Origin of the sequence: Polyangium sp. 15x6, assembly GCF_029960785.1 — a bacterium.
Taxonomy (GTDB): domain Bacteria; phylum Myxococcota_A; class Polyangia; order Polyangiales; family Polyangiaceae; genus Polyangium.
Map to the genome: position 1 here is coordinate 115,344 of NZ_JASBQE010000019.1, position 43,426 is coordinate 158,769.

The following is a 43,426-nucleotide window of genomic DNA, read 5'->3' on the forward strand; positions in this document are numbered from 1 at the left end:
CGAGGGAATGATGGATTCGAAATACACCGTCGCGATCACGGGCGGATCGCGGTCTTCCAGAGCCTCGGTAATCATCGCGATGTAGCCGTCGATGATCTGTGCCAGCGCGTCGTGATCGTAATCCGGTTGCGTGACCGGAAGGATCTCCCGAGAATTCTTGATTGCAGTCGCGAGGGATTTGATGTAGATTTCCCTACGGGACTGCAGGAGCGCCAGCAGCGTGGGGCCAAAGGCCAACATGGGGCCAGGGTATCGGTGTTAGCGCGCTCATGTCAAGGCGCTCATTTCGTCGTGTGTACGACACGACGCGAACTCCGTGACGCAGCCCAGGCGTGAGAACCGCGCACGTCGACCGAATCGCGCCGCGCGCGAGTCCCTGCCAAACCGCACTCGGGCGGTGCGAATTGTAGGTTGTCGCCGTACACGCTTTCCCACACCTTCCGTTGCCGCCCCCCCTCCCTCGGTGCCACAACCACGCCCCCGATGGCCCGCCCCCAGCTCCTCTCCATCCCCGAGCGCCTCGACGCCAACCCCCGCTTCACCGGCCGCGGCGTCGTCATCGCCCTCGTCGACAGCGGATTCTATCCGCACCCGGACCTCATGCGTCCGAAGCGCCGTATCAAGGCGTACGCCGACGCGACCCGCGACGAGGCCGTCGCCGACGACTTCTTCACGCCGCGCGCCGCGTCCTGGCACGGCACGATGACCGCCTGCACCGCCGCAGGAAACGGCTACGTCTCGGGGGGTCGCTACCGCGGGCTCGCCTCGGATGCCGAGGTCGTGCTCATCAAGGCGCTGAGCAGCGAAGGAAAGATCACGGGCAAGAACGTCGCCCATGCGATCCGCTTCCCGCTGCGTTACCCGCACCTCGGTATCCGCGTGCTCAACGTGTCGCTCGCCGCGCCGTCGAGTGATCCCGACCTCGCCGAGGTCGAGGCCGCCGTGGCCGAGGTCGTCGCCGCGGGGATCACGGTGTTCGCCGCCGCAGGCAACACACCCGGCCGGCCCTCGCGCCCGCCCGCGTCCGCGCCCGAGGCGATCACCGTGGGCGGGCTCGACGACAAGGGCGAGCGCGAAGGCGACGCGTCGCTCTGGCCGTCGAGCTACGGCACGATCCGCGAGGGCCTCGACAAGCCGGACCTCGTCGCCCCCGCGATCTGGGTACCCGCGCCGATGCTGCCAGGCACGCTCGTCGCGCGTGAAGCGGTCGCGCTCTTCCAGCTCCTCTCCGTGCTCGAAGAGCTCTCCGTGGAGCAGGGTTTTTCCGAGCAGAAGCAGCGCGCGGGCCACGAGGAGCGTAGCAGCGTGAACGGGCTCATCGACGCGGTGAGCGCGCGCATCAACCGGCAGAAGTACATTGGCGTCGACTATCAGCACGTCGACGGGACGTCGTTCGCCGCGCCGATCGCCGCGAGCGTGGCGGCGCAGATGCTCGAAGCGAACCCGAGCCTCACGCCCGCGCAGATCCGCGAGGGCCTGCTCGCGACGGCCGCGCCCATGCCGCAATACCCGAAGATCCAGCAAGGCGCGGGTTTCATCCGGCCGCGTCAGGCCGTGATGTGGGCGCAACAGAAGAAGCAGGACAAGTTCGTCGCCGTGGTGGAAGAAGGCGCGCTCGAGTAGCGCTCAAGGCGCCGCGTACACGCTCTCCCACGTGCGCGGAAAGACGCCGTCCTTGCCGAAGAGCTTCGGCACGACCTCGCTCCAGCCGCCGAGCGAATCGATCCGCACCGGGTCCTCCACCTCGGGGAAGACGGCGGCGTGCGCGGCGCGCACCTCGGGGTCGTCGCTGCGGAAGCCGTACGTCGCGAGCATGTGCTGGGCCTCGTTGGAGCTCAAATAATCGACGAAGGCCTCGGCCTCGGGCAAGAGGGCGTGCTTCTGGGCGTTCACGTCGACGACGGCCGCCATGACCTCGACGACCATCGTCGAGGAGGGGATCACCATGTCGTAGGTGCGGCCGGCGGCGCGGCCCGCGAAGACCTCGCTCTCGTAGGTGACGGCCACGTCGCCGACGCCCTTCTCGAAGGTGATGAGGCTCTCGCGCGCGCCCTTGTCCGCGATGGCCACGTTCTTCAAGACGCCGCGGAGATACCCCTCTGCGGCGCCCTCGTCGTTCGCGGCGACGCCCGCGTGGCCGCGGAGCGCCGAGGCCCAGAGCGCGCTGACGTTCCACATCGCGCCGCCGCTCGTCTTCGGGTTCGGCATGAGCACGTCGAGGCCGGGGCGCGCGAGGTCGGAAAAACCCGTGATGCCCTTGGGGTTGCCCGGACGAACCGCGAGGGCCACGACCGAGGTGGTGAAGGCGCCGCGCCGGCCGCGCTTGCGCCAGTCGTGCGTGATGAGCTTTTCCTTTTCCAGGCGCGTGACGTCCGGTGCGAGCGCGAGCACGACGACGTCGGCAGGGAAGCCGGACGCGACGGCGCGGGACTGCGCGCCACTCGCGAGGTACGAGGCGCGCACGCGGAGGCGCTTGCCCGTGCGGGCCTCGTGCTGCGCTTGGAAGGCCGGAAGGATGGCGCGTTCGAAGGCGTCACGCGACGCCGAGTACGCGGCGAGGACGAGCGTGACGTCCGCCTCGGGTTCGCGCCGCGCGCTCGTGCACGACGCGAGCCCGAGGAGGGACGAGAGCGCGAGGGCGAAGCGCGCCCAGCGCATCGATCAGGGGAGGATCGACGGATCGAGGATGCCGCCGGTGTTCGTGACGCCGCCGCCGGGCGTGACGCCGCCCCAGATGACCATCTTGCTGCCCGTGCTGACGGCCGTGTGATGCGCGCGGCCGATGGGCGCGGTCGGGATCGGCTTCGCGCTCCAGGTGTTCGTCGCCGGGTTGTAGAGCGAGCCCGTGTTGAGGTAGATGCCGTCGACGTTCTGGCCGCCCCACACGATGAGGCGCGGCGCGATCCACACGGCCGTGTGGTACTGCCGGAGGTCGGGCGCGCCCTCGGTCGTCATGAAGCTCCACTCGATCTTCGGCTTGTACCGCGCGCCGATCGAGGCCGGGCCGAGCAGGTCGTAGCCGCCCCAGACGATCATCTCGGTGCCCGTCCACTCGGCCGCGTGACGCGCGCGCGCCGGCGGCTGGCCGTCCTTGACGGCGCTCCAGACGCCCGTGCCCGGATCGAACTCGGCGCCGTCGCCGAGGTAGGTGACCTCGACGCCGTTGAAGCCGTAGCCGCCGAACACGATCATGTCCGAGCCGGTCCACACGGCCGAGTGATCCGAGCGCGGGCTCGGCGGCGTGCCGCCGGCGGGCAGCGGATCCCAGCGGTCCTCGGTCACGTCGTACGCGCCGCCGTCGCCGAGGTAGTTCGTCCCGTCGAACCCGCCCCACACGATCACCTTCGAGCCGGTCCACACCATCGTGTGGCCCGAGCGCGGCGAGGGCGCGCCGGCCGTGGCCATCGACGACCACGTGTTCGAGATCGGGTTGAACACGCCGCCCGTCTTGATGGGCGTGCCGTTCTCGCCGCCCCAGACGACCATGTGCGTGCCGGTCCAGACGGCGCGGGCGCGGGCGCGCGGCGGCGGGACGTTCGCGGTGCTCATCGGCGTCCACGTGCCCGTGTCGAGGTCGAGCATGCCGCCGGTGTTCGTGGTGCCGCCGGCGGTGTTGCCGCTCCAGACGATCATCTTCGCGCCGGTCCACACGGCGACGTGATGCGAGCGCGCGGCGGGCGCTTCCTGTGTCGGCGTCGGCTCCCAGGCGTCGGCGCACTTGCCCTCGGTGCACGCGCCGTAGCACGCGTGCCCGCACTCGCCGCAATCCTGGCTGCTCGTCTGCCGATCGACGCACCGCGCGGGCTCGCCGCAGAACGACTCACCCGCGGTCGGACAGACGCACTCCCCCTGGGAGCAGATCGTGCCGGGGCGGAAGGCGCAGTCCTGGATCTCGAGGCACTCGACGCACGTCGACTTCTTCGTGTCGCAGACCGCGGTGGGCGCGGGGCAATCGGAGTTCGAGATGCAGCTCGTGGGAACGCCGCCGCCCTCGCCGCCGCTCCCTCCACTGCCGGCGCCTGCGCCGCCCGAGGGTCCGGTCGGATCCTCGGGTCCCAGGGTCAACGCATCGGGGCATCCGCCGAGCAGCATCACGAGCGCTGCCGAGACACCCACGAGCCCCCACGGCCTTTGGCGAGTAGCACCCATCTCGAACCTTCCCATTCTCACGGCCTCCGAGGCGCGCGCCGAGCGGCGCCGACAATGGATTCGAGACGTTACCAGAACGCTCGATTTTCGTCGCGGTCGTCGGGCCGCCCGGACGGATCAGGGGTTCGTCGCGCGCCGGATGCCGTCGACGAGCCGCTCGATGTCCCGCTCGGGAACCGAGCAAATCCCGACCCGGAGCGCACCTTGGACCGGCACCACGAAGATGCCTTCTTGGCGCAGGCGCGCGGCGGCCCCCGGCGCGTCCTCGCAAAATACCGTGGTGAAGAAGCCGCCGTCGTAGCGGGGATAGCCGAGGCCCGCGGTGGTCGCGAGCGTGTTCCAGCGCTCGACGCGGCGGTCGAGGAGGTCCTTGTACGTCGCGCGCTCCTGGTCGACGCTGGCGCGGAGATCGGGAGCGGCGAGGACCCGGGCGATGGCGTTCATGCCGGCGGCGTTGCAGTTCGACCACGTGCCGCGGCTCGCGTACGAGAGCGCGTTCTGAACACGCGTGCGCTCGCCTTCGTCGGGGCAGAGCGCGACGAGCGAGCCGACGCGCAGGCCGTACTGCGTGAACGACTTCGACGCCGACCAGGCGAAGAGGACCATGGCCTTGTCCGTGAGGCGCAGCGCCGGGGCGAACGTGTCCGTGAGGTTCTGCTTCGCGTACCGTCCATAGGCGACGTCGAGCAGCACGGTGATGGGCCCACGCGCGGCGGCGCGCCCGACGACGTCGACGATGCCGTTCCAGTCTTGTTCGTCGAGCGAATAACCCGTCGGGTTGTGACAAGGCGTGTTCAGGAAGACGAGCGCGCGGCCCTGCGCGTCGAGGACGCCGGCGAGCTTGCGCTCGAAGTCCGCCACGTCGAGGCGGCCCTTGTCGTCGAACATGCGGAACGTCGCGAGGGTGCGATCCGCCTCGTCCGCGAGGGTCTTGTACGGGCTCCAGTAGAAGCCCGTCGTGAGCAGCATCTGCTGCGGTTCGAGGAACGTGGTGATCGCGTGGCGGAGCGCGCCGGAGCCGCCGGGCGTGGCGACCGCGGTGGCGAAGGAGGCCTCGGGTCGGCCGGCGAAGAGGTCGTCGATGACGCCCTGCAGGAAGGCCGGCGGGCCGGCGATCGGAGCGTACGCGGCGCCGACCTCGGGCGGCACGGAGCGCAGCGCTTCGACCACGGCGCCGATCACCGCGAGCTTGCCGTCGTCGTCGAGCAGCACGCCGACGGTCGCGTTGATGACCGGCTCACCGGACTTCTTTCTCGCCTGCGCTTCCGCGTTCAGCGCGAAGATGGGATCGTCCGCGGGGCGCGCGGTTCGCGAGGGAATCAAGAACTCCATGGAAGCGGCCGCTACCACGACTCAGGGAGCGCTGCCAAGCCGCGATACGCGCCGCGATGCGTCCAAGGTCGTCCCGCCCGCCGGCTCGATGCGCACGGGACCCGGCTTCCGCGCTGCGCTAGGATAGCGTCATGCGAACGTCTGCCGCTCTCCGGACCGCGCTCGTCGCGACCGCGCTCGTCGCCACCGCAAGCGCCGCGAGCGCCCGAGGCCCCGAGCGCTCGCTCGTGGATCCTTCGCAAGCGAACGGCATTCCCTCGACTTACGCAGACGCGCTCGGCCCGCTCTACGAGCCCGTCGCCATCGCGACGGAAGGGTTTCTGTCGACGCCGTCGGATCTCGGCGAGACGAGCTGGGACGTGCCGGGGCAGATCGTGGTGGACGCTCGGGACGACCTCGACGCGTCTTCGCTGCTCTCGCTCGCCACGGACTTCGGTCTCACGTTCACGCCGACGCGGCTCGAGCCGTCGACGAAGATCCAGATCGCGACGGTGTCCCCGGGCGACATGGCGAGCGTGCTCGATCGGCTCTCGCGTGATCCGCGTGTCGAGTTCGCCGAGCCGCTCGCGCGCGTGCAGATGTCGTTCGTCCCGAACGACCCGCTCGCCGGCGAGCAGTGGCACATGCAGCGCATCGGCGCGCAGCGGGCGTGGGACTTCTCGGTCGGGCGCGGTGTGACCGTCGCCGTCGTCGACACGGGCATCGCCTGCGAGGATCACGGCCCGTACATGAAGGGCACCGATCTCGCCGCCACCGAGTGCGTGGAGGGCTGGAACTTCGTCACGGGCGACGAGCACGCGAACGACGATCAGGGCCACGGCACGCACGTGGCCGGCACGATCGCGCAGTCGACGAACAACGGGATCGGCGCGTCGGGCGTGGCGTTCGGCGCGCGGCTCATGCCCGTGAAGGTGCTGAACGAGAGCGGCTGGGGCACGACGGCGGACGTGGCCGATGGCATCCGCTGGGCCGCCGATCACGGCGCGCACGTGATCAACCTGAGCCTCGGCGGCCCGCGCAACGCGAAGGTCTTGCAGAAGGCGATCGACCACGCGCGAAGCATGGGCGCGGTGGTCGTCGCGGCCGCGGGCAACACCGGCGGCAGCGTGCAGTTCCCCGGCGCCTCGGACGGCGTCATCGGCGTGAGCGCGGTTGATCCGAACGACAAACTCGCGTCGTTCTCGTCGCGCGGCGAGGGCGTGGATCTCGCCGCGCCGGGCGTGAAGGTCGTGCAGCAGACGGTGTGCAACAAGGGCCGCAACAAGTGCGAGCAGTTCCCCGGCTGGAACGGCACCTCGATGGCCTCGCCCCACGTCGCCGGCGCGGCCGCGCTCGTGATGGGCCTCGGCGTGACCGATCCGGCCGCGGTCGAGGACGCGCTTCGGAAGAGCGCGCGCGTGGTCGATGACTCCGAGGGTGGCAAGCGCCTCTACGGCGCGGGCGTGCTCGACGCGGCCGAGGCGGCCGTGTCCGTGACGAAGCAGCACGCGCTCACGCGCCTCGTCGCGCTCGTGCTGATGACGGCCTTCGTCGCGCGGGCGGCGCGCAAGAAGAACAAGGACGCGAAGAGCCCGCTGCGCCTCGACTTCCTCGTGCCCGCGCTCGCCGCGGGTCCGGGCCTGTTCTTCTTCGCGCCGTGGCTCCTGCCGCGCGCGGACTTCTGGGTCGACGTCGCCGCGCGCCCGATCGCGGATCTCGACCTGCTCGTGGGCGTGTCGCTGCATCGCTTCCTGCCGCTCGCGAACGCGTTCGTCCCCTTCGCGCTCACCGCGGTGGGCTTCGGCATCAAGCGCCTGCGCCCGGCGATCGCCGGCCTCTCCGTGGGCACGGGGGCGTATCTGCTCTCGCTCGTCGCGCTCGGCGACGCGGGCGGGCCCTTCGGCCGCGTGGCGCTCGTCGCCTGGTGCGCCCTGAACGCAGCGATCTGCGCCTGGATCGCGCGTACGAACCTCGCCGAGACCCGCTAGCGTCCCCCCGCCGGCCGGGCTCCCTCAGCTCGGTTATAGTCCGCGCATGCGTTCGCGATCCCTCCTCGTCTTGCTCGTCTTCTCGCTCTTCGGCTGCGGCGGCTCCTCCAGCGAGACGCCGTGGCCCGCGGAGCCCGAGGGGCCTGCGCTCGGTCCTGCCGGCGAGACGTCGCCCGGCGAGCTCGACGACATCCGCAGCGCCGCGCCCGACGCCGGCAGCGGGGGGCCGGGCGTCGAGCCGTGACCGCGCCCCGGCGCGCCTGGTCGTTCGCGCTCGCGACCTTCGTCGCGATGCTGGCGGTGCCGCTCCTCGTGTGGCTCGTGCTGCCGAGCCCCGGCGCGCCGCCTGCGCGACAGCCGCGCCCACGCGCCACCGCAGCGGCCCTCGCGACGCCCGTGGAGACGGCGCCTCTGGACACGACGCCCACGCCACGCGCGCCGTCGAAGCCCGCGATCGCCAAGGAAGACGAGCCGCCGGTCGGCGACGACGTGACCGGGACCGTGCTCGATTCGGACGGGCAACCGGTCACGCGCGCGGCTGTCGGCTGCGACGATCGAAGCGCGCACCTCACGGCGACGACCGACATGGAGGGGCGTTTCCGGCTCCCCGCGGAGGCCTCGGGCTGCATGGTGGTCGCGCATCACCCGCAGCATCCGTCGTCCGAGCGCGTCCGTGTCGAGGTGGGCAAGGACAACACCGTGAAGCTCGGCGCGGGCGGCGCGATCGAGGGCGTGGTCGTCGACGAGCAAGGCGCGGCGATGACCTCGTATCGCCTCACGATCGAGCTCTTCTTGCCGAACACGGAGGGCGTCGACATCGGCGCGCGTGGCCGGCCGAAGACGGTGGAAGATCCGGCAGGCGCGTTCCGCTTGGAAAAACTCCCACCCGGGAAATACGTGCTCGGCGCGAGCGCGGAGGGGCATCCGCCGGGCAAGAGCGAGACCGTGGAGGTCGAGGTCGGACAAACCGCGCGCAACGTGCGAATCGCGCTCCCCCGCGCGGCGACGCTCTCGGGCACGGTGCGCGACGAGGAGACACGCAAGCCGATCGCGGGGGCGACGTTGCGCCTCGACGGCATGGCGGGCGGCGGAGGCTTCGACATCGCGGCGCCCGTCACGACGGACGCGGAGGGCGCGTTCTCGCTCGTGGGCGTGCCGCCGGGGCCGTTCTCGGTGCGCGTGGAGCGCGACGGCTACAAGAGCCGCGTCGTGTCGGGTTTGACCACGCGCGGCGCGTCGGTCATCCGCGAGGACATCACCCTCCGCGCGCGCGGCGACGGCGGCAGCGAGAGCGAGCTCGAGGGCATCGGCGCGATCCTCGCGCCCACGCCGAGCGGCATCGTGATCACATCGCTCGTGGAGAACGGGCCGGGGGCGAAGGCGGGCCTCAAGCAAGGCGATCGGCTCCTCCGCATCGACGGCGCATCGGCCCAGGAAATGCCGCTCTTCGATGCGATCCAGAGGCTCCGCGGGCCCTCCGGATCACGCGTCACGGTGTCGGTGTCGCGCGAGGGCGACGGCAACGTCGACGTGACGGTGACGCGCGAGCGCATCGAGCGGTAGCACTCGGCTGCTCGCCCAATCCGCTTCGCGGCCGTGCTACATGCTCGCCCCATGGTCACCCGTAAGGCCGAGCTGCCGCCGCCGGGCGCGTCCGATGTCCTCTACATCATCGACCTCTCGGGGTACGTCTTTCGCGCGTATCACGCGATCCAGACGCCCCTGACGAGCCCCACGGGCGAGCCCACGCATGCCACGTACGGCACCGTGAGCATGCTGTCGAAGCTCGTCGACGAGCGCAAACCGGCGTTCCTCGCGGTCGCGATGGACTCGCCCGGCCGCACGTTCCGCGACGATCTCGACGAGCGCTACAAGGCGCACCGCCCCCCGCCGCCGCCGGACCTTCACGTGCAGATGGCGCGCTGCAAGGAGATCGTCGAGGCGTACCGCATCCCGATCTACATCGCCGAGGGCCTCGAGGCCGACGATCTGCTCGCGGTCGCGGTCGCGCGCGCGAAGGAGCAGGGGCTCCGGGTCGTGATCGTGAGCAGCGACAAGGACCTGATGCAGCTCGTCGACGCGGATCGCGTGATGCTCTGGGACGGGCGCGACAAGGTCTACGGCCCTTCCGAGGTCGAGGAGAAGTTCGGCGTGCCGCCCACGCAGCTCCGCGATCTGCTCTCGCTCGTGGGCGACACGAGCGACAACGTGCCCGGCGTGCCCGGCGTCGGCGTGAAGACGGCCGCCGACCTCTTGAAGGAGTTCGGCACGCTCGACGCGATCTACGCGGGCCTCGATCGCGTCAAGCGCCAGAAGATCCGCGACAACCTGCGCGAGCACGAGGCCGACGCGCGCCTGTCGCAGAAGCTCGTCAGCTTGCACATGGAGGCGAAGGTCGACTTCGACTTCGAGGCGCTCCGGTACGGCGGCGCGGACGTCGCGCGGCTGCGCGCCCTCTTCACGGAGCTCGGCTTCACGCGCTTCATCAAGGCCGTGCCCGCCGCGGCGCCCGTGGGCGGCAGCAGGCGCGTGATCGCCGCGCGCGACGAGCTCACCGCGTTCGCCGCGGAGGCGCAGAAGGCCGGCAGGCTCGCGATCGAGATCCACGCGACCTCGCGCGAGGCCATGCGCGCGCACGTCTGCGGCCTCGCGCTCGCGTACGAGCGTGGCCAGAGCGTGTACGTGCCGATCGGCCACCGCTACCTCGGCGTGCCCGCGCAGCTCGGCATGACCGACATCGCCGCGGTCCTCGGCCCGATCTTGAACGACCCTGCGATCGCGAAGCTCGGCCACGATCTGAAGTTCGTCGACGTCCTTCTGCGCCGCAACGGCCTCTCGCTTCGCGGCGTCACGTTCGACACGATGCTCGCGAGTTACCTGCTCGACTCGGAGGCGTCGCACGAGCTCGCCGACGTGGCCGAGCGCGACGCGGGCGTGAAGATGCAGCCGTTCGAGGAGCTCGCGCCGAAGAAGCGCGGGCAAGCGCAGCGCGCGCTCGACGACGTCGAGATCGAGCAGGCGACGGGCTACGCAGCGGCCTTTCCCGAGGTGGTCCTCACGCTCTTGGACCAGCAGACGCCGCGCCTCGAAGCCGCGCACCTCACGGACCTCTTCGCGAAGATCGAGCTGCCCCTCGCGTCGGTGCTCGCGCAGATGGAGTACACGGGCGTGCTCGTCGATCCGAAGGCGCTCGCGTCGCTCGGCGAGGAGATGGCGAAGGAGCTCGCGGTCCTCGAAAAACGCGCGCACGAGGCGGCCGGCAAGGAGTGGAACCTCGCGTCGCCGCGTCAGCTCGAGACGATCCTCTTCGACGAGCTGAAGCTCCGCAGCCTGCGCAAGACGAAGACGGGCCGCTCGACGGACGCGGACGTGCTCGAGCAGCTCTCCGAGGATCACCCGCTGCCGGGCATCGTGCTCGAACACCGCGCGATCGCGAAGCTCAAGGGCACGTACGTCGATGCGCTGCCGAAGCTCGTGCACCCCGAGACTGGGCGCATCCACACGCGCTGGAGCCAGGCCGTCGCGGCGACGGGCCGCCTCTCGTCGCAGGATCCGAACCTGCAGAACATCCCGATCCGGACCGAGCTCGGCCGCCTGATCCGGCGCGCGTTCGTGGCGCCGCCGGGGTTCGTCGTGCTCTCCGCCGACTACTCGCAGATCGAGCTCCGCGTGCTCGCGCATCTGTCGAAGGATCCGGTGCTCGTCGACGCCTTCCGCACGGGGCAGGACGTGCACACGCGCACGGCGATGGAGATCTTCGGCGTCGAGACGTCGGAGGTGACGGCCGAGATGCGGAGGCGCAGCAAGACCATCAACTTCGGCGTGATCTACGGCATGGGCGAGGCCGCGCTCGCGAGGCGACTCGACATCCCGCGCGTCGAGGCGGCGCGCTTCATCGACGCGTACTTCCAGCGCTACCGCGGCGTACACGAGTTCATGGAGCGCACGATGACGGAGGCGCGGCACACGCAGGTCGTGCAGACGATGCTGGGCCGCCGGCGCATGGTCCCGGACGTGCACAGCTCGGATCGCGGCCGCCGCGCGTACGCCGAGCGGATCGCACAGAACACGCCGATCCAGGGGTCGAGCGCGGATCTGCTCAAGCTCGCGATGGTTCGTCTGGGCGAACCCGTGGTGCAAGGCGCGCGCATGGTGCTGACGGTGCACGACGAGCTCACGTTCGAGGTGCCCGAGGATCGCGTGGAGGAAGCGAAGGCGAAGGTGCGCGAGGTGATGGAGACGGTGTTCCCGCTCGACGTGCCGCTCGTCGTCGATGTCGGCGCGGGACCGACCTGGGCCGACGCGCACTAGCCGACGCGCACGAGAGGAAATCCCTCCGCCGCAAACCCCTCATCCCCCAACCCCTCTCCCTCACGGGCGAGGGGAGGGGAGCCGGTTTTTCCAGGGACAAAATGCAACAAACCGCCGCACGCCTCGAATCTTCGAGGTGTGTAGCGGTCCGATGCGTGCTCGGCCGAGGCCGAGGATCAGCTGCGGGTCTAGGCGGCCTTGCCGGCCTTGTGCAGCGCGCGGGCGAGGCGGCCCTGCAGACGCGAGGCGCGCTTGCGGGGGATCGTGCCCTTGTGCGCCGCGGTGTCGAGCGCGCCGATGGCCTCACGAACGGCCTTCGTCGCGTCCGCGGGGGTGGCCGCGACGGTCGAGCGCGCCTTCTTCAGCTCGGTGCGGAGGGCGGACTTGGCGGCGCGGTTACGAGCCGTCCTCTTGATGCGCTGGCGGTTGCGCTTTTCGGCAGATGCGTGATTGGCCATGGAGCAAATCCCTACTTCTTCGCTGCCGCGCTCGCCGCCGTGCGGGGGGCATCGTGCGCGTTCGGGTCGTAACCCTCGAGGTGGATCGGAAACTTCGGCGTGCCGTGGGCGCGGAGATCGCGCTTGCGGGCCGTGCCTGCGCGCCGCGACTTCCGCTTGCGGATGCGGCTGCTTTGCTGCGTTGCGGAGACCATGGGGGGGCGGAGTCTATTCGGAGGGTCCCGCCTGTCAAGGCAAGACACACGTTTTCCGCACGATCCGTCGCGCCGGCCGAACCAAAAAGCCCGGGCCCGGCCGGCGCGGTACAGCCGTTCAGGGCCGGATCGTCGCGCCAACCGTGAACGAGGGCTTCGAGAACGGGCCGACGTTCGCGCCCTTCAGCGCAGCCTTGACGCACCCGCTCTGTCCGTTGCTCGCGGCCCAGCCCGTCACGCTGACGTTCGTCACGGTGCCGCTCGACGAGAACGTGAGCTGCGCGCGCGACACGTCGTCTGCGCCCGCGACGCACGCCTTCGCGCCCGGCATCACCGCGCCGATCGCGCTCGCGACCGAGCCCTGCGACGGCTGCTCCGGGATCGTCTGGTTGCCGCCCTTGTTGCCGCCCGCCGCGGGGACCATCTCACCCGTGCCGTCGTTCTTCTCGGTCGAACCACCGACGGCCTGCGCCATCGCGCCCGCGAGATCGCCGGGCTTCGCGCCGATCGTCGGGGCCGGACCGGCAGGCGCAGCCGGCGCCTGCTGCGCTTCCGCGCCCCCCGCAGGCGGCGTGGCCGCAGCGACCTTCGAATCCGTCGCAGGGCCGCCGCCCGTCGGCTGCGCGGGCTTCTGCGCCTCCGCGGGCTCCGTCGGCAGCGCGTCCAGGGACAAACCCGTCGACGCCGGCGGGGGCGCCTCGGCGATCTTCTGCTCGACGGGCTTCGGCGCCTCGACCGCGACCTGGGGTTTTTCCTGCCCGACGTTCGCCGTGGTCGTGTTCTGCTTCGGCGACTGACCACGCATCACGATCGCGACGCCCGCGGCGATGCCGACGACCGCGACGAGGATGCCCCACGTCGCGCCGCCGCCCTTCTTTTCGGCCTTCTTCTCGCGCGCCTCGGCGATGCTCTTCACGTTGCCCGCGCTCGCCGCGGCGACCTTCTCGTCGCCCTCGAACGCGAGGTCGTGCGTCGCGGGCTTCGCCTTCTCGGCGGCCGCGATCTGCTCGGCCGTCGCCGTCTTGTTGATGACGTTGAGGTCGACGACGCCCGAGTCTTCCTTGCCCTTGCCCGTCTCCGAGAGCCTCGGCGGCGGCGCCGAGGGCAGCGGCGTGCGCGAGACGGGCGGGGGCGGCGCCTCCGACGGCGGCTTGCTGATCGATGCCGGCGGGATCGAGCCCGGGATGCTCGGGCGGGACGCACCCGCTTGGCTGGCCCGAGCGGCGAGCTCCTTCAGCGACGGACGCTTGGAGGCCGCGGCGCTCATGGGCATGCTCTCCGGGGGTTTGGCTGACGACCCGGAGTTCGAATCCTGCTGAGACATCGTTCTTTCTCCTGAAAGGAGAGGCCGCGCGGGGCCCTCCGAAGCAACCAAGCGTTCTGCCTCTCCCGCCTCGGGCGGGAGCGAAGGTGGCGCGAGCAGCGCGGAAAGCGCCGCGTCGTCTGCGGGCGGAGCGGCCTGCGCAGCCGCGACGATCGAAGCCGCTCGTTCCTCCCAGGCCGCATCATCCACGTGCGGCGCAGGCCAGGAGCCGAGGAGCGTGTCGACCTTGGAACCGAGATCGGTCTTGTCGGTCTTGTCTTGGGGGCTCATGCCGCGTCCCCTCCAAACCCTTGCTTTTCGAGGTGCTCGCGCAGCTTGCGCCGCGCTTCGTGCACGCGCCAGGCGACCGTGCCCTCGGGACAATCGAGCACCCGCGCAGCCTCTTCATGGCCCATGCCGTCGATGCACACGAGGACCAGCGTGGTCCGCAGTGTGTCCGACAGCTTGTCGATGCCCTCGCACAGCGCCTTCGTGAGCTGACGCTCCTGCGCGATCCGCGCCGGATCCGAGCCGTGCGACGAGCGATGCTCCGCGAGGAGCGGCTCGATGCGCGGGTCGTCCGCGGGTACCGCGTCGCGCTTCGGCTTGCGAGCGCGGATGGTGTTGAGCGAGAGGTTGACGGCGATGCGGTAGAGCCAGGTGAACGGCTCGCTGCGGCCGTCGAAGCGGTCGAGCGCCTGGTAGGCTCGGACGAAGGTCTCCTGCGTCACGTCCTCGGCCTCCGCGCCCGTACGCACGAGGTGGAACGCGAGGCGGAAGATGCGCCGCTGGTAACGCTGCACGAGCGTCCCGAACGCTTGCGCGTTCCCGGCGCGTGCCTGCTCCACGAGCTCACGATCCGTCGGTTTGCCCATCTTGGAAGGCTCGCTGGTGCGTGAAACGAAGGGAGGGCGCCCTGGGCGGGTCCCGCCACGGTCGGACCATGCACGACATCCGTGCATCCGGCCAGGAGCGCGAAGGGGTGATGTGCCCGAGGCCCGTGGCCGGGAGCGAGGGATCGCCGGGAGGCAAGGCCCACGGGCCGTGCCCCCGACGGTCTCCCCGATGAGCGCCCCGAGCCACGTTCAGGCGCGCGAACATAACCGAACATGGCCGGTTGGACAAAGCAACGCGCCGTTGCTTGGGACGAGGTTTTCGGCCGGGCGACTGGAAGTTGCTACCCCAGGCGGGGGCGCGTCACGAACGGGGGGGCCTCGCCCGGCTCCGGCCCCCGTGAGCCGGGCCGTGATCCAGGCCGCGGGCTGCTATGGTCGGAGCATGCGCATGTCCGCTCCCCGATGGCTCCGGACCGCCGGGCTCGTGCTTGCCGCTTTCGCCGGTGGCGCAGTGACGAGCCAGGCCGTACACGCGAGGAACCAGTCGAGTAGCCCGTACGACCCCTTCGACCAGCTCTCCTGGGTGCTCGTACTCGTCGAGAACCACTACGTCGATCCAGCGCAGCGAAATAAAATCGTCGAGGGTGCGATCAAGGGAATGGTCGCCGAGCTCGATCCTCACTCGGCGTACATGACCCCGCAGGAGTACACGCTCTTCCAGAGCGACACCGAGGGGAAATTCGGCGGGATCGGTGTCGAGGTCGACTTCCGCGAGGATCGGGTGATGGTGTTCGCGCCGATGGAAGGTTCGCCCGCCGCGCGGGCTGGGGTGAAGCCAGGCGACGAGATCGTGGCGATCGAGGGCAAACCCGTGCGCGGCGAGCGGCTCGAGAAGATCATCGGGCTGATGCGCGGTCCGGCAGGATCACGCGTGCGGATCACGCTGCGTCGGCAAGGTGTGTCGGAGGCGATCCAGCTCGATCTCGCGCGCGAGGAGATCCACGTGGCGAGCGTGGTGGGCAAGCGGCTCGACAGCGACGTGGCGTACGTGAAGCTGCGGCAATTCCAGGCCGGGACACACGAGGAGCTGCTGCGCGTGACGGCGAAGCTACGCGCCGAGAGCTCGCGGCCGCTGCGCGGCGTGCTGCTCGACATGCGCAACAACCCCGGCGGTCTCGTCGACGAGGCCGAGGCCGTGGCCGATGAGATGCTCGACACGGGCACCATCTACACGACGCGACATCGCGGCAAGGTGATCGACGAGGCGAAGGCGAGCGGCGGCGGCGCGCTCGCGAATCTGCCGATCGTGACGCTCGTGAACGAGTACTCCGCGAGCTCGGCGGAGCTCGTCGCGGGCGCGCTGCAGGACAACCGTCGCGCGTCGGTGATCGGGTCGTCGACGTTCGGTAAGGGGAGCGTGCAGACGATCTTCGATCTGCCAGGCGGAGCAGGGATGCGGCTGACGACGATGCGGTACTACACGCCGAGCGGTCGATCGATCCAGGCGCAAGGGATCCAGCCCGACGTGCGCGTCGAGGCGAGTCGGCCGCTGCAACCAGGCGAGGTGGTGCGCGAGAGCGATCTCGATGGGCATCTGGCCGCGGAAGCAGGAGGCGGGACCGCGAACACGAACGTGGCGCGAGGGCCGATCGTACGGGCGACCGCGGACGATACGGGGCCCGCGCGCGATGTGCCGACGGACCCGACGAAGGGATCCGATTTCGTGCTGGCGACGGGTTACAAGATGCTGATCGAGCGGCTCGGCGCGGCGCCGCGTTAGGCTGGCTGCGCGGCTGCGCGTCCCGCGCGCAGGCCCGAGGCGACGGCTTCGAGCAGGGTGCGCGGGCGAGCCGCGAGGACGTCGCCCGCGACGAAGATGCCGGGCGCGGCGCGGCCGCCGGGCGCATGCACGCCGACGGCTTCGAGCGCGGAAGGCGCGGCGTCCTTGGGCCACGCGATTTGATCGAGCTCGGGGCCGTGCATGGAGGCGACGACGTCGAGCGGGCCTCGGCCGAGCGCGAGCGCGACGGGCGCGTCGATGGAGAGCGCGAAGGGGATGGCGCCACGCGCGGGGAGGTCTTCGCCGGCGTCGTGTTCGGGCGGGTCGTAGACGATGCCGCCGCCCGCGACGCCGCCCATCGCGATCACGGCCGCGTCCGCGGCGATCTTCGCGGTGTCGCGCGCGCGGGTGAGGAGGAGCCGATCGCCGTCGCGGACGAGCGACACGGCGCGATCGCCGATGCGCTGCACGCCGAGGGCGTCGAGGAACTTTTTTTGCGCTGCGTCGAAGCGCAGGCCCGCGGCCGAGCCCACGCCGACGAGCGCTTCGCCGACGGGAAGACCGATCCGTTCGGAGAGCTCCGCCGCGCGGGCCGCGCGCGCGCCGAGCCAGGAGCCGAGCAGCACGGCGGAGGCGGGTTCGTCCGGATGAACGCGCGCATCGGTCGTGATCGCTTCGCGCAGGCGCTCGCCGAGCCAGGCGATCCGCGCCGGATCGTCGTGTCGCGCCGCGAGGTCACCGTCGGAGATCCGCGCCTCGTCGGCGAAGCGCAGGACCGGCGCGTCGATGGCCACGAAGCGCAGGCCCGTGCGGCGCGCGAGCGGGTCGTCGGAGAGCGTCGCGGCGATGGCGTCGGCGTCCCAGCCGGCGCGCGGGGCGCGGGGCAAGAGCACGCGTTTGCCGTGGAGCGCGCCGAGATCGAGCAGGCCCTTGTCACGGCCACGCGAAGGGCGCAGGCGGCCCGCGATCGTCGCGACGAACGGCGGCGGCGCCCGATCCGGGAGGTCCCAGATGCCGAGCGCGTTCGAGAACGCGGCGACCTCCGCAGGCAAGGCGTGGAGCTCGATGGGGCTGCCGAGCACGCGCGCCGCGTGCATGCGTTCTTCCCACGGGACGTCGTCGACGGCGCCTCCGCCGAGCGAGCTCGCGCCTGCGCCGGCGGAGACGAGGACGACGTCGGCGCCGCTGTTTCGCGCGGCAAACGCGGCCGAGAGGCCAGCTGCGCCCGCGCCGAGGATGAGGACGCGGCGGCTCACGCGGCCTCGCCTTCGTCGAGGTCGCGCACGTCGACGCCGAGCTCGGCGCGGACCGCCGCGATCGCCAGCGCTTCCTGTTGCGCCTGCTCGGGCCCGAGCGCGACGGCGCGCCTCTGCGCCTGGCGCGCGAGGAAATGCGCCGCTTGCTGGAGGCCTTCACGCGGCGAGAGGTCGAGCTCCTGCGCCACGATCTGCCCACACCGCGCCGCGCATCGCATGCCGCCGCACGCGCCGAGGCCGAGGCGCGTCCGGCGCGAGACGTCGGCGACCGAGCGGGCCCACTCGGTTCGCACGACGTGCCGCACTTCGGCCTCGATCACCGGCTCGCACGTGCAGACCGTCGCCGCCTCGCGCGGACGGTCCTGCACGCGCTCGGCGATTTGGAGCGAGCGCGAGCCGTGGCGGAACACGAGCCGTCGCGCCGCGACCGGATCGATCTCCATGCGCGCGGCGAGCTCGATGGCGTCGATGGGTTTGTCGCCGCCCGGCAGCGGGCGCTCGTGCGTGGCGCAGCGCGCGCCGATGTCGAAGCGCGCGGCGAGGATGTCGGTCATCTCCTCGGCGAAGATGCGGTAGCTCGCGAGCTTGCCGCCGATCATCGAGTAGACGCCCGGCGCGTCGTGCGCGGCGTGGTCGATGATCTGGTGCTCGCGCGAGAGCTGATCCTCGTGCGGGCCGTAGGCGTAGAGCGTGGGCCGCACGCCGGCGTAGGTGCCGATCGCGCGGGCCGTGTGGATCTGCGGGAAGACGCGCGCGACGCCTTGCACGAGGTAGCGCACCTCCTCGCTCGTCGCGCGGACCTCGTCGAGGTCGCCGTAAAAGTCGTCGTCGGTCGTGCCGACGATCGTCATGTTCTGCCAGGGCGCGACGAAGATCTGTCGGTCGTCGATGGTCTGCGCGGCGACGGCGTAGTTCAAGAGGCGTCGGTCGTAGACGATGTGGATGCCCTTGCCGGGGCGGACGCGCGCGCGCGTCGGCGCGATGCGGCCGAGCGAGGCGGTGATCGGGGCCCACGCGCCCGTCGCGTTGATGACCGTGCCCGTGCGTAGCTTGCCCGTCTTGCCCGTGCGGCGGTCGCGGTAGTGCACGGCGATGACCTCGCCCGTGTCCTCGCGCCGCTCGATGCGCTCCATCGTGCAGCCGACGAGGATGCGCGCGCCGCGCTCGCCCGCGTCGATGGCGTTCGCCGCGCAGAGCCTGGCGCCGTCGATGCCCCACTCGTCGAAGCTGATGCCGCCGACGATGTTGCCGCGCAGCCCCGGCTCGAGCGTTTGCATCTCCTCGGCCGTGAGCATCGCGTGCTTTTTGCCGCGCTTGAGCGGCTGGTAGCGGTCGTATGCCTCGAAGTAGGCGTCGATGAGCGCGAACATGATCTTCGCGCGGCCCTTGTTCTCGACGGGCATCAAGAACGGGACGCGGTGGAGCATGTGCGGCGCGATGCGCTGGATGTAGCCCGAGTCGCGGCACGAGGCCGCGGTCACGTTCGGGTCGTTCAGCATGTACCGCGGGCCGCCGTGAATGAGGCCGCTGTTGTTGCCGCTCGCGCCGAAGGCGAGGTCGTTGCGCTCGAGCAGCGCGACCCGGAGGCCGCGCATCGAGGCGTCGCGGGCGACGCCCGTCCCGTTCACGCCGCCGCCGATGACGACGACGTCGACGTCGTGGTCGGATCGTCGAGGTTCTACCTTTCCGGAGCTGTTGACGGGGCGCGGCATGGTGCGCGTCATAGCACGCCGCGGCGAGGGTCGCAGAGGCGCGCGACGGGCTCGCTCGGCGCGGGGACTACCCCTTGATCCGGATCGCCCAGGTGAGCTTCGCCAGGCTCTTCAGCACGTTCGGCACGCGCTTGACGAGGTTGATCGAGGGTGGACGCTTTTCCTTCACGCGGACGGGGATCTCCTGGATCGACAGGCCCGCGCGGTAGGCGCGGATGACGAACTCGCTCGCGAAGACGTCCTTCTCGACCACGCACGCGCGCGCGATCGGCAGGAGCGCTCGCCGCGTGAACGCCTTGAGCCCGTGTGTGTCCGTGCCCTGGAAGCCGAGCGTCACGCGGAGCAAGCCGTTGTAGAAAATGCTGGCCGCGTGTCGGGCGAGCGGGCGCTCGTCGGCAGAGCCATCGAGCAGTTTTGAGCCGATCACCATGTCAACGGAGCCGGCGTCGAGCAGCTCGACCGCGCGCTTGTGGAAATCGGCGTCGCAAAGGTCGATCTCGTCGCAGATGATGATCTCGCCGCGCGCCTCCTCGACGATGCCGCGCCGGAGGGCGCCGCCGTAGTTCGGCTCGCCGAACGAGAAGAAGCGGACCTCGGGGTATTTCGCGGCGAGCTCGGCGGCGATCTCGACCGTGCGGTCGCGCGAGCCATTCTCGGCGAGGACGATCTCGTAGGACCAATCGAAGGGGCGCAGCCGCTCGCGCAGGTCGACGACCGCGGCGTGCAGAATGGCCTCCTCGTTGTAGACCGGGATGACGATCGATATCCGGGGATCCATCGGGCTCACGGCTCCTTCGCCGCGCTTTCGCCGAGCGCGGAGACCGCCTTCGCCGCGGCCTCACGGCCGAAACGCAGGGCGTCCTCCATCGACGAGTAATTCCATCCGCCGTACCGGCCCGCGGTCACGATGCCGCTGCGTTCGAGGAACGGCAAGACGACCTCGAGCGATTCGAAATACGCGTGGTCGAAGATCACGTACGCATGGTCGATGCGGCGCACCCGGGCGAAGCGGATCTGCTTCGGCGAATCGATGAGCCGCATCTCCGTGAGGCCCTCGGCGACGCGGGGCAAGAGCGACGGGAGGTCGGGTTCGCCGCGGTCGGCGAGCTCGACGTAGAGGTTTGCTTTGCCGGGCGGGGCCATTGCATCGGAGAAGTTCGAGTAACAGCCGACCCGGTAAAACGGATATTTTTCCTCGGGCACGTACACCCAGTGGAGCGGCTCGCCGCAAGGGCCGTCGAGCGCGACGTCGAGGTAATAAAGGTGCGTGCAGCGCAGGCGCCGCGCCGCTTCCACGACGTTCCGAGGCGCGCCGGCGAGGCGCTCGACGAGCACCGGCAAGGGCGCCGTGGAGACGAGCACGTCGTACGGGACGGTCTCGTCCTCGAAATGGAGCTCGCGCGCCGCGAAATCGATCGAAGCGGGCGCACGGCCGAGCTCGATCCGCGCGGGCAGGCTCTTCGCCATGCCCTCCGCGAGCTTGCCGATGCCGAGCCGCGGATAGACGAACCGCGCATTGTACCCGAGCTCCCGGTCGTTCAGGCCCACCGCGCCCGCGAGCACGTCCTCGAGCCTGGGCAAGGGCACGAACCGCGAGCACCACGCAGCCGTGATCTCCCGCGGCGAGACGCCCCAGAGCCGCGTGTTGTAGGGGATCATGAAATGCTTGCTGATCCCCTCGCCGAAATGCTGGAGGCAGAACTCCTCGAAGTTGTTCGGCGCAGGTTTGTCGGAGTTGTGGTACGCCCGGACGAACCCGTGCAAGCACTCGTAGGCGACCTCGGGCGGGAGGCCATGGGTGTTCGCCTGGAAGGGATAACGGGTGTAGGTGCCGTGCGACCAGATGCGCGAGCGGCGCTCGACCTCGACCCAGTCGTCACCGATCCAGCCGAGCGCGAGGGCGCGCAGATCCGGGTCGCGCAGGTGCAGGAGGTGGCCCGTCCGATCGAAGCGGTAACCCTCGTCCTCCAGGGTGATCGCATGCCCGCCCGGCCGACCGAGCCGCTCGAAGATGCGATGCGAGGCGCCCGCGCGGCCGAGGTGGAACGACGCCGACATGCCAGTCAGGCCAGCGCCCAGGATCGCGACGGGGGTGCGGGGAGAACGAGTCATCCGGTCGAGTCGAGTCGGGCATCCCCGCGAGCCATGCGCAGGGAGCGCCGGACTCTAGCAGGCCTTTGCGAGGCCGGGAGAGACGTTCCGCACGATCCGACTAGCGCCGCCGCAAGACGCGACCGCGCGGTCGGTCGAGACGCACAACGCCGCGATCCACGACGACGTGGCCGCCGAGGACGACCTTGTCGATGCCGACGGGCGGCGCGTTCGGGCCGCCTTCGCCGACCAGGCGCGGATCGAAGAGCACGAGGTCGGCCGCGTAGCCGGGCGCGAGGCGGCCGATGCCGGGCAAGCCGATGCGCTCGGCGGGGAAGGAGGTCATGCGGCGGACGGCCTCTTCGAGCGAGAAGAGGCCGATCTCGCGGCTGTACCGGCCGAGCACGCGCGGGAAGGTGCCGAAGGAGGCAGGGTTGTGGAAGCGGCCGCGGCGCGTGAGGATCGCGTCGGTCTCGAAGGCGCAGAGCCGGTGCGAGAGGACGGCGCGGAGCGGCTCTTCGTGCGCGTCGTCGCCGGAGTAGGTGCCGATGAGCACGCGCGCCGAGCCCGAGCTCTCCCGCGAGACGTGGACGTACGCGTCGAAGGGCGAGACGCCGAGGCGGCGCGCGATCGCGGCGATGTCGAGGCCTTCGAGCGGTTCGAGCGAGGCCTTGCCGCCGCCCCAGGTGACCGTGATGTCGGACCAGTCGAGCCCGAGCGCGAGGCGGAACATCGCGAACTCGCGGCGGAGGCGCGCGAGGACCTTGGGGTCGCGGATGCGCTCCTCGAAATGGTCGAGCACCCACGCGGGCAAGATCGCGTTGATGGTCGTGTTGCCGACGGTGTACGGGAACGCGTCGAAGGCGACGTCGACGCCGGAAGCGACGGCCTCGTCGATGCGCCGGAGCACGGTGGAGTAGGTGCGCCAGGTGCGGCGGCCGATGAAGATTTGATGCGAGAGCTGGAGGCGCGCGCCGCCGCGCTTCGCCGCCGTGACGAGCTCGTCGACGGAGCGCACGTTGTGCGGCGCTCCGAGGAGCATCGGCTTGTAGAAGGGCGAGATCCACACGTAGGCGCGGCCGTGGACCGTGAAGATCGCGCCTTCCTCGGCGACGACGCTGCAGAGGGAGGCGAGCTCGTCCGACTGCGCGAACACGCCCGGCTTGTAGGCGAGGCCCGCGGAGAGGCCGAAGGCGCCTTCACGCAGCGAATCCCGCGTCGCGCGTCGGAGCGCATCGAGCTCGTCCGCCTTGGGGGCGCGGGGCGCGTTGCCCATGACCGATTGACGGATCGTGCCGTGCCCCGCGAGGAAGGCCACGTTGAAGGCCACGCCGCGCGCCTCGATCGCGTCGAGCATCTCGGCGGTCGAGCGCCACGCGTAAGGGAACGCGCGGTCGCGCAGGATCTCCGAGGATGCGTCGGCGAGGCGCGTGGAATCTTCGGTGACCGGCGCGAGCGAGTGGCCGCAGTTGCCGACGACGAGCGAGGTCACGCCCTGCCGCAACATCGGCGCGAGGATGTCGCCGTGATCGCCCAGCGGCAGCAGCCAGTCGGCGTGCGAGTGGATGTCGACGAAGCCGGGCGCGACCACGAGTCCGCGGGCGTCGAGCGTCTCCTTGCCCGTGATCGCGCCGGGGACCGTGAGCGCCGCGACGCGGCCTTCCTTGACGCCGACGTCGGCCGCGAAGCGTGGCCTGCCCGTGCCGTCGATGACGTCGCCGCCGCGTACCACGAGGTCGAATTCGTCGGTCATCTCGGGCACGGTACCACGCTAGGATAGTCCTCGTGCTTGCCGTCGCCCTCGTCGTCTGTCTCTGCCTCGCGGTCGTCCTCGTGCTCGTTTTGCTGGGGCTCGGGCGCAAGCAGGACGCGGAGCGCGCCGAGCTCGACCGCCGCTTCCGCGCGATCGGCACGGCCCTCGGCGCAGAAAACGAAGGCAGCGCGCTGCGCGTGACGGCGAACGATCAGCCGTTCTTGCTGCGGCTCCGGCACGGGCGCGCGGGGCGCGCGGAGCTCGAGATCGAGGCCACGGCGGGAGGCGCCGAGGCGCGGCTGCCGATCGTGATCCGGCGCGAGACGTCGGTCGACATGCTCGGCAAGAAGCTCCGGATCAACCGCGAGGTGCAGACGGGCGACGCGACGTTCGACGCGGCCGTGTACGTGGAGTCGGACGCGCCGGACTTCGACGTGCAGCGCGTGCTCGGCGAAGCGCGCGTGCGGCAGCGTGTGCTCGCGCTGCTCGACGCGGGCTTCTCGGCCGTCGCGATCCTCCAAGGCGGCGGCAAGCTGCTCGCCGTGCGGGACGCGGGCGAGCGCTTCGACGCGGACGCATTGCGCGCGGCCTGTGGCGAGCTCGGCGCGATCGTCGAGGCCTTGCCGGCGCCGAGCGCGAGGCCCGGTCCGCCGCCGCTCTGGCTCGCCGGGCCGATCGCGGCCGTGGTGTCGGCCGTGCTCGCGTTCGTCGGGTTTTACCTCTTGTCCTGGGCGCGCGGCGCGTACTACCCGCTCGGCAGCAGCGCGACGATCGTGGGCGTGGCGCTCGGGCTCGTCGCGTGGCTCTGCGCGCTCCCGCTCGTGGGCGTGCTCGTCCGCGGCCGCTCCGTGAGCTTCCGCCTCTTCGGCGCGTGTTTCTGCTTCCTGCTCCTCGCCATGCCGCTCGCCGGCGCGGGCACCGCGATCGCCATGAATGGCCGCATGGACGCGGATCTCCCGATCTGCCTCGGGGCGCGCGTCTCCTCGAAGGGATCACGGACGTACAAGACGAGCACGTCGTACTTCGTGCACCTCGACGGTTTGCCGAGGGAGCCCGCGCCCGTCGAGCTGCCGGTGCAGCGCGAGGTCTTCACGTCGCTGCACGAGGGGCAGGACGTGTTCGTGGAGGTTGGTCGCGGCCGCTTCGGCTGGGAGTGGCTGAAGGGAATCCGCCTCGACGACTGCGGCGGGTGGTAGATCCTGTCGTGCCACGACGCGTCAACGTGCGCGAAAAATTTGCGGAAAGTCCGGCATTGGATCCGGCCTCCGGATCGGGATAAATCACCGTGCCGGCGCGAGAGGTCTCGTCCTTTCGCCGAGTGAGGGTCGAGGAGGAACATGCCCATCCCCCGTCGCACATCGGTCCGCCCGAGCGGACGCATCCTGTACCTGACCGAGGATCCCGAGGCGCTTCGCGCGCAGCTCGCCGGAGGCTCGATCGACTTCGACCCCGAGCGCCATGCCCTCGTCAACAACATCTCGACCGACGAGCTCACGCCGGGCTGGGTTTGTTACTACTACGACGAGACGCTCGCTCGGTACTGCCTGGTCGGCCTGCGCGGCGGGCTCATCGAGCGCGACGCCATCAAGAACGGCGGCTTCGGCGTGATCGTCAGCGGCCGCTCGAAGGGCTGCGGATCGTCGCGCGAGACCGCGCCGTACTCCGAGCGCGAGGCAGGCATCCAGATCGTCGTCGCGAAGAGCATCGAGAAGATCTACGGGCAGAACTGCCAGAACATCGGCCTGCTCACGACCACCGATTTCGGCATCCTCGACCGCGTCCGCCGCGGCGAGGAGATCCCGATCGCCGAGTTCACGCGTGGGCTCGATCCGATCAGCCGCGACGTCGTCGAGTACGGCGGCCTCTTCACGTACAACAAGGCGCGCCTCGCGGGTGAGGTCTCGCCGCCGACGATCGACACGCCGCCGCGGCCGATGACGCTCTGCGAGAAGATCATCGCCTCCCGCGCGATCATCGACGCGAAGACGGGCGCGCTCGGCGTCCCCGCGGTCAAGCCCGGCGACTCGCTCTTCGTGCGCACCGACGTCCGCTTCTCGCACGAGTACGTCACGCCCATGGCGGAGTCGCTCTTCCGCGCGGGCTTCGGGCCCGACGCGAAGGTGGAGGCGCCGGAGAGCGTGTACGCGTTCCGCGATCACCTCACGTTCCTCGACCTCGTGATGCCCGAGGCGCACAAGAAGATGGGCCTCAAGGAGCAGGCCGCCTCGCTCGCCACGGTGCAGGAGACGTTCACCCAGAAGCATCGCGTCAAGCTGTACGGCGAGGTCGTACGGGACGGTAAGACCGTCGGCTCCGAGGCGATCTGCCACAACAAGGTGATCGAGGAGATCGCGCTGCCCGGAGAGGTCGTGGCGGGCACGGACTCGCACACGTGCATGGCCGGCGCGCTCGGCTGCTTCGCGTTCGGCGTCGGCTCGACGGACATGGCGAACGCCTGGCTCACGCGCGACATCCGCGTCGCCGTGCCCGAGTCGGCGCGCTTCAACCTGCATGGGAAGCTGCGCCCCGGCGTGACCGCCAAGGACGTGATGCTCTACCTGCTCTCGCAGCCGTTCTGGAAGAGCGGCGAGGGCATCGGCAAGGTGCTCGAGTTCGCCGGCGATGGCGTGCGCGCGATGGGGCTCGACGAGCGCGCGACGCTCACGAACATGGCCGTCGAGGCGGGCGGCTTCACGGGCATCATCGAGGCCGACGAGGTCGTCGTCGACTACCTCGTCAAGCAACGTGGCCTCGACGCCGACGCCGTGCGCGCGAAGATCGTGCGGGCCGACGAGGGCGCCACGTACATGGCGGTCTTCGACATCGACCTCGGCGCGATCGAGCCGATGGTCGCGACGCCGGGCGATCCGCGGAACGGCGTGCCTCTGCGCTCGCTCGCCGAGGTCGCGGGCGGCGACGTGAAGATCAACGTGGCCTATGGCGGCTCGTGCACGGGCGGGAAGAAGGCGGACATGGACATGTACGCCGCGGTCCTGCGCGCCGCGGTCGAGCAAGGCAAGCGCGTCGCCGAGGGCGTGCACCTCTACATCCAGTTCGGCTCCCAGGACATTCGCCGTTACGCCGAGCAGAAGGGCTACATCGAGATCTTCCAGCGCGCGGGCGCCGAGCTCGTGGACCCCTCGTGCGGCGCCTGCATCAAGGCCGGGCCGGGCGTGTCGTTCACGGCGGACGAGGTCACGGTCTCCGCGATCAACCGCAACTTCCCCGGCCGCTCGGGTCCCGGGAAGGTCTACCTCGCGAGCCCGCTCGTCGTCGCCGCGAGCGCGATCGCCGGCCGGATCGTCGAGCCTGCGGCGATCGCCTGAGCTCCTAGCTCCCGCCTCGCGACGACTTGATCACCTGCTCGACCTCGAGCCCGCGGAGCGTGCCTCGCATGGCCGCCTTCTCGGCGGAGAGGTCGGGCTTCGCCGCGCGCATGCGCGTGCTCGTACGCTCCTCGTCGGGCAGCGACGGCGTGGGCGTCGCGCGTTGATCGAAGCTCGTCAGCGTGCTCGTGAGCTCCGCCGGACCCGGCGCGGGCGCTACCTCCGGATTCGGCGCGGGCAGGATCTCCGGACTCGACGGGGACGAGACCTTGCCGCTCGTCGCGCTCCCCATGCGGATCTCGGCCGCCGCCTCGCCGAGCTTGAGCCCCGCGACCGACTCCGAGAGCCGCGCCCCTGCGGACGTGCTCCCGAGCCGGAGCCCCGCCGCCGTGTCGCGCAAGAATCGCCTCCCGGCGGCCGTCTCCTCCAGCCGGAGCCCCGACGCCGTCTCGCCGAACCGCAGGCTCGCCGCCACGCGCAGACCTGCGATCGACTCCGTCAGCTTCAGGCTCGACGCCGTGTCGCGGAAGAGCCGCTGGCTCGCCTCGATCTCTTGCGCCAGCCGATCGCTCGGCGCCGTCTCGTTGAACGCCGCGATGAGCAGCGCCCCGAGCTGCTGCGCGCCCGGCGGCGCTGGCATCGGCTCGCGTGGCACGAATCCGAACTGTGTCCCTGACCACGTGAGCGCGGCTTTCAGGGCTTCGAGCGGGGAGATGCTCGCTTGATCGAGCGTCCCGCCCACGATCACGCCGGAGGCGATGTACATGGCGAGGCGGCTCGGGCTCGTGGCGCTGGAGAAGCGCAGCTCGCCGCTGCGTTGTTCGAGCTCGAGCGCGCCGAGCACGCTGGCGATCGACATCTTCGTCGGGTCGCCGAGCACCGCGAACGCTTCGCCGTCGCTCGCGGGCGGCAGGATCGACTGACCACGTTCGAGCTCTCGGATCCGCTCGCCCATGGCGATCATCGCGTTCACCTGGGCGACGAGCTCGGCGGGATCGATGGGGGCGGACAGCACGACGTCGGCGCCGCTGCCGAGCACGGCGAGGCGCGTGGATTCGGCGTCCGACTCGGTCAGGACGACGAGGGGCGTGTAGGCGACGCGTGTATCGTGGCCGCGGATCACCGAGGCGAGCTCCAGCGCGTCGGCGTCGGGCAAGTCCAGCGAGGCCACGATCACGTGGGGCTCGAGCGCGCAGGCCACGTTGAATCCGGCGCGCGCCGTGGCGACCGAGACGACATCGTACGTATCGGACGGCAGCCCTTCCACGAGCGCCCGATACGCCGAGAGATCCGCATCCACGACGAGCACGAAATCGCTCGACATGAAGCGAACCTACCATGCCGGCTGACGAGAGCGGAGCGTCCGTGCGTGGACGGACGTGGGTTCGGCGGAAGGTAAGATTTCGACGTTTTTGATGTGGGGAAGACCACGGGCGGAGCGTGAGCTTGCTCCCGCGATGCTTCCTCGTGCATCCCGCGTGCGCTAAGGTATTCCCTTGTAGCTAGCTCACGCCTTCGGGGAGCCATGAACGACAAAGACACGCTGGCGAAGAACAACGAGGCGTCGAAGACCGACAAAAGGAAGCAAAGTCTCTACTTCCCGGAGTCGATGCTCCAGGAGATCAAGGAAGAAGCGGCGCGGCTCGATCGGTCTTTGTCGTGGGTGGTGCAGCGCGCCTGGAAGCTCGCCCGGCTCGAGATCAAAAAGCTGCCGAGCGTGAACGAGGTCGGTGAAGGCGAAGAGGATCTCGGCGATTGACGACGAGCAGCCTTCCCCCTCCCTCGAGCGGGAGCGCCCCCCAGACCGCCTCGTTCGCCCTCGCGCCCGACGCGACACGCCTCTTCGTGCGGCGGAGGCGGGGCCCCTCGGATCTCACGGTTCTGCTCACCGACGGGATCGCCTGCGACGGCTTCATCTGGAAGTACCTGTGGGACGACCTCTCTCCCCTTGCCAGCGTCGCGCACTGGAACTACCGCGGCCACGGCCGTAGCAGCCTGCCCGCCGACCCGAAGCGCATCGAGCTCGTCGACCACGCCCACGACCTCGACACGGTCCGGCGCGCCGTCGGCGACCCCGAGGTCGTGCTCGTCGGCCACTCGATGGGCTGCCAGGTCTTGCTCGAAGCCTACCGGCTCCGGCCCGAGAAGGTGCGCGCGCTCGTCCTCATCTGCGGCGCGCCGGGCCGGATCACCCACACGTTCAAGGGCACCGACGTGCTCGCGCAGATGCTGCCGAAGCTCATCGCGCGTGTCGACGCCCACCCCGAGATCGTGCGGGCGCTCTGGGGAAGGGTGCCGGCCGAGGCGGCGCTCAGGCTGGCGATGCTGACGGGGGAGATCGATCGGTCGATCCGTCCCGAGGACGTGATGCCGTACCTCAAGCACATGGTCGACATCGACGTGCCCATGTTCCTGCGGATGCTCAGGTCGGCCGGAGATCATTCGGCCTCGGACCTCTTGCCGAAGGTGGCCGTGCCGGCGCTCGTGATCGCGGGGGATCGCGACACCTTTACGCCGCCCCGTTACGCCGAGGAGATGGCCGCCGCGCTGCCGCACGGCGAGCTGCTCATGGTGAACGGCGGCTCCCACGCCGTGCCCATCGAGCGCCCCGATCTCGTGCGCGACCGGATCCAGCGGTTCTTGCGCGAGCGCGTGCTCGCATGAATCTCCCTCCAGGCGGCGCGCTCGCGCGGATCGCCGCGGCGGCGCTCGTCCTCGGGGCCTGTGGGCGGGACCGGCCGGAGCCGCCGTCCGCGCCGTCCGCGCCGTCCGCCGTGACGGTCGCGAGCGCGGCGCCCGCCGAAAGCGCGGCGAAACGACCCCCGCCGAAAGAGCTCGATGTCGAGGCCGACCCCGTGCGGCGCGAACTCCTGCACGCCCCGCTCACCTCGGTCACCCTCGTCGGTTGGCACCGACCGGGGCTGTTTCGCGTCACGATCGAACGACAAAACCCGCCCGGATCCGCGCCCGCGTCGCTCCTGCTCGCGCTCACGGAAAACCCCGTCGCGTATCGGCGGAGCCTCGCGTTCGAGCGGCTCGCGCGGGGCCTCGGCATGCGAGTCGTCCCCGCCGCCGTCTTCCGGCGGATCGGCACGGGCGAGCTCGGAGCCCTCTTCGCGGGCCAGCGCGACCTCCGCGACTACCTCGCGCTCCACGCCGCCGTGCAGAACGACGGCACCGTCGACGCCTTGATGTTCGCCCCCGGCCGCGGCGACGGCTCGGGCGCGTGGGCGCTCCCCGCGGGCCACGACGTCACGCTCGACCATTCCCTCGAAGCCGAAACCTGGGCCCGCTGGGCCGCCTCGCCCGACCCGCACCCCGGCGAACAGCCCTCGCTCCTCGCCGACTACATCGAGACCCTCGTCCTCGACTACCTCACCGGCCACGTCCTTCGCCGCGCGGTCCATTTCGACGACGTTGCCCAGGCGATCCACCTCACCGACAATGCCGCCGCGTTCCCGTCGAAGGTCGATCCTCGCGCCCTCGACGTCCTGCTCTCGCGCCTCCGCCCCGTCGCGCGTTTCCCGCGCGGCCTGCAAAAGGCCCTCCTCGCGCTCGATCGCGATCGCGCGCGGGACCTCCTCGCGTCGGGCCCGTTCGAGACCTGGCTCGTCTCGCCGCGCACCCTCGTGGACCTCGACGAACGCCGGAAGAGCCTCCTCACGTTGATCTCGGCCCGCGTCGCTGAACGCGGGGAGGCCGCGGTCCTCACTTTGTGAGTTTTTTCCAAGGCCCTACACCGTTTCCGTGCTTGGCGCGGAAGATCGCGGTATCGTGGCCGACGATGGCCGACCTGGGGGGTGATGCGTCGCTCGAAGAGTTGATGGCCGTGATGGCCCACGACCTCAACAACCCCATCGCCGCGCTGATCACGAACCTGAGCTTCCTCGAGAGCACGCTCGCGCCGGGCACGAGCACGGAGACGGCCGAAGCGCTCGCCGATGCGCAGATGCTCTGCGACGTCTTGCGGCGCCTCGCCGGCAACATCGACCTCATGGCGCGGCGGGGTGGGCCTTCCTCGGGCGCGAACACGGCGAGTGATCTCGTCCTCGTCGGGCGGGAGGCGATCGGGCGGCTCACCAAGCAAGCTGCGGCGGCCGAGGTCGAGCTCGTGCTGGATGCGGGGCTCCGGCACGGCGAGGTGATCGTGCGGTGTGATCGGGCGCTCTGCGCGCGGGCGGTCGACAACCTCATCGCGTTCGGGATCGAGCGCGCGGCGCCGCGGACGCGCCTCGTGGTCACGGCGGCGCGGGAGGGGACGGAGGCGCGGGTCGAGGTCCGGTTCGCGTCGCGATCGCAGCACCACGTCGATCCGCCGCCCACGGGGGCGCCGCCGGCGCAACGTCGGCGGTACATCCAGGCGGCCTACGGGCGTGGGCTCTCGCTCTACTGCGTCCACCTCGCGGCGACGCTGCTCGGCGGCCGGCTGGACACGACGCAAGAGCACGACGGCCGGGCGCGGCTCTGTCTCGTCGCATCTTGCCCGGAAGAACGCTAGGCTCCGTCGCGATGGACGTCGAGACGGTCCGCGGTTGGCTCGAGAGGCTCGATTACGAGGTCAAGGACGAAGGCCCGAAGACGCTGCGCGTCTTCCCCCGGAGGCCCGGCAACGATTCCTTGCCCCCGTACTTCATCCAGTGCAGCGAGCACTGGCTCTTGCTCTCGCTCCTGCCGGTGCTCTCCTCGCGCATCCAGCCTTCGCCGGAGCTTCCGCGGCGGCTCCTGCTCCTCAACCGGGACATGCGCATCGCGAAGTTCGCGCAGGGCAGCCAGGGCGAGGTCGTGCTCTGCGCGGAGCTACCGACCGAATCGCTCGATTTTCCGGAGTTTGCCGACGCGACCGAGCGGCTGGTGAAGTATTTTCACCATTACCACGATTACCTCGCGTCGCCGTAGCGGGATTGCCGCTCAGTTCTTCTTCAGCTCGATCGAACGCGCGTTTCTCGGGGCAAAACAGATCGGCTCGGCGTACGGATCCGGGAGGTTTCCGCGGAGGTGCGCGACGACGGCGTCGCCTTGCGCCTTGCTCTTCACCATGACGCCGAAGTGCTGGGCGCCGCCCTCGGCGTACTCGACGCCGCTGATCTCGGCGAGGGCGGGGAACGTGGCGAGCGCCTCGATGGCCTTCTGGAACGTGGACTCCGCGCCCTCCGGCGGAGGCACCTCGCCGAGGTAGACGAACGGCATCGTGCAATCGTCGAGGCTCGGCTCGCCGCTCGATGCGCGCAGCTTGGCGGGCCCCGCGTAGCCGACCCAGAACGTCCCCTCGGCGTCCATTCCCATCGCTTTGAACTTCATGGGATGGGGCAGGTTCGCGACGCGGGTCCAATGGCCCGCGTCGAAGCGGAAGATCCCGCGGCCCGCGAGCGCGTGCAGCTTGCCGGTCGGCGAGACGAAGAGCTTCCCGAGCGGCGCTCCGATCGGCGGCAATGCCTCGAACGTCCCGGCCTCGTAATGGATCACGGGGCTCGTCGAGAGCCACAGCTCGTCGCCTTTGCCCGGGATCACGACCGGCACGACACTCGGGGTTTTCGTCAGGGGAGAGAGCTCCACGATGCGCGATTTCCCCCCTTGATCCCAGACCTCCGCGGCCAGCGCCTTCTCCCGGTTGCAGAGCATGCCCACGGTCATGAACGTGCCGGCCCCGGTCGCGCCGATCCAGTTGTAGGGCAGGGCGAGCGGCACGGGCTCTTGCCGGGATTTCGCGACCTCCTCGGGCTTGCAGCCGCCTTTTTCGGCCGTGATCGGCTCGAACTTGCGCGCGGGCCCTCGAAGGGTCGCGAAGTGCCGGCCGGCCACGGGATCCTGCGCGGCCACGATCGTGCTCGCGCCGACGCGGGCCGTGCCCTGGATCCAGGCGCCGTGCTCGTCGTCGCCGAAGGTCCGCCGCGTGCCTTTCCCGGTGAGCGGAGCGATCGTCGGGCGCCACCCGTAGCCTCGTTTGCCCGAGTAATACACATCGACGCCGTCGGGCCAGTGGCCCGTGACGAGCCGGATGTGATTGCCGCCGATGTCGTGGTTATCGTCCGGGATGTCGCCGATCCACGCGACGCGCTCGCCCTCGATCCGGCCCACGTGCAGGCCCTCGGTCACGATCCTCGCGCCGTCGATGACGTAGAGCTCCGCCGATTTGCCTTTCGTGGCCTCGAACGGCTCCGGCACGAGCGTCGGCACCTTCGGCTGCGGAGGCTCGGGCGGCGCGGCGGCTTGGCTCGCGCTCGCCGTCGGCACAGTCGTCGGCATGTCCTCGGGCGGAGGCGGCGGCGACTTGCGACACGCGGCGAGCGCGCCTCCCAGAAGCCACAGCGCGAGGACCTTCTTCATGGTCATTTCTGCGTGATCACGACGCGCCCGTCGTCGCGGTAGGTCACGTTCCCCGATTCCCCCCGACAATCCCAGCACGTCGCCCACGACAAACGTTTGCGCACGTAGCCGTTGAAGCCGAGCGCGATCGGACCCTTCTCGTCCTTCAGCACGAGCGTCGAGGCGATGCGATATCGATCCCCGGGCAAACGATAAAACGCGACGACGAACGAATCCTTGCCGGCGCGGCCCGCGAGCACCACGATCTGCTCGCCGGGCACCGGGTTCCAGAGCAAGGGCGACGTCGTGAGCACCGTGTTCGCCGGCGGCGCGCCCGCGTCGCCTCGCGCGAGCACCACGTTCACGTCGTCCGGCTCCTTGAAATAGGTGATTTCCCGGTCGAGCGTGGAGAGCGACGGCACCGAGGCGAGCATCTCCCCGAGCTCCTTCGCCGGCAGCTCCACCCGCCGGTAGGTCTGGTCCCATTGCGGCGACGGGATCGTGGCCGCGTTCGGCGCGCCGCGGCAGCACCGGAAGCCGAGGTCCTCCGCGCTCGCGCCCGGATCGATCGCGGTCCGATGCGCGCACCGATGATCCGGCCCGACGGCGCTCCCGCGCGCCCCGCGCACGGCCGCCGCGCGCGGCTGCATGTCCTCGATCGGCAAGACCTCGCTCGCCGTCCATTCCCGGTACGCTCCGCCCATCCCGAGCACGCCGAAGCCCGACGCGCACGACGCCGGCTCCTTCGCGCATTTCGCATCCCACGACGCCTGGCCCGCGAACGTCGTCCCCTCGGGCCCCTTGCAGGCGCGCTCCCATTCGAGCTCCGTGCAAAGCCGCCCGCCCGCCTGCTCGCAGAGCTCGGCCGCCTTCGCGCGGGACACGCCCGTGAGCGGCGGCTTCGTCGGGTCGTTCGGGTAGAGGTAACGATCGATCGCGTAGGCGCCGAGCTTCACCTCGAGCTCGGCGGGTTCGAGCACCGGGTCGCGGCCCTTGTCGCCCGGGGTCGAGCCGGCGACGAGCGTGCCGGCGGGGATGTCCACGCGTTCGCTCTTCGCGGCCTCGGCCTTGGAGGCGCCTGCGTCCGGGTCGGCCTGGTTCTCGGCGGCTTCGAGCACCTTGCCCTTCGGCGACAGCACGACGGCCGGCCCGCCGTCCGCGCCGCCCGTGGAGGAGCCGCCTCCGCCCGAGGTACAACCCACGAGGGTGGCGAGGGCGCCGAGGAGCGGGAGGAGGATCTCGTTTCCCGGGATTTTCATGCGGGGACGGCGGTTTATGCCAGACACGGCGCGCCCCGGCAAAGCCTCGCGCTATGCTCCGGGCTCTCGTGCTGATGCTCGGCGATCTGCCCCCCTCGTTCCTCTACGGCTTCGCGCTGGTCTTCGGCCTGCTCTGGGGCAGCTTCCTGAACGTCGTGATTTACCGCGTTCCCCGCGGGATGAGCGTCGTCCGCCCCGCCTCGCGTTGCCCCGCGTGCGAGACGCCGATCCGCCCCTGGGACAACATCCCCGTCTTCGGATGGCTGTTTCTCCGTGGCAAGGCGCGCTGCTGCGGCGCCGCCGTCTCGCCGCGTTACCCGCTCGTCGAGGCGATCGGCGGCCTGCTCTCCGTGGCGATCGTGCACGTGCTCCTCGCGCCGCTCGATCCCACGACCTCGCTCGCCCGCGCCGGAGCCATCTACATCGCCGACCTCGCGCTCGCGCTCGGCCTCGTGGCGGCGGCGTTCATCGACCTCGAGCACATGATCTTGCCCGACGAGATCACGCTCGGCGGCGCGGTGCTCGGCCTCGCCACGGCGTCGCTCCGCGACCTCGCGTTCGTGGACTCGCTCCTCGGCGCGGCCGTGGGGTTTGCCGTCGTCTGGCTCCCGTTCATCGTGATCTACCCGCGTTTGCGCGGCGGGGCGGGCATGGGGCTCGGCGACGCGAAGCTCCTCATGCTGGCGGGCGCGTGGTTCGGCTGGGGAGGCGCGCTCGTGGTGCTCTGCGCGGGCGCGGTGCAGGGGACGTTCGCGGCGATCGGCGTGCTCGCGGTGCGCGGCAAGATCGAGGAGCCGGAGGCGGTGCGGCTCGAGCGCGAGGAGATCCGGAAGGAGCTCGCGGCGATGACACCGGAAGAGCGGGCCGAGGCGGAAAAAGAGCTCGCCGAGGATCCGCTCGCGGAGGAGGCGGGCGAGGGGCTCGGGCAGGCGCGTGTCGCGTTCGGGCCGTTCTTGGCGCTCGCGACGCTGGAGTACCTTTTCTTCGGCCGCGCGGCCGTCGAGGCGTTTTTCGGATGGGCCGGGGGCTGATCCTCGGCGCGCTCCTCTGGCTCGCGGGGTGCGGCGGTTCGCCGATTCCGCTGCCCGAGATCGGCCCGCACGTGCGCGAGGCGCCCGTGCTCGTGCCGTACCCGCCGCCGGCCGCGCGCGTGGAGATCGTGCCGGCGCGACCGGGCAAACAAGAGGTCTGGATCGACGGCGAGTGGACGTGGGAGCGGCGCCGCTGGGTGTGGCGTCGCGGTCGCTGGGAAGTGCCGCCGCCGAATAGCTACTGGGCGCCGCCGGTGACCATGCGGCAATCGGATGGATCGCTCGGGTTTTTCGGGGGCGGATGGCGGACGAAGGGCAGTGGCTTGCCGATCGGCGAGCCGGCGCCGGCTCAACCCGCGCCCACCGCGCCCGCAGCGCCCACCGCGCCCGCTGCGTCCGCCGCGCCCGCCGCGGGCGGCTCGACGTCGAGCGCCCAGCAATAAAAGCTGAGCTCGTCGACGTCCTGCTCGATGAGCGCCGTCAGCGTGGTGCCGCCGCCGTGTCCCGAGCCCCGGAGCGGAAGCAGGAGATAGGGCCCGCCGAGCGTGTTTTCCGCCTGGAGCCGAGCGACCATTTTCAAGGGATCGTACGGCGGCGCGATCCGATCGTTGAGCGCTGGGACGAACGCGATCACGGGGTAGCGGCGATCGGCTCGGACGTTGTGATAGGGCGAATACCCGGCGAGGTAGGCGCCTTCGACGGGGTCGTCGGGCGAGCCGTATTCGACGGTCGCCGAGCTCATGAACCCGAATTTCGGGAATTGCAACATGTCGAGGGTGGGCGCGCGGCAAAACACCGCGCCGAACGCCTCGGGTGCTTGCATCGCGGTGGTGGCGACGAGCACCCCGCCGTTGCTGTTGCCACGCGAGGCGAGCCGGGAGGGCGTCGTGTAGCCTTCCGAGACGAGGAAACGCGCCGCGGCGATGTAATCGTCGAAGGCGTTTTGCCGCCGCGTCTTGACCGCGGCCTCGTGCCAGGCGCGGCCATATTCGCCCCCGCCTCGCACGTTCGCGAACGCGAGCACGCCGCCGAGCAAAAGCCACGCGGCGGTGACCGCCGAAAAGCGCGGCTGGAGCGAGATGTTGAATCCCCCGTAGCCGTTCAGCCGCACGGGCATGTGCCCATCGCGCGGCAGATCCTTGTGGTGGACGATGAACATCGACACCCGCGTGCCGTCGGGCGACTCGTACCAGACCTGGTTCGTCACGTACGCCGCGGGGTCGAGCCCCACGTCGGGCACGTGGTACGGCGTCAGGCGGTCCGACGCGTAATCGTACCGATAATGAGAGGGCGCCTGCACGTACGACTCGAAGCTCACCCACACCTCGTCGCCCTTCCAGGCGCCGCTGACGCCGCTGACGACGCCTTCCCCGTCATTCCGATTGACCGAGCCGAGCGCCGGCAGCACGAGGTCGCGGAGGTAGGCGCCGTCCTCGGCGTGGATGCGGATCCGATGGGACGCCGCGTGGGAATAGACGGCATAAAGCCGGCCGGAGGCGCCCGCGACAGTCTGCAACGTGTCCTCGTTCTCGGGGATCAGCGTCCGCCACTCGGTCGGCGCCGCCAGCGACGCGATGCAAGCACGGCCGCGCGGCGCATCGAGGTCGGTATGAATGAGCAGCGCGTCGCCGATCACCTGCACCTGGTTGAGCGACCGCATGACGGGAGCCACCGGCAAGAGCGCGTCGTCGGCGAGCCGCAGCAGGTAGACCACGTTGGCGTGCACGTAATCCCATTTGTAAAGCACGGCGAAGCGGCCGCACTCGCTGACCTTGACGGAGCACCAGTATTCCTTGTTCTGGTCGTCCCCGAAGACCCGGCGCGCCCCCGAGCCGATCCGGTGCTCGTAAATGGCGTTCCAGTGCGCCTCGTCGCCCGCGGGCACCTCGCCCGGCTCGGGACACGCCGAATAAAAGAAGCCGGTTCCATCGGGGCGCCAGGCCAGCGACGCATGCCCCGTCCCGCGAGGCCTGTCCGGAAGCAGGCGCCCCGTCTCGACGTCGAGCACGTGAATCACCGCGTCGTGCGTGCTCCCCACGGCCTTCCCGAACGCGACCCGCGTGCCGTCGGGCGAAGGCACGGCGAAGACCAGCGCCTCGTCGCTCGGCCACGTATTCGGATCGAGCACCGTTTCGAACGGCGCGCCTTTCTCACGCCGCATCAAAAGCTTCTGCTTCTCGTCGTCCGCGTCTGCCTGCCAGAGGAACTCGCGACCGTTCGAGCCCCTACGAATCGGCGGCGAGCGCCGCGCATACCGCGCGGAGCGAGCGACCGCGTCCCGGAGCCAGTCGCGTCCCGGCACCGCGTCGAGCACGCCGCGCGTGATGGCCTCTTGCGCGGCGATGAAGCCTTGCGTCTCCGCGTCGTCGAGCCGTTCGAGCCAGGCGTACGGATCGTGGAAGCGCCTGCCGTGCAGCGTGAAGCCGCTCTCCGGATCTCGTCGCGTCGGGGGGAATTGCAGCGGGCCGGTCAGGTTTTTCATGCGGGGAGCGCTTCCTCTTCGGGCGGGTGGGGGAGAGCGGGGGCGCGAAGCTCGAAGGTAACCTCGGAGGTCGGTTCGGAGCTCGGCGCGAGGTGCCGATCAAGATAGGCCGTAGCTGATCAAGATTGGCGATCGGCTGTAGCGGGCCGCGATTTCGGCGCGTAGGTTCGGCGGGCCTGGAAAAGGCGCCGCCCCGAGGGACTTAGGCATCCCCCGGGGCGACTTGGCCGCAACCCCGTTTCCGCGAGGTCGCAACCCATGCTCACCCTAGTCCGGCCCTCGTCCGAGGGCCAAGGGGCCGGTGCGTTCTACCGTCCCCCGTCTCGCTTCCTTCGTCTCTCCGAACCCGAGCAAGCCCGTCTCCGCGCCGCCCTTCGTAACCTGCGCCGCGCGTACGGGTCATGGTCCTGTCTGGCCGAAGTCATGGGCGTCTCAGCCCTGACGATCGAGCGGATCGCGCAAGGCGGCAAGCGCGGCTCACATGCCATGGCGATCCGTTCCGCCCGCGCCGCCGGGACGACAGTCGACCGTCTGCTTGCGCCCCTCTCCTCGGCCGACGCCTGCCCGACGTGCGGGCGGAAGGGGGCGTTGTGATGGCCGCCTCGAAATACCGCGTCCGCCCGCTGCGCGGCACGGACCTCATCGAGATCCAGCGGGCGAACCTGCGCGCCCTGCTGCGCCACCTGCACCGCGAGCACGGGACCTGGATCGCCGTGGCGCACAAGCTCGGCTTCCGCCGCTCCTTCGTGCTCGCGTTCTGCGACGGGACGGAGCCGGGAAACATGGCGCTCGCGCGGAGCATCGCGCGCGCCGTGGGGCTCTCGCTCGACGATGCCCTCGTCGGCAAGGCGCCGCCCCGCAAGGCCCCGGCGCTCTCCCTCGTGACGCCCCCGAAGCGGAAGGGAGGCGCCTCGTGACGGAGCACGACCAGGACAAGGCTCCGGAGAGCCTTCCCGCCGTCCTCACGGACCTGCAAGCGGCGCGCGTCCGGAAGGCGCTCGCACCCTACGTCGCCGCACGGACGGCGAGGGAATCGGCGAAGGCGCTTGGGTTCGCGCGGATGTACGTGCGCGCCGTCCTCCACGGGGAGATCGCTTGCACGCTGATCTTTGCCTCGCGCGTGGCGCGCGTGCTCGGCATGGATCTCGATGCCCTGGTCCGGGGTGACGGACCGTGATCCGGCAACGCGCCTCCCCCGGTGGGGGCGCGCCGATCGTCGAAGCGGACGCGGAGGACATCGAGGCCATGCGCCCGATGCTTCTCCGCCATGCCCGCGCGATCGGCGTGGCGAGCGCTCACGCTCCGGACATCGTGCAAGAGACGATCATCACGACGTGGGAGGCCCTGGCCGAAGGACGCGTCCGCGGCGGGGAGAAGACGCCGCCCGAGGCGTCCCTGCTGGGCTTCATGAAGCAGACGGCATGGTATCGGGCGCAAAACCTCTCGCGGCGCGCCTCCACGCTGTACGAGGCTCCGGCGTCCTCGCTTCGGGACGTCCCGATCCTCGTGTCGCCGGACCCGATGCCCGGCATCGAGGCGCGGGACCTGCTCGCGCGGGTCATGGCGTCGAGCCCGAGCGTCGTCCACGTCGTGGAGCTGGCCGCCCGCGGGCTCATCGGTTCGGACGCGGCGCGCGCCCTCGGACAACCGCGGGCGACGTACCACGCCCACGAGAAGCGGCTCCGCGCCGCCCTCCGGAAGCTCGGCGCGGCTCCCCCGAAGCAGGCTCCACGCCCCACCTGGAAGCCGCGGAAGCGCGGGCGCTGAACGGGAGAGCGCTGCCTACTCCGGTGGCGCTCGCCTGCTCCTCCGTCCAGGACCGCCCCGCCTACGCCGTCTTTCACGGCGCATTGCACATCTGAAAGCACGTCACGCGTGCTCGTCCGTGCCCGGCGCATACGCTCCGGATTGCGGCATAGCGTGCCACGTCGGTAGCGTGCGTACACATAGGACACATCCGATGCCCACCTACCTAGATATCGTTGCCGCGCAACAAGAGGCTATACGTGAACTACGCGCGAACGCCGGCCCGACTCTCCAATTCACGCGACGTCTCGTGGAGGCGTTGTGTAGATATCTGGATTGGCCCGAAGCCGATTGGGAACCCACGTTTCGCTTGGATGTCGAAGACCCCACATCGATGCGCGCGATCGTAGAGGCGCGGTTACCAGAAGCCGGATTTGGCGATGGGCCAAGGGACGTTGTTGAGTTGGAGTTACACGTTCGACAAGTCCCTGGTGGTTTCGCAGTCGCTTGCGCTGACGTGCATAGAACGCTGACAGACGCTCCTGGAGCCACGTGGGATATGTTCTTCGATTTCGTCAGCGCGAACCTGCGAAACATTGTCCGCAGCATGTACCTTTGATGCAACACACGGCGGGCTCTCGCAATCACGCTCGCTACAGGAGCGGATCCGAACACGGGTAATGGCATTGGGCATGCCAGCCGACAAGCACATCACGTGCCTATTTGGGCGCCGCCCGGTTCGTCGGTAGGTCGAACATGCCGACCATCTGGATCCCGTCGGCCGTCCCGTGCTCGTTCGAGAACGTGAAGTTGCCCGTCACGACACCGCAGAAGCGCGCCCTGCTGTCCTCCACGAGCGCCCCCGTGTCCCGCAGCGCGAAGAAATGGATCAGGGTCTCGCCGTCCGTCAGTAGCGATCCAGAGGCAACGGATCCGTCCTGAAGACGCTCGACCTTGATCCGGATGATCTGCCCCGGCGCGCACAAGCGTTTCCCCCGCTCCCCGTCAGAGTCTTTGCGCACCATGCCGACGCTCGTCTCGTCGCGTGACGGCGCGAGGTCCGCCCACGTGGGGGGATGAGCAAGCGCCCAAAGAGCGAGCAGCGTCGCGCCTTCGCTCGGCGTGTTCGTTCGATCGGCCATCAGCGGGCGCGTTCGCTGTACGGCTCTGGCAAAAGTCGGCTCGCCCATGAGCGCCCGCATCATGTCCCCAACGGGGTCGATGTCGGGCAGCTTGCGCGGCTCCGTGTACCATGACGTCCCAGGCGTCGGCATTGCTGCCGACGCCGTCGGCGGCCCTTTCGGCTTTTCCTCGCGAAGGAGGCGCACGACGACAACAACAGCGACGCCCACGAGGCTCGTCACGATGGCGGCGGCGAGCCACGTCGGAACCTTCGGTTCTGGCGCTGTCACCCGCACGATCGACGGTTGCCCCTGCACGGGTTGCTGCCCCGGTTGATGCTGCGCGTTCACGGCTGGCCCTCCTCGCGAAGCGATCACGGTAGAGCCGAGGGTTCGTCGAGGTCAACGAAACACGGTCTATCGACCGTTATTCCGCCGAGGACGAAGGCGTAGACCCGCGGGGGTGACGGACCGTTCCGCCCGCGTCGTCGAGGTTCTCGGCTACATCGGGGCGAACGTGCGCCGTCTGCGGCTCTCGCGCGGGTTCACCCAAGAGCAACTCGCCGAAGCCTCGGAACTCGACCTGCGCTTTCTCCAGCGGGTCGAGCGCGGGCAGACGAACGTAGGCGTCGCGGTGGTCGTAGCGCTCGCGGATGCGCTCGGCGTGCCTCCCGCGAAGCTCTTCCGGAAGGCGACGCTTCCCGAGGCCAAGCCCGGACGGCCGCGCAAGACGGCGCGCTCTCAGGGCGGATCGAACAGGTCGAGCTGACGCGGTTTCGGCCGCCACGTGAACAGGTCAAGCTGCGTCCCCGGGGGTGGTAGCGCCTCGCGCGGAGCCTCCCCCGTCCCGACCCTCGCCGGTGGCGCGGCGGGCGGCGTAGGAGCCCGTGGTGGCGCGCTCGGCTTGCTCTTCCCGCCGGGCAGGGCGCGGAGCCACCCTTTGCCGTTCGGCAGTTCCCGCGCCGCGCTGGGCTTCTCGCCCGGGGCCGGGGTGGGCGGCGCGAGCTTCTTCAGCTCCGGAGGCGCGCACGGCTCTGCGGCAAGGGCGCGCTCGACAAGCTCCTGCACGGACCAGACGTGATCCGTGATGCCCGCCTCCATGGCCGGCGTGACGCGCAAGCTCTCGTGGACGCGGCAGAAGTTGTACCAGGCGACGTGCAGGCTCACGGCCGCGCGGTGGTTCTCGATCTTCTTCGAGAACCCGTTGCAAAGCCGCGTGAACCGGCGGACGTGCATCCGGACCGTGAGGTTCGCGCGCTCGACGTGCGAGGTGGAGGCCCGGTCGAGGTTCGGCGCGCCATGCGCGGTCTTCTTCGTGATGAACGGGTCGCGCGGGGGCTCGTAGCGGTGGTCGTGCCGCTGCCCGTCCGCGCGCCCCTTCTTCGTGTAGTTCTTCTGGATCACGGCGTGATCGACGGCGCCCCCGAAGCTCTGCCCGACGGCCACCGGGTAGCTCTGCCAGCCGTCCGTGGACAGTTCCGGGATCGTCACGAGCCGGGCCCGCAGATCGGCGATGAACGCCCGCGTGTTCGCCTCGTCGCGCTTCCCGACGCGGTAGCTCACGAGGAGCTTCTTCGTCCGCGCCATGGCGAGGTACGCGTAGGCGTCACCGAACTCCGCGGGATCCTCCGCGGTCACGCGCGCCTGCTTCTTCTGCACGTAGGACCAGATCTCATCCAGCTCGATCTCGCGGATGTCCAGGTCCCTCACGAGCAGGTTGTGCAGGTTGTCGCACCCCTCGCCCATGCGGAGCAGGGTCGAGAGCACCGTCGGGATCGACACCTCCGTCAGCCGTGACGTGGCGCGCACGCTGGCACCCTCTACGAGGTGCCGAACGACGTTCACGCGCTTGTCGAGCGGCAGGACGTTGGCCACGACGAAGCCCCAGCAAGGGCCGCCACGGGCGCCGCGTCGCGCCCCATGCGCGTCGTCGGCTCGACCGTTTCAGCGGCTCACTTGATGGGACGAATCTATCACGATTCGTCGGGTTTTCGTGGCTATTCGGCGATGGGCTAGGACATGAATTGTCCGAGGTAGGACCGTTTGCCCGCGGAGATCGGAGCGTCGATCCTGGGGTCAACCGTGCCAGCACGAGGGCGGACGATGCCAGTCCGCGCCGCATGTTCAGGCATCGCCGATCGGCTTGCCGGTAGCGCCGAACAACTCCGCAGGGATGTTGACCCGCGCCAATACGCGTTCGCAGTCGACCAACATCGCCGCGAGCCATTCGCGGATCTCGCGCCGTTCTTCCTCCGACACACCGACCACGACCATCGCCTCTTCAAAGCCGGAACGGAGTGCAGTTATGGTGGAAAGGTGCTCCCGTGCAAGTGCTTCGTACGGCTCTTTGGCGCCAGCGATCCGCTCGGGATCGCCGGATTCCATCGCTTCGATCAATGGCTTCGCATCGTGTGCGATGGCACGCAGTCGCATGAAACGCGGCACAACTGCCCGATAGGCAGGCGAATTTGTTGGTAGTGAGAGGATCAGTCGGTCGATCGTGTCGGACACCATGGGACCGTCGAGCGTGCGCCGATGCGGCGCGACGGGCCTAGTTTTTGTCCGCGGATGATGGGAGATCGGCGGCGTGGCGCGCCAGCTCCTGCATGGCCGCGCATGCTTGGTGGGCAGCCCTGACAGCGTCCAGCACTGCCGCCAAGGTGAGCGGCCGCCCGTTCAAGAGCCGAGCGGCCGCTCTCTCGCTCTGCGCGAGAGCCTCACGAGCCGCACGACCCGCGGCACGGACCTCCGAGTAGTCCGTGACCGTGAGACGGTCATCGCCCATGGGTTCCTCCGTGTTCGTCGCGCCGAACCGGCTGATCAAGTTTGATCAGGACCCGGCGCGAAGCTCGAAGGTAACCTCGGAGGTCGGTTCGGAGCTCGGCGCGGAGCTCGAAGGTAACCTCGGAGGTCGGTTCGGAGCTCGGCGCGGAGCTCGAAGGTAACCTCGGAGGTCGGTTCGGAGCTCGGCGCGGAGCTCGAAGGTAACCTCGGAGGTCGGTTCGGAGCTCGGCGC

At 70.1% G+C, this 43,426-nt stretch carries 39 protein-coding genes (1 of these 39 running past the window's edge); 19 read left to right on the forward strand and 20 right to left on the reverse strand.

From position 1 onward, the window contains the following. A protein-coding gene (locus tag QHF83_RS16525) for a hypothetical protein (protein ID WP_282418799.1) crosses the window boundary here: on the reverse strand, window positions 1–240 show its 5' portion. It extends 213 nt beyond the left edge of the window; only the first 240 of its 453 coding nucleotides appear in the window; the start codon lies at window positions 238–240; the stop codon falls past the left edge of the window. A gap of 243 nt (window positions 241–483) precedes the next feature. Here QHF83_RS16525 and QHF83_RS16530 point away from each other — a divergent pair, with 243 nt between their 5' ends. Continuing rightward, window positions 484–1,623, forward strand: a complete 1,140-nt coding sequence (locus QHF83_RS16530; protein ID WP_282418800.1) for a S8 family serine peptidase — start codon at window positions 484–486, stop codon at window positions 1,621–1,623. Between the two features lie 3 nt (window positions 1,624–1,626). Here QHF83_RS16530 and QHF83_RS16535 read toward each other — a convergent pair whose 3' ends face one another. The 3 genes from QHF83_RS16535 to QHF83_RS16545 form a co-directional block, all read right to left on the reverse strand. Then, window positions 1,627–2,658 (reverse strand): sulfate ABC transporter substrate-binding protein, encoded by a 1,032-nt coding sequence (locus QHF83_RS16535; RefSeq protein WP_282418801.1) that lies wholly within the window; start codon window positions 2,656–2,658, stop codon window positions 1,627–1,629. Window positions 2,659–2,661: 3 nt separating this feature from the next. After that, a complete protein-coding gene (locus QHF83_RS16540) occupies window positions 2,662–4,149 on the reverse strand; it encodes a kelch repeat-containing protein (protein WP_282418802.1) in 1,488 nt (495 codons plus the stop codon). A 117-nt stretch (window positions 4,150–4,266) separates the two neighbouring features. Continuing rightward, window positions 4,267–5,481, reverse strand: coding sequence for an aminotransferase class I/II-fold pyridoxal phosphate-dependent enzyme (locus QHF83_RS16545; protein WP_282418803.1), 1,215 nt, complete (start codon window positions 5,479–5,481; stop codon window positions 4,267–4,269). A 131-nt stretch (window positions 5,482–5,612) separates the two neighbouring features. Here QHF83_RS16545 and QHF83_RS16550 point away from each other — a divergent pair, with 131 nt between their 5' ends. From QHF83_RS16550 to polA, 4 genes are read left to right on the forward strand one after another with little or no spacing between them, the layout of a single operon-like run. Beyond that, window positions 5,613–7,448: a S8 family peptidase gene (locus QHF83_RS16550; RefSeq protein ID WP_282418804.1), complete on the forward strand. Its 1,836-nt coding sequence runs from the start codon at window positions 5,613–5,615 to the stop codon at window positions 7,446–7,448. Window positions 7,449–7,494: 46 nt separating this feature from the next. Beyond that, on the forward strand, window positions 7,495–7,692 hold the full coding sequence (locus QHF83_RS16555) for a hypothetical protein (protein WP_282418805.1): 198 nt from the start codon (window positions 7,495–7,497) through the stop codon (window positions 7,690–7,692). After that, window positions 7,689–9,011: a carboxypeptidase regulatory-like domain-containing protein gene (locus tag QHF83_RS16560; RefSeq protein WP_282418806.1), complete on the forward strand. Its 1,323-nt coding sequence runs from the start codon at window positions 7,689–7,691 to the stop codon at window positions 9,009–9,011. The genes QHF83_RS16555 and QHF83_RS16560 overlap by 4 nt, the downstream gene beginning before the upstream one ends. Before the next feature lie 51 nt (window positions 9,012–9,062). After that, window positions 9,063–11,759, forward strand: a complete 2,697-nt coding sequence (gene polA, locus QHF83_RS16565; RefSeq protein WP_282418807.1) for a DNA polymerase I — start codon at window positions 9,063–9,065, stop codon at window positions 11,757–11,759. A 188-nt stretch (window positions 11,760–11,947) separates the two neighbouring features. Here the strand turns inward: polA and rpsT are convergent, their stop codons facing one another. The 4 genes from rpsT to QHF83_RS16585 all read right to left on the reverse strand — a co-directional run bounded on the left by rpsT (window position 11,948) and on the right by QHF83_RS16585 (window position 14,589). Next, the gene (gene rpsT / locus QHF83_RS16570) at window positions 11,948–12,217 is read right to left on the reverse strand and encodes a 30S ribosomal protein S20 (RefSeq protein WP_282418808.1); all 270 of its coding nucleotides are present in this window, start codon (window positions 12,215–12,217) and stop codon (window positions 11,948–11,950) included. Window positions 12,218–12,228: 11 nt separating this feature from the next. Next, complete coding sequence (locus QHF83_RS16575) at window positions 12,229–12,411, reverse strand: hypothetical protein (RefSeq protein WP_282418809.1); 183 nt, start codon at window positions 12,409–12,411, stop codon at window positions 12,229–12,231. Window positions 12,412–12,529: 118 nt separating this feature from the next. Further along, window positions 12,530–14,005 carry a hypothetical protein gene (locus QHF83_RS16580; protein ID WP_282418810.1) on the reverse strand — a complete coding sequence of 492 codons (1,476 nt, stop codon included), beginning with the start codon at window positions 14,003–14,005 and terminating at the stop codon, window positions 12,530–12,532. Then, complete coding sequence (locus QHF83_RS16585; protein WP_153821614.1) at window positions 14,002–14,589, reverse strand: sigma-70 family RNA polymerase sigma factor; 588 nt, start codon at window positions 14,587–14,589, stop codon at window positions 14,002–14,004. The genes QHF83_RS16580 and QHF83_RS16585 overlap by 4 nt, the downstream gene beginning before the upstream one ends. A gap of 409 nt (window positions 14,590–14,998) precedes the next feature. Between QHF83_RS16585 and QHF83_RS16590 the strand changes: the two genes are divergently transcribed. Further along, entirely contained in the window at window positions 14,999–16,330 is a 1,332-nt protein-coding gene (locus QHF83_RS16590; RefSeq protein WP_282418811.1) for a S41 family peptidase, read from the forward strand. On the opposite strand, the gene QHF83_RS16595 is transcribed toward QHF83_RS16590, so the two are convergent. The 5 genes from QHF83_RS16595 to QHF83_RS16615 all read right to left on the reverse strand — a co-directional run bounded on the left by QHF83_RS16595 (window position 16,327) and on the right by QHF83_RS16615 (window position 23,142). Beyond that, on the reverse strand, window positions 16,327–17,586 hold the full coding sequence (locus QHF83_RS16595) for an FAD-binding protein (RefSeq protein ID WP_282418812.1): 1,260 nt from the start codon (window positions 17,584–17,586) through the stop codon (window positions 16,327–16,329). The two genes, QHF83_RS16590 and QHF83_RS16595, sit on opposite strands and share 4 nt — an antisense overlap. After that, on the reverse strand, window positions 17,583–19,298 hold the full coding sequence (locus QHF83_RS16600) for a glycerol-3-phosphate dehydrogenase/oxidase (protein WP_282418813.1): 1,716 nt from the start codon (window positions 19,296–19,298) through the stop codon (window positions 17,583–17,585). The genes QHF83_RS16595 and QHF83_RS16600 overlap by 4 nt, the downstream gene beginning before the upstream one ends. Before the next feature lie 67 nt (window positions 19,299–19,365). After that, the gene (locus tag QHF83_RS16605; RefSeq protein WP_282418814.1) at window positions 19,366–20,076 is read right to left on the reverse strand and encodes a glycosyltransferase family 2 protein; all 711 of its coding nucleotides are present in this window, start codon (window positions 20,074–20,076) and stop codon (window positions 19,366–19,368) included. 5 nt (window positions 20,077–20,081) lie between these two features. Beyond that, window positions 20,082–21,410, reverse strand: coding sequence for an FAD-dependent oxidoreductase (locus QHF83_RS16610; protein WP_282418815.1), 1,329 nt, complete (start codon window positions 21,408–21,410; stop codon window positions 20,082–20,084). A gap of 100 nt (window positions 21,411–21,510) precedes the next feature. Further along, a complete protein-coding gene (locus QHF83_RS16615) occupies window positions 21,511–23,142 on the reverse strand; it encodes an amidohydrolase family protein (RefSeq protein ID WP_282418816.1) in 1,632 nt (543 codons plus the stop codon). A gap of 32 nt (window positions 23,143–23,174) precedes the next feature. Here QHF83_RS16615 and QHF83_RS16620 point away from each other — a divergent pair, with 32 nt between their 5' ends. After that, window positions 23,175–24,338: a hypothetical protein gene (locus QHF83_RS16620; RefSeq protein WP_282418817.1), complete on the forward strand. Its 1,164-nt coding sequence runs from the start codon at window positions 23,175–23,177 to the stop codon at window positions 24,336–24,338. 141 nt (window positions 24,339–24,479) lie between these two features. After that, window positions 24,480–26,468, forward strand: coding sequence for an aconitase family protein (locus tag QHF83_RS16625; protein WP_282418818.1), 1,989 nt, complete (start codon window positions 24,480–24,482; stop codon window positions 26,466–26,468). Window positions 26,469–26,472: 4 nt separating this feature from the next. On the opposite strand, the gene QHF83_RS16630 is transcribed toward QHF83_RS16625, so the two are convergent. Continuing rightward, window positions 26,473–27,792: a response regulator gene (locus tag QHF83_RS16630; RefSeq protein WP_282418819.1), complete on the reverse strand. Its 1,320-nt coding sequence runs from the start codon at window positions 27,790–27,792 to the stop codon at window positions 26,473–26,475. Window positions 27,793–27,993: 201 nt separating this feature from the next. Here QHF83_RS16630 and QHF83_RS16635 point away from each other — a divergent pair, with 201 nt between their 5' ends. From QHF83_RS16635 to QHF83_RS16655, 5 genes are all read left to right on the forward strand, one after another. Further along, window positions 27,994–28,227 (forward strand): TIGR04563 family protein, encoded by a 234-nt coding sequence (locus QHF83_RS16635; protein ID WP_136926995.1) that lies wholly within the window; start codon window positions 27,994–27,996, stop codon window positions 28,225–28,227. Further along, window positions 28,224–29,132: an alpha/beta hydrolase gene (locus tag QHF83_RS16640; protein ID WP_282418820.1), complete on the forward strand. Its 909-nt coding sequence runs from the start codon at window positions 28,224–28,226 to the stop codon at window positions 29,130–29,132. The genes QHF83_RS16635 and QHF83_RS16640 overlap by 4 nt, the downstream gene beginning before the upstream one ends. Further along, window positions 29,129–30,187, forward strand: a complete 1,059-nt coding sequence (locus tag QHF83_RS16645; protein WP_282418821.1) for a hypothetical protein — start codon at window positions 29,129–29,131, stop codon at window positions 30,185–30,187. The genes QHF83_RS16640 and QHF83_RS16645 overlap by 4 nt, the downstream gene beginning before the upstream one ends. Window positions 30,188–30,252: 65 nt before the next feature. Continuing rightward, entirely contained in the window at window positions 30,253–30,966 is a 714-nt protein-coding gene (locus tag QHF83_RS16650; RefSeq protein WP_282418822.1) for a histidine kinase dimerization/phospho-acceptor domain-containing protein, read from the forward strand. An 11-nt stretch (window positions 30,967–30,977) separates the two neighbouring features. Beyond that, complete coding sequence (locus QHF83_RS16655) at window positions 30,978–31,364, forward strand: YbjN domain-containing protein (protein ID WP_282418823.1); 387 nt, start codon at window positions 30,978–30,980, stop codon at window positions 31,362–31,364. Window positions 31,365–31,376: 12 nt separating this feature from the next. Here QHF83_RS16655 and QHF83_RS16660 read toward each other — a convergent pair whose 3' ends face one another. Together QHF83_RS16660 and QHF83_RS16665 are read right to left on the reverse strand one after the other, a co-directional pair. Continuing rightward, a complete protein-coding gene (locus QHF83_RS16660) occupies window positions 31,377–32,792 on the reverse strand; it encodes a hypothetical protein (RefSeq protein ID WP_282418824.1) in 1,416 nt (471 codons plus the stop codon). Between the two features lie 2 nt (window positions 32,793–32,794). Then, the gene (locus QHF83_RS16665) at window positions 32,795–34,030 is read right to left on the reverse strand and encodes an SUMF1/EgtB/PvdO family nonheme iron enzyme (protein ID WP_282418825.1); all 1,236 of its coding nucleotides are present in this window, start codon (window positions 34,028–34,030) and stop codon (window positions 32,795–32,797) included. Between the two features lie 53 nt (window positions 34,031–34,083). Between QHF83_RS16665 and QHF83_RS16670 the strand changes: the two genes are divergently transcribed. Then, window positions 34,084–35,061, forward strand: coding sequence for a prepilin peptidase (locus QHF83_RS16670; RefSeq protein ID WP_282418826.1), 978 nt, complete (start codon window positions 34,084–34,086; stop codon window positions 35,059–35,061). After that, window positions 35,046–35,504, forward strand: coding sequence for a hypothetical protein (locus QHF83_RS16675; protein ID WP_282418827.1), 459 nt, complete (start codon window positions 35,046–35,048; stop codon window positions 35,502–35,504). Before QHF83_RS16670 ends, QHF83_RS16675 begins: the two co-directional genes overlap by 16 nt. On the opposite strand, the gene QHF83_RS16680 is transcribed toward QHF83_RS16675, so the two are convergent. Then, window positions 35,411–37,543 (reverse strand): prolyl oligopeptidase family serine peptidase, encoded by a 2,133-nt coding sequence (locus QHF83_RS16680; RefSeq protein ID WP_282418828.1) that lies wholly within the window; start codon window positions 37,541–37,543, stop codon window positions 35,411–35,413. The two genes, QHF83_RS16675 and QHF83_RS16680, sit on opposite strands and share 94 nt — an antisense overlap. A gap of 593 nt (window positions 37,544–38,136) precedes the next feature. Here QHF83_RS16680 and QHF83_RS16685 point away from each other — a divergent pair. The 3 genes from QHF83_RS16685 to QHF83_RS16695 are packed head-to-tail and all read left to right on the forward strand — an operon-like array spanning window position 38,137 to window position 39,310. Next, on the forward strand, window positions 38,137–38,460 hold the full coding sequence (locus QHF83_RS16685) for a hypothetical protein (RefSeq protein ID WP_282418829.1): 324 nt from the start codon (window positions 38,137–38,139) through the stop codon (window positions 38,458–38,460). Further along, window positions 38,457–38,720, forward strand: coding sequence for a helix-turn-helix transcriptional regulator (locus QHF83_RS16690; protein WP_282418830.1), 264 nt, complete (start codon window positions 38,457–38,459; stop codon window positions 38,718–38,720). The genes QHF83_RS16685 and QHF83_RS16690 overlap by 4 nt, the downstream gene beginning before the upstream one ends. Then, entirely contained in the window at window positions 38,717–39,310 is a 594-nt protein-coding gene (locus QHF83_RS16695; protein WP_282418831.1) for a sigma factor, read from the forward strand. Before QHF83_RS16690 ends, QHF83_RS16695 begins: the two co-directional genes overlap by 4 nt. Before the next feature lie 698 nt (window positions 39,311–40,008). Here QHF83_RS16695 and QHF83_RS16700 read toward each other — a convergent pair. Then, window positions 40,009–40,761 carry a hypothetical protein gene (locus tag QHF83_RS16700; RefSeq protein ID WP_282418832.1) on the reverse strand — a complete coding sequence of 251 codons (753 nt, stop codon included), beginning with the start codon at window positions 40,759–40,761 and terminating at the stop codon, window positions 40,009–40,011. 112 nt (window positions 40,762–40,873) lie between these two features. Between QHF83_RS16700 and QHF83_RS16705 the strand changes: the two genes are divergently transcribed. Next, a complete protein-coding gene (locus tag QHF83_RS16705) occupies window positions 40,874–41,179 on the forward strand; it encodes a helix-turn-helix transcriptional regulator (RefSeq protein WP_282418833.1) in 306 nt (101 codons plus the stop codon). On the opposite strand, the gene QHF83_RS16710 is transcribed toward QHF83_RS16705, so the two are convergent. Beyond that, the gene (locus tag QHF83_RS16710; RefSeq protein WP_348980448.1) at window positions 41,152–42,285 is read right to left on the reverse strand and encodes an IS1 family transposase; all 1,134 of its coding nucleotides are present in this window, start codon (window positions 42,283–42,285) and stop codon (window positions 41,152–41,154) included. The two genes, QHF83_RS16705 and QHF83_RS16710, sit on opposite strands and share 28 nt — an antisense overlap. A 249-nt stretch (window positions 42,286–42,534) precedes the next feature. Continuing rightward, window positions 42,535–42,924, reverse strand: coding sequence for a hypothetical protein (locus QHF83_RS16715; protein ID WP_282418834.1), 390 nt, complete (start codon window positions 42,922–42,924; stop codon window positions 42,535–42,537). Between the last annotated feature and the right edge of the window lie 502 nt (window positions 42,925–43,426).

What these genes read in the sequence shown, in the direction of transcription:
- QHF83_RS16670 (WP_282418826.1), top strand. Translation starts at nt 34,084, where the DNA reads ATGCTCCGGGCTCTCGTGCTGATGCTCGGCGATCTGCCCCCCTCGTTC.
- QHF83_RS16660 (WP_282418824.1), bottom strand. Translation starts at nt 32,792, where the DNA reads ATGAAGAAGGTCCTCGCGCTGTGGCTTCTGGGAGGCGCGCTCGCCGCG.
- QHF83_RS16590 (WP_282418811.1), top strand. Translation starts at nt 14,999, where the DNA reads ATGTCCGCTCCCCGATGGCTCCGGACCGCCGGGCTCGTGCTTGCCGCT.
- QHF83_RS16610 (WP_282418815.1), bottom strand. Translation starts at nt 21,410, where the DNA reads ATGACTCGTTCTCCCCGCACCCCCGTCGCGATCCTGGGCGCTGGCCTG.
- rpsT (WP_282418808.1), bottom strand. Translation starts at nt 12,217, where the DNA reads ATGGCCAATCACGCATCTGCCGAAAAGCGCAACCGCCAGCGCATCAAG.
- polA (WP_282418807.1), top strand. Translation starts at nt 9,063, where the DNA reads ATGGTCACCCGTAAGGCCGAGCTGCCGCCGCCGGGCGCGTCCGATGTC.
- QHF83_RS16585 (WP_153821614.1), bottom strand. Translation starts at nt 14,589, where the DNA reads ATGGGCAAACCGACGGATCGTGAGCTCGTGGAGCAGGCACGCGCCGGG.
- QHF83_RS16685 (WP_282418829.1), top strand. Translation starts at nt 38,137, where the DNA reads ATGGCCGCCTCGAAATACCGCGTCCGCCCGCTGCGCGGCACGGACCTC.
- QHF83_RS16635 (WP_136926995.1), top strand. Translation starts at nt 27,994, where the DNA reads ATGAACGACAAAGACACGCTGGCGAAGAACAACGAGGCGTCGAAGACC.
- QHF83_RS16625 (WP_282418818.1), top strand. Translation starts at nt 24,480, where the DNA reads ATGCCCATCCCCCGTCGCACATCGGTCCGCCCGAGCGGACGCATCCTG.
- QHF83_RS16665 (WP_282418825.1), bottom strand. Translation starts at nt 34,030, where the DNA reads ATGAAAATCCCGGGAAACGAGATCCTCCTCCCGCTCCTCGGCGCCCTC.
- QHF83_RS16650 (WP_282418822.1), top strand. Translation starts at nt 30,253, where the DNA reads ATGGCCGACCTGGGGGGTGATGCGTCGCTCGAAGAGTTGATGGCCGTG.
- QHF83_RS16680 (WP_282418828.1), bottom strand. Translation starts at nt 37,543, where the DNA reads ATGAAAAACCTGACCGGCCCGCTGCAATTCCCCCCGACGCGACGAGAT.
- QHF83_RS16545 (WP_282418803.1), bottom strand. Translation starts at nt 5,481, where the DNA reads ATGGAGTTCTTGATTCCCTCGCGAACCGCGCGCCCCGCGGACGATCCC.
- QHF83_RS16630 (WP_282418819.1), bottom strand. Translation starts at nt 27,792, where the DNA reads ATGTCGAGCGATTTCGTGCTCGTCGTGGATGCGGATCTCTCGGCGTAT.
- QHF83_RS16530 (WP_282418800.1), top strand. Translation starts at nt 484, where the DNA reads ATGGCCCGCCCCCAGCTCCTCTCCATCCCCGAGCGCCTCGACGCCAAC.
- QHF83_RS16575 (WP_282418809.1), bottom strand. Translation starts at nt 12,411, where the DNA reads ATGGTCTCCGCAACGCAGCAAAGCAGCCGCATCCGCAAGCGGAAGTCG.
- QHF83_RS16645 (WP_282418821.1), top strand. Translation starts at nt 29,129, where the DNA reads ATGAATCTCCCTCCAGGCGGCGCGCTCGCGCGGATCGCCGCGGCGGCG.
- QHF83_RS16535 (WP_282418801.1), bottom strand. Translation starts at nt 2,658, where the DNA reads ATGCGCTGGGCGCGCTTCGCCCTCGCGCTCTCGTCCCTCCTCGGGCTC.
- QHF83_RS16615 (WP_282418816.1), bottom strand. Translation starts at nt 23,142, where the DNA reads ATGACCGACGAATTCGACCTCGTGGTACGCGGCGGCGACGTCATCGAC.
- QHF83_RS16600 (WP_282418813.1), bottom strand. Translation starts at nt 19,298, where the DNA reads ATGCCGCGCCCCGTCAACAGCTCCGGAAAGGTAGAACCTCGACGATCC.
- QHF83_RS16555 (WP_282418805.1), top strand. Translation starts at nt 7,495, where the DNA reads ATGCGTTCGCGATCCCTCCTCGTCTTGCTCGTCTTCTCGCTCTTCGGC.
- QHF83_RS16540 (WP_282418802.1), bottom strand. Translation starts at nt 4,149, where the DNA reads ATGGGTGCTACTCGCCAAAGGCCGTGGGGGCTCGTGGGTGTCTCGGCA.
- QHF83_RS16580 (WP_282418810.1), bottom strand. Translation starts at nt 14,005, where the DNA reads ATGAGCCCCCAAGACAAGACCGACAAGACCGATCTCGGTTCCAAGGTC.
- QHF83_RS16675 (WP_282418827.1), top strand. Translation starts at nt 35,046, where the DNA reads ATGGGCCGGGGGCTGATCCTCGGCGCGCTCCTCTGGCTCGCGGGGTGC.
- QHF83_RS16655 (WP_282418823.1), top strand. Translation starts at nt 30,978, where the DNA reads ATGGACGTCGAGACGGTCCGCGGTTGGCTCGAGAGGCTCGATTACGAG.
- QHF83_RS16550 (WP_282418804.1), top strand. Translation starts at nt 5,613, where the DNA reads ATGCGAACGTCTGCCGCTCTCCGGACCGCGCTCGTCGCGACCGCGCTC.
- QHF83_RS16605 (WP_282418814.1), bottom strand. Translation starts at nt 20,076, where the DNA reads ATGGATCCCCGGATATCGATCGTCATCCCGGTCTACAACGAGGAGGCC.
- QHF83_RS16715 (WP_282418834.1), bottom strand. Translation starts at nt 42,924, where the DNA reads ATGGTGTCCGACACGATCGACCGACTGATCCTCTCACTACCAACAAAT.